Below are 57509 nucleotides of genomic sequence, written 5' to 3'. Positions count from 1 at the left end.
CGGCGTGCCGGCGCACGAGCTTGCGATGATCCTCGGGATCGCGCTGCGCTTCCTGCCGCAGTTCGCCCAGGAGCTCGTCACCGTCTACCAGGCGCAGGTCAGCCGCGGTGCGCGCTTCTCGGCAAATCCGCTGGCAGGCGGGATGCGCGCGCTCACCGCGCTCGTGGTCCCGTTGTTCGCCAGCGCGTTCCGCCATGCCGAGACGCTGGCGGGCGCCATGGAGGCGCGCTGCTACCACGGGGGAGAGGGACGCACGCGCCTTTCCCCACTTGAGCTTCACGCGCGCGACGCCGTGGCCGCGGTGAGCGTGGCGGTCCTCGCCGCATGCGTGCTGGCGATCAACCTCGCGTCCCGCCTTCCCTGACGGGCGGGCGGGATCATCTGGCTTCCCAACCTGGAAAGGAGTCCTCCCATGACGGCATCCGAAGGCATGCGCACCGTTCTCACGTACCTGACCAGCATCCCCGCGTGGTACCTGGCCACTAGCGTGGATGACCAGCCGCACGTGCGCCCGTTCAGCTTCGCCGCCGAGCAGGACGGCAAGATCTGGTTCTGCACGGCCACCACCAAAGACGTCTGGGAGGAGCTTGTGGCGAACCCGAAGTTCGAGGCCACGGCCTGGTGGCCGGGGCACGGCTGGCTCATCCTGCGCGGCGAGGCGGGGCTTGAGGACCGCGCGGACGCGGCGATGCGCCAGGCGGGCTTCGACCACCTCACCATGCTCGGCGAGCGCTACGCCGGCCCGGATGACCCCACGCTCGTGTTCTTCTCGGTCGAGAATCCTTCGGCGTGGATCTGCACGCACGAGGAGTGGACGCCAATCGAGCTGTAGCGGTTGCGTGCGCTTGCGGCAGCGGCGAAGGTGCGCGCTCGCGGCAGCCACCGCGGCCGCGATGCCTGCGGGTTGTGACGTTTGCGGTGATGGTGCGCGCCGCTGCAGCGATGATGTGCCGCGCGGTCGCAGCGTTAGCTGTAGCGGTTGCGTGCGAGGGGAGCGAAGCGGCGCGGGCGCGGGGCTGCTCCGTGCTATGATGTTCCGCATCCGTTTTGTGAGGAGTTTACCGACTGTGGACCATGCGAAGATAGAAGAAGGCGTGCGCCTCATCCTCGAGGGCGTCGGCGAGGACCCGGCGCGCGAGGGGCTGGTCGACACCCCGGCGCGCGTGGCGCGCATGTACGAGGAGGTGTTCGCGGGCCTGACCGAGGATCCGACGCGGCACTTCGAGACGACGTTCGACGAGCACCACGAGGAGATGGTGCTGGTGAGCGACATCCCGTTCTACTCGATGTGCGAGCATCACCTGGTGCCGTTCTTCGGGAAGGCGCACGTGGCGTACATCCCCGCGGCCGACGGCCGCGTCTGCGGGCTGTCGAAGCTGGCGCGCCTGGTGGAGGCGTTCGCGAAGCGCCCGCAGGTGCAGGAGCGGCTCACCAAGCAGGTGGCCGACACGCTCATGGAGCAGCTGCACCCGCAGGGCGTCATCGTGGTGATCGAGGCCGAGCACATGTGCATGAGCATGCGCGGCGTGAAGAAGCCGGGCAGCAAGACCACCACGAGCGCCGTGCGCGGCATCTTCGAGAAGAGCGACGCCACGCGCGCCGAGGCGCTGTCGCTCATCCTGCGCAAGTAGCTCGCCGCGGCTGGCGGTCGCGCCCTGCGGCTGGAGGTAGGTCGCCGCAGCTGATGGTCGCGCCCCGCGGCTGGAAGCAAGTCGCCGCAGCTGGTGATCGCGTCTTGCGGTTGGAAGCAGGCCGCCGCGGCTTGGCGGCCGCGCCCCGCGGTTGCGGCCGCACTCCGCGACGACACCTGCGGCCGCGGCCCGGCGATTTCCGCTCGCTCTGCGCGGCGGGCGTTTGCGAGTGTTTCACGTGAAACACTCGTTCGCGATGGATTACTATGAGTTGCAGCCGGTTTTCGGGATGCGAGGGAAGGATCAACCAATGAAGTGCGTCATTTCCGTTCTGGGCAAGGACCGCAGCGGCATCGTCGCGGCAGTCGCCACCACGCTGGCCGAGTGCAGCGCCAACATCGACGACATCTCGCAGACCATCCTGGGCGAGGGCGAGATCTTCTCGATGACCATGCTCGTGACGCTGGCCCCCGAGACCTGCGACTTCAACACCGTGCAGGAGAAGCTCGCCGCCGTCGGCGAAGAACTCGGCGTGCAGGTGATCATCCAGCGCGAGGACGTCTTCCAGTTCATGTATTGTCTGGTCTAAAGTTTTGACTTGTATTATCTGGGGACGATGTTGTTTTGCCTGATGAGGGCAGTGCTTTGTTTCCATCGACCCCAGATAATCTATTTACGTGCCGTCTTTATCAGGAAGACGTTGTTGAACCAGTCGGGCAGGTTCTCGTCCTCCGGCGGACTGTAGTTGGCCGCCGAGAGGATCTTCTCGTTTTGCTTTGCGATGGCGCTGCTCTTCGCCTTGTCGCTCACCTGAGCGTAGATCTCGGTGGTCGAGATGTGCTCGTGGCCCAAAAGGTCGCGGATCTGCTCCAACGTGAGCCCCTCGTTAAGCCAGTGAGTCGCACGGCTGTGGCGCATCGTATGCGGCGTGACCTTCCACTCTGGGAAGAGCTGCGGTGACCTGGAACGTGCGCGCATGACGTACTTGTCCAGTACGCCTGCGACGCCGTCGCGCTTGAGTGGCTCGTTGCGGCATCCGTGGAACAGTGGGTCATTGAGCCCAAGTCCTTCGCCGCGTTTCTTGACGAGCTGGTTGACGGCCTCCGCCGTCTGCCGCGAGATGCCCACCTCGCGGTTCTTGCGGCCCTTGCCCGTCAGGAACACGCTGCTCTCGCCCCTGGTGTTGCGGCCGACGGCCAGGTGGAACGAGTTTGGCGTCAGCGACGTGAGCTCGCTGACGCGGCATGCCGAATCGTACAGGAGCTGCACGATGACATGGTCGCGAAGGCCGCCGGCTGCGGCCTCGTCGATGATGGCCTTCACCGCCTCGACGGACAGGTACTTCAGCCGGGGCGCACCGGCTTTCTTCGTGCCTATGGCCAGAATGCGGTAGCACGAGTCGAGGTGCTCCGGGGCCTCGAACTGCAGGAACCAGCAGAAGCTCTTGATAGCCGAGAGGCGGTTGTTCCTCGTGGCGACGGAGCACTCGCGCACGTCCTCGATCCACAGGAGGAAGTCGACCACCGTCTCCATGGTGAGATCGGTGAGCGCAACTTGCGTCGGAGCCTTGTTCTGCTCCTCCATCATGAACTCGAAGAGCAGGACGAAGGCCTGCTTGTACGCTCTTATCGTCCGCGGGGACGCGTCCCTTACCTTGGGCAAATGCCAGGTGAGCCATTTGGACACGAGCCGTTGGTACTCGCCGTGGCCCTCGGCGACGGCGCTAGTCTTCCTCATAGCAGACCTCCGGGAACATGGCGTCGTTGAGGCGCTCCATCGTTCGGGCGATGCGGCGACGGCTGTCCTGCGTGAGGTGCAGGTAGCGCATCGTCTCCTCGACGTTCTCGTGGCCGAGGTAGGCCGAGAGGATCGGCACGAGCGCGTGCGGGTCCTCGCCTCGCTCGGCCGCCGCGTCGAGGGCATGGCAAGCGTGGGTGTGGCGAACATCGTGAACGCGAGGGGGCGTCCCGTCGGCCGCCGAGATCCCCGCCTGCTCGAAGGCGGACTGCAGTACCTCTCTTGTCTGTTCACTGCTGTACGGGCCGCCCTTTTTCTGCGAAGACGGGAACACGACATCCGATGACTTCGGGCGCAGGCCCATGGCCTTGAAGTAGGCTTTCATCTCTGCCGTCAGAGACGTTGACATGGGGACGAAGCGGTTCTTGTGCTCCTTCGTCTTCCTTATGTGCAGCACCCCGGCGTCAAGGTCGACGTCGCACGCCAGGAGCCCGAGCGCCTCGCTGATGCGCAGGCCGCAGCCGTAGAGGAGTCGGAACAGCGTCGGGAACACGATGTGCCGAAGGGGGCTGCGCTTTGTGAACGGCATGGCGTCGAGCACCGCGAGCACGTCGGCGATTTCATCATGGTTGAACACGTACACCTGGACCTGGGTCTCGGCCTTCGGCAGGATTCTCTCGGGGATCACGTAGGCCTCGTGACCCTCGTCCCTGAGGAATGCGGCGAGGCCCCTGATGCAGCTGACCCTGTTCGCCCTCGTGCCGGGGGCCTCGCCCTCCCTGGGCTCTATCCACTTCAGGACGGCCTCCCGGGGAAGGACGCTCTCATCGCCCTCCGGCCTGTGGGCCTCCATCGCCTCGGCGATACTGCGGAGCATGTACACCTTGTTCGAGTGAACCACTTTGCCTTCGGATCGCCTGCGCATGACGAAGGCTTCGTAGAGCTCGGCGTGCGGCCCTCCTATCGCGATGTTGTCTACGATGCAAGGCATGTCGGCACCTCCAGCGCGGCCTTGCGCAGGCGCTCCACGTCGATCTCGAGGTAGAGGCGCGGCGAGTTGGAGTCCAGCTGGCCGAGCACGCTGCCGATCGTCTCGTAAGCCTCGCCCGAGTCTAGCATCGAGGTAGCCACCGAGTGGCGTATGGCGTGGGGGCCGTGGCTGCGCCCCGAGACGTCGATCCCGGCCTTGGCGCACAGGTGCGTAACGAGGTAGTACATCGTCGAGCCTTCGGCGTAGGGCCTGTGCGGCTTGTCCTCGGTGAGGAAGATGGTCCTCAGCTCCGACTCCGGGCGCTCGTGCTTGACGTAGTCGATGATGGCGAGCTTCACGGATGCCACCAGATCGAGGGTAAGAGACTGAGCGTTCTTCCTGTGCCCGACGAAGATCTCGCCCGTAGCCCAGTCAACGTCGTCGAAGGTGAGAGAGCGGATCTCTCCGATTCTCAGCCCGTAGGTCGCGAGCAGCAGGATGATCGCCACCTTCATCTTCGGGCGGCTGTCGCTTTCTGCGGCGGCGTCGAGGAGGGCGGCGACCTCCTCGGTCGTGAAGCCCGTGGGCAGCGAGGGCGCGGCCCGTGAGCACTTGCCCCTGAGGGCGCGGCCCGGGTCGCCTTGCATTTCGCGCGTCTCGGCCAGGAACCCGAGCAGGCAGCGCAATCGCGTGACCATGACGGAAACGGATTTCGGCGCCATCTCGGCCCTGAGCGAGAGCAGGTACTCCGTGACCTGCTCGGCGGTCAGCTCCTCTATCTCGGTGACCTTGGCGTCCATGACGCTGAAGAAGCGCCGCGCCGCGTTGAGCCGGCAGCGGATGGTCTTCCTCGCCAAGCCCTTTCTCGCCAAGTGCTCTCGGTACCCGTCGACGATCGGCCTGAATCGCTCGGGGCACTCGTACTGGATGTCGCTTCTTACGAGGTACACGCCGTGCCTGTCGAACTCGAGCAGCCGAGAGATGGGGAGGATGTGGCTAGTAGGCGAGTCCCTGAGCGCCTGCTTGATGAAGTCGTCCGTGAGCTCCTCGGCATCGGCTTCCTCGGCATAGCTGGCAAGCCACCTCCAGCCTTGACGGTGGCCTTCGATCGTGGCGTTCGAGAACAGCTCATCCACCATGTACCGATCGGCGTCGTCTATGACGTCTAGCAGTTTTCGTCCCATATTGATCTCCTTTCCGCTAGGTTGCGGGACGAGATCATTGTCGGGCAGGCTGCGTTAATCGAAGATATTATCTGGGCAAAGCCCAGCAACACAAGATCTTGAGCAGCCAAAACTGGCTACTGCCAAGATAATCAGTAGAAAAAATGCTGACCAGATTAACCGTTTTATTTAGCTACCTTGATAATATGTACAAGATCTAGCGCGGCTTCAACGGAGAGAATCGTATAACCCCAGTTCACAAGCTTGCATATGCGAGCTTAGAGCAGTTTTACCGCTACTCTCAGCGTATCTTGCGACGCGAAAGCCCCGCGCTTGATCAACGCGCATGCTAACGCGAAATGGGACATATGCATTACTGATAGGATGGCGCTGATTTGATAAGATCGAGTGACTAGCGAAGTCCGTGTGCGGGCGGAGCCTGACTGCAAGGGAGGGCGATGCCTATGGATGAAATTCTGCTTGCCTTGGCCGTGGCGGCCAACATAGCGAGCCTGGCAAGTTTAGGCATAACGCTATGGCAGGAATATAAGCACCGACGGATGAAGCGGGAGAAAAGGCGAGGGGTTAGCGGCAACTAGCCCCTCGATTCATCAATACCGCTCCGCCCGCCACTCGTTAACACCGACCGGGCTTCGCTAGTACAGCCTGATTATAGCATGGCCGCGCTAAGACGGCTCCCCTCGCGTAGCCATCCCCAAGAGCTCTGCATGCTGCGTTGCGGCCGGCATGTGGCAGCTGGGCGGCTGGGCGGCTGGGCGGCAAGGCAGGGCGCGCAGAGCTAGATGCTGTTCTCGGCGTAGAGGACGCCCTTTCGGGTCTCCTCCCACTCTGGGATTTCGTAGACGCGGAAGCCCTTGTCGAGCAGCTCCTGCTTGCGCAGGGAGACCTCGCTTGTCGGATCGCTCGCATCGCCGTAGGTCAGCGCTCCGGCGGGGCAGTTGTAAACGCAGTAGGGGATGAAGCCGGTGCTGTCGTCTCCTGAGCACTTGGCGCATTTCTGCTTCCAGACGGGCATCCATTTCATGTACAGGTTCGGCCATTTGCCGCCAGGCTGGTCGATCTCGCCGCCGCCTATGGTGCGGACGTATTGCCAGAACTCGTCAACGTCCAGATGATGGGCGCCTTTGCAGGCCATCGAGCAGGTCCAGCAGCCAGTGCAGCGGTTCATGTTCGCGAGGATTGTGTTCGCCATCTTAGGCCTCCTCTCCCTCGGTCTTGATTTTCCGTACGTCGCAGAGCTGATCCCACAGGCCCTCGGGCGTGTAAGGACCCGCCACGTGAGTTCACGACGTCGACCAGCTCTCCGTCCGCCATTCCGCGCTTTGCCGCCTCGACGGGATTGAGGGCGACGCCGAACTGTCGCTCAGCCAGAAGGTGGTTCTCCGCAATATTGGTGAACTGACCCTGCATGAAGTACTTGTGACGCCCGACGTAGAACTGCGAGCGGATACTGCGCGGTTCTCGCTCGATGGATACGGTCGGGCATGCGCGAAGACGTCGAGGTCGTTGCCAAGTCGATCACCGACATGTCGAAAGGCGCATTCCAGGCGGCTTTCGAAGAATAGCCGTCCGCTGCTCGCGTCGCCGCGCTCATCCCTCGTCGGGAGGCCGGCTGCCACGGGACGGCGCCGCTCAGCCCGCTTGGGCGCTGCCGGCTGGCCGCCCGTTGCAGAGCGTCACGAAATCGGCGACGGCTCGCGCAACTGCCTCGGGCGGCTCCTTCAACCCCCTGTCGCACCAATCGTTCATGATGCCCGCGCAGCCTTCGGCTACGGCGAGCATCCGAAAGCGCTGGGCGCTTTGCTCGGGCGTGGGGTTTTCGGGGAAGTCATGGAGCTCGGGAGGATCGTCCATCAGCTCGAGCAGCTTCCTGCGGAACAGGGCGCGCGCACGGTGGTCGCTCGCAATAAGAAGGTAGAAATCCTTGTTCTTCAGGCTGACCTGGCAAGTGTACAGCATGTGCTCGTACACGGAGGCGGTATCCTTGTGCGAAGAGGAGGTAAGCTCGCTGATAAGCTCGGCCTGAATGCTCTCGAGCAGGTCTTCTGGCGTGTCGTAGTGAGCGTAGAAGGTGCTGCGGCTGACGTCTGCCTCGCGGCACAGCTCGGCCACGGATATAGATCCGATTGGCTTTTCTTCGAGCAGGTCGATCAAAGCCCTTCGGAGGAGGGTCTTGGTCACTTCAGCCCGATGGTCTTTCCTGCCGGGGGCCTTCGCGTTCATCCTCTTCCTTCCTCTGCTTGACGCGGGAACCGCCTTCGTGCTCGAAGTCGCTCGCCAGCTCATTCAAAAACAGCTGCCGCTGTCCGTTGCCGAACAGCGACGAGGGTTTCTGTCCATATCCGGACACTCAGCGCAAAACATGTCGTAGCGATAAATTCACGCAGTATTTTACCCTACATCTGTCCAGTACAAAGAGGGTAGAGAGGGGAATATATGTCGAAGACACCAACGACGTCAGCTGGACTTACCCGAAGAAGCTTCTTGAAGACCACGACGGTCGCGCTGGGGGCCGTGGCTGCGGGCAGCATGCTCGCCGGCTGCGCGGCCCAGCCCGAGGCAGCGGTTGTCGAGGGCGCTTCTTACGCTCCCGGGCAGATCCTGTCCGAGGGAGAGCAGATATTCCGCGGCGTCTGCAGGCCGAACTGCTTCGGCTACTGCCACATCAACGTGCACGTGAAGGACGGCAAGGTGATCAAGACCTCGCGCGCCGACTATGCGGATCCCGCGTACAGCCGCATCTGCCAGCGCGGTCTGTCCCATGTGCAGCGCATGTACGACAACGAGCGCCTGAAATATCCCCTGCGCCGCGTCGAGGGCACCGAGCGCGGCGCCGGCCAGTGGGAGCGCATCACATGGGACGAAGCCATCGCGCAGATCGTCTCCAAGATGCAGGAGTGCCAGGGTGCGTACGGGCCGGGGTCGGTCGCCATCGCGCTCGGCACGTCGCTGGCCTCTTCGATGACGGGCTCTTACACGCGCCTGCTCCAGGCCCTGAGCATGACCATGATCCTTCCCTCGTACGACCAGGCGTCGTGCTGGGCCATGACGCGCGTGGCGGGCACTCATGACGACTGGCACGCCAACGAGCGCACCGACCTCGTGAACGCCAAGACCATCGTCGCCTGGGGGGCGAACGTCACCGACGCGCAGGTGCAGCAGTGGCACTTCGTTAAGGAGGCCATGCAGGGCGGCACCAAGCTCGTCGTCATCGACCCCACGTTCACCTACCTTGCGTCGAAGGCTGACAAATGGGTGCCCATCAGGCCCGGCTCCGACACCGCCCTGCTCCTCGGCGCAATCAACGAGATCTTCGCCCGCGACGAGCTCAACGTGCCCTACGTGCAGCAGCACACCGTCGCCCCGTTCTTGGTTCGCTCGGACACGGGGCGCTTCCTCCGCTACTCTGAGGTGAGCGCCGAGGCCGCTGCGGCGAAGGCCGCGCAGGAGGCCGCTGCTCAGAAGGCCGCCATGGCCGCCATGGAGCAGCTTATGCCCCAGGGCGAGCTGGTGGCCGGCATGGCGTATCAGTCGGTGCTCGAGTCCATGGCCTATGACGACCAGCCGGTCGTCATGCAGGGAGGCGTGCCCGTCGAGGCCAGCAAGGCGACGAGCCCCGATCTGTACGCGACCTTCGACGCCTCAGGCGTGTCGTGCACGACGGCCCTCTCGTTGCTGAAAGAGTCGGTCACCTCGTTCACCCCCGCCAAGGTGGCGGAGCTCACGGACATTCCCGAAGACACCTTCGCCGAGCTGGTGGACGTGTTTCTCGACCAGCCGGTCACGCATTACGTCGGCTACGGCCCTCAGGCCTACGCCAACGGCCTGCAGACTACGCATGCGGGCATGACGATGTGCGGGCTCATCGGCAACCTGGGGTACCCAGGCGCCTCCTACGGCTCGTATTGGCTCACGTCAACCGCCACCAACGTGATGTACAACGTCGGCGCGGGCATCGGCACCTCCCCCATGATCATCGACCTCGAGCTTCCCGAAGTCCTGCGCACGGGCAAGTTCGGCGGCAAGGACTGCCCCATCAAGATGCTCTACGTGTTCGCGGGCAACCCCCTGAACTGCTCGCCCGACACGAACAGGTGGCTGAACGACATCCTGCCCAACCTGGAGTTCGTCGTCACAGCTGATCCCATGATGACCGACACGGCCCGCTACTCGGACCTCGTGCTGCCCGTGTGCCAGTGGTTCGAAGTCGAGCAGATCACGGGCATGGGCGAGACGGCCTGCTTCAACTACAACGAGAAGGCCGTCGACCCGCTGTACGAGTCGAAGTCGGACGCGGAGATCGTGCACCTCATCGCGCAGGGGTTCGGCATGGGCGACCTCTTCCCGAAGACGTCGGGCGAGGCTCTGCAGCAGATCCACTCCGGCGAGGCGGCCGAGGCCATCGGCGCGACGTACGAGCAGATCAAGGCGAACAAGGAAGTGCGCTTCACGCCCACGAGCCCCTACATCGCGTTCGAGGGAGGCGTGTTCCCCACGGCGAGCGGGCGCTTGGAGTTCTACGCGGAGGATCCGCAGCCGCGCGGCGCAACGCACCTCGCCCCGACAGCCGAGGACATCGCGCTCGAGCATCTGCCGCATTGGTTCCCCCCGATACACGCCTGGCCCGAAAGCGAAAGCTGCCAGAAGTACCCGCTCGTGTGCATGAGCGAGCGCCCGAGGTATCGCGTGCACTCCCAGTGGCACAGCGTCCCGGCGCTCAGAGAGCTCGATCCCGAGCCCACGGTGAAGATGAATCCGGCCGACGCGCAGGAGCGCGGCATCGAGAGCGGCATGTACGTCGAGTGCTTCAACGACTTGGGCCATGCCGTGGCGAAGGCGGTGCTCTCCGATGCGATTCGTCCCGGCACGGTCGTGTATCCCAAGGGCTGGCACAGGACCCAGTTCAAGGCAGGCAGCTGGTCTGAGCTCATCCCAGGAGACTTCGACAAGTTCGCGGTGAACTCGAGCTTCATGGACACGGTCTGTGATGTTTGCCCGTGGAACGAGGGGAGTGATAGATAATGGTCCAGAAACTCGGAATAGTCATCGACATGAAGAACTGCATAGGCTGCTCGTCCTGTGCGATGGCCTGCAAGATCGAGAACAATCTGCCTGACAACATGTGGTGGAACCGCATCCTCACCGACGGGGGATCCGAGGAGGGAACGCCTTCCGGCACGTATCCCAAGGCGGGGGAGGCGTCTACGCTCGCCATGGACATCTTCCCCGTCGCCTGCCAGCATTGTGAGAACCCGGCCTGCACTCGCGTGTGCCCGGTCGGCGCCACCTACAAGGATCCCGTGACGGGCGTCGTTCGCCAGGACTACGACAAGTGCGTCGGCTGCCGCATGTGCATGAGCGCCTGCCCCTACACCGGCGTGCGCTCCTTCAACTGGGAGGAGCCGAAGTTCGCGGTCGAGTTCCCCGTGGGCGATCCCGACGTGCCCGCGCATCAGAAGCACACCGTGGAGAAGTGCACCATGTGCTGGCACCGCCTCGCCAAGGGGCTGCAGCCCGCATGCGTCGAGGTGTGCCCATCGCGCGTCAGGTACTTCGGAGACTTGAACGATCCGAGCTCCGAGGTCTCCCAGCTTCTCGCTTCTCGCGAGCACATGCAGCTTCTGCCCGAGAAGGGCACGCGTCCGTCCGTCTACTATCTCGTCTAAGGAAGGGAGAAGGAAATGACTAACGCTACTGCTCCCGCCAAGGGCGGCAAGGGACTGAACATCGCCATCATCGTCGCGGCTGTGCTCACGGTCGCCGGCATCGCCCTGTGGGTCGTGCAGCTGAGCGGCGGCATGATCCAGACCGGCATGAGGAACCTGGACTCCTGGGGCCTCTACATCACCATGTTCATGTTCTTCGTCGGCCTCTCGGCCGGCGGCCTGATCATCAGCTCCATCCCGCGCGCGTTCGGCATGGAGGGCTTCGGCGGCATCTCCAAGGTGGCCGTGTGGACCTCCATATGCGCCACGGTGTGCGCCATCGCCTTCGTCGTGGTGGACATGGGCCAGCCGCTGCGCGTCTGGGAGCTCTTCGTGTACTCGAACCTCTCGAGTCCTCTCATGTGGGACATCATCGTGCTTTCGACCTACCTGATCCTGTCGTGCGTGTACCTCTGGGCGACGCTTCGCGCCGAGGCCGGCAAGGTCTCCCAGACGGCCCTGCGCGTGATCTCCGTCATCGCGCTGGTATGCGCTGTCCTGGTTCACACCGTGACCGCATGGATCTTCGGCCTCCAGCAGTCCCACGAGTTCTGGCACACCGCGCTTCTGGGCCCGTGGTTCGTGAGCTCCGCGCTCGTCTGCGGCACCGCGCTCGTCATCGTGGTTGTCATCGCGCTTCGCAAGGTGGGCTACCTTGAGCTCGACCAGCGCTATCTCGTCAAGCTCGCCAAGATGCTCGGCGCCTTCTGCATGGTCGACCTGTACTTCTTCGGCTGCGACCTGCTGACCGCCGGCTTCCCGGGTGCTGAGGGCGCGAAGGTCGTCGAGATGCTCGTCTCCGGCCCGCTCGCCCCGTTCTTCTGGGCTGAGGTCGTCGGCACCGCGCTTGCGGCCGCCATCTGCTTCGTGCCGAAGGCGAGGACCAACGGCGCGCTCGTCGTCGCCAGCGCTCTCGCCATCGTCGCCATCTTCTGCAAGCGCGTCCAGCTCCTGGTCGGCGGCTTCCAGATCGCCAACCTCGACCTGGTCGGCGTCGTCAACCCCCATACCGTGACCAACGCGACCGGCACGCTCGCCCAAGCTTACCAAGGCATGGTCTACTGGCCCACGATGCTTGAGCTGGGCGTCGTCGTCGGCGTGTTCGCGCTGGGCGCTCTGCTGCTCCTCCTCGGTCTCAAGAAGCTTCCGCTCAAGCCGGCCGGGAAATAGCTCCTCGGAGCCCGAGCGCCTCGGCCTTCTGGCTCGGTCGCACGCTTCTGGGCGAGCGCGCTGGCCGTGCGTTCGCCCAGTCTCGCCAGAGCGCGGTCTTCCGGCATCCTCCGCGCCCCGGCGGACTTGTGGCGCAAAGGATGCGGGCGCCGCCTGGGCTTTTGCCAGGCGGCGCCTGATCGAAAGCCCGCTTCGCCGCGTCCTCGTCACCTTTTCCCCTTCTTGGCGGACCGGGCTTTCGGACAGGCGCTTGGACGGGATGTTTCGGACAAGGCGCGAGACAAGGAGGTGATCCCGTTGCCGAAGAAGATCGCAGCGACGTTCGCGGTCTTCCTGACCGTGGGCGCATGCGTGCTCGGCGCGGGCTTCGCGCTTGAGCCTGACAGCGCCGTGAGGCCTCTTTCGGCCGACTCGCCCTGCCCGGTCGTGGCCTGCGCGTCGGGTGAGTGCCACGGCTTCGACGACGTGCCTGAGCCCGATGGGATCCACGAGATGACCTGTCCTGAGACCGACTGCTCCGCTGTGGAGTGCCATGCTTGGGACACCCTGCAAGGTCGCTACAGACAGGCCTCCGATGCGTCCATGAACCTCTGGATCCTCGCGCCGATGGCTCTGGTGACGGGCTTGGTCGTGCTCGTCGGCGCGCTCTCCCGCTCGCAGAAGGGCGAGGCCGCTCAGCCTGACGAGGCTTCGAAGGGAGGTTGCGAGTGATGGACGTCAGAAGGCTCCTGACGGTCGATGCCGTCGTGCTGGTCGCCTACGTGATCGTTGCCAACCCCGCTGTCACCGGCATCGCCGTGCACGAGTGGCTGGGCTTTGGCGCCCTCGCCGTCATCATCGTCCACGTTGCAACGCACTTCGACTACCTGGTTGAGACTGCTCGCAGCTCGGCCCGTCGCCGAGGCGTGCGTCTCGCCAAGCTTGCCTTGGACGCCACGCTCGTCATCGTGCTCATGCTGTGCTGCGCCTCGGGCCTCATGGTCTCGGGCGCGGTTCTGCCAACCTTCGGGCTCTACGCCGAGGGCTACTACTTCTGGGACCCGCTGCACGCCGTATCGGCCAAGCTCTTGCTCGCGCTTCTGCTCGTGCACGTGGCGGCCAACGGGAGAGTCGTGGTCGCCGGCCTGAAGAGGAAGGACTCCGATTATGACGAATGACGAAACCTGGGCTCTGAAGGCTGTCGCCTGCGAGCTTTTGGCGCTCAGCTTCCGCTACCCGACTGCCGAGCTCGCCGAGGCCGTAGCGTCTGGGGAGTGGGCTGACGCGGCGAAGGAGGTCGCCGCAGCCCTCGACCTTGAGCTGTCCGAGTCGTTTGCCGCCGATGCCCGCGCGAACGCAGGGGCGGACCCCGACGCCCTGCTCCATGTCCTGCGCGCCGAGGCCACGCGCCTGTGCGTGGGTGCGCCCGAGCCTGTCTGCAGCCCCTATGAGGGCGTGTGGCGCGCAGCTGATGATGCCGTGCAGCCGCTTCTGTTCGTGAACCCGCACTCCATGGCCGTTGAGCGCTTCTGCAAGAGCTGCGGCCTGGGTCGACCCGAGGGCACGAACGAGCCGCTCGACCATGTTGCCACGGAGCTGGAGCTTCTGCAGCATCTCGCCATGCTCGAGGCTGGCATGGCCGCGGCCGCAGAAGGCAGCCCGGCGCCCGAGAGCCTGCCTGGCGGCTCCGCAGCCGCGGCCTATGGAAGATTCCTGGTCGAGCACGTCCTCGTCTGGATGCCGAGCTTCGCCGCCGCTGTCGCCAGGGAGGCTCGCCTGCCGTACTTCCGCGCTGCCGCCGCTCTGCTCGCGGCATTCCTCATGCGGAGCGACGGGGACGAAGCCTGCTGCTCCGCATGAGGCCTCCCTCCGCGGACGGCGGCGTCAGTCGCCGCTCACCGGGCGGTTCCTTAAATGATATAAAATTAGTAGCATTTAAGGGGCGCGATGTGGTAAGGTGCCTTCTGTGATTATTCGCGCGGATGACTCGGCTCGGCCAGCCTCCTTCGGCTGCTCAGGTTGTTGGGCGGCCAGGCGGTCTGCCTTGACGGCTCGGGCTGCCAAGCGGCCCGTCTGGCAGATGGCTTGGCTTGCCGAAGGCCCGCGTCCCATATCAGGATCAAACCAGGACCGTCAGGAGGAGCCCATCATGACTGCAACGTGCACCACGGACAAGATCACGCTCGACGGCGTTGCCGTCGAGGTCAGCTACGCCAGCGACGATGACGCCCGCGTCAGCGAGGACGAGATCCGCGCCTACCTCAAGCGCGGCTACGAGAAGTTCCCGCACGGCAAGCTGGAGTCCCTCACGCTCGACGTCGAGGGCGAGGACGTGGGCATCCACTACGGCTTGGCGCCTGCGCAGTTCGACCGCATCCGCCGCATCACGGGCTACCTGGTGGGGACGCTCGACCGCTTCAACGACGGCAAGCGCGCCGAGGAGCGCGACCGCGTGAAGCACGCCGTGCCCGCCTGCTGCCGCTAGGGGCACGTTGCTCACTCTGCGTCGTCCTGAGCGGAGCGCCCGCAGGGCGCGGAGTCGAAGGATCTGGCTGCGAGCGGAATGCGCATGCGGGCGCGCCGCGCCTGGGGCCAGGTCCTTCGACTCGCTTCGCTCGCTCAGGATGACACGGGGGGATAGCCTCGCTCGGGATGATATGAGCGCATGAGAAAAGGGAAGGGGGGCGCAACCCGGGTTGCGCCCCCCTTCCTCTTATGCTTGCTATCTTCGCGTACGTCCTTTACGCCTCGGCCGGCTTTGTGGTGACCTCGGCGGGCTTGGCGAACTCGCCGGCGCAGTGCGGGCAGCGGGTGGCGCCCTCCTTCACCTCTTCGAGGCAGAACGGGCAGGTGGGCGGCACCTCGACGACCTCCTCGCCGTTCTTGTTGCGGTGCAGCACCTTCTCGCCGGCGGTCTGGATCTTGTTCAGGGCCTTCACCAAGAGGAAGACCACGAACGCCACGATCAGGAAGTTGATGCAGGCGCTGATGAACGCGCCGAAGTCGATCTCGGTGCCGGGGATCACGAGGCCCGAGATGGCGTCAGCGCCGCCGCCTGCGATGACGTTGATGAGCGGGTTGATGATGTTGGTGGTCAGCGACGTGACGATGGCCGTGAACGCGCCGCCGATGATGACGCCGACTGCCAAGTCCATTACGTTGCCGCGGTTGATGAATTCCTTGAATTCGCTCAGGAATCCCTTCATGTGTCTTCCTCCTTCAGGTACATGTCGTGCGGGGCCAAAGGCCCTGTGGTGCGACGAAACAGTATAGCGGGCGTGGTAGAATTTCCCAAAGAATTCAGCCCGGCAGCGCGGCATTTTCCGCGGTCGGGCGCGATTGCGCGGGACGAGAGGTGCCATGACCAAGATATTCTCCCTGACCAAGCCCATTGACGCCGACATCGTGGACGCGTTCTGCGTGCTGCAGAAGGGCTTCACCGACCAGTTCGTCTACTACGACAAGCAGCGCAAGACGCGCTACATGGGGCTCGGTCGCTGCATCGCCCTGCCCTCCTTGGAGGACGTGGACTATGAGCACGGAAGCGGGCGTGCGCGCGGGGCGGCCGGCGCGGATGCCGTCGAAGGCGCCGTCGACCCTGCGGGTGGCAGCGCTCCCGCCGCCGCGGCCTCCGTCGACCCTGCGGGCGGCAGCGCTCCTGCTGCGGCCTCCGTCGACCAGCCGGCCGTGTTCTTCTCCTTCAACCGCTTCGACGCCGAGAACCCCGCGCCTGCTGACGAGCTGTTCTGCGCGTTCCCGCGGCTGCGCTTCATGCTGCCCGAGGTGGTGCTCATCGAGAACGAGCGCGGGCGCCTGCTGCAGGTGAACTCGCTGAGCCCGGTGTACGCCGGGCGCGTGGAGCGGTTCACGCGCCTCTGCGCCAACGCGCCGCGCCGCGTGCGCACGCGCATCCCGTACACGCTCGAGCCCGACTCTCGCGAGGCGTGGCGCGCCGCCATGGGCGAGGCGCTCGCCGCCATCGACGAGGGGCGTGTGAGCAAGGTGGTGCTCTCGCGGCGCCTCAAGCTCGTGGCGGCGCACCCGTTCTCGTCGAAGGACCTGCTGGTGAACCTCATCGACGGCAGCGCGCGCGGCACGGTGGTCATGTACCGCTACGCCGACGTGTTCTTCTGCGGCTGCACGCCCGAGCTTCTGGTGCGCAAGCGCGGAAGCGAGGTCGAGTCGGCTTGCGTGGCGGGCACGTGCCCGGCGGGCGCAGGCGAGCAGGAGCGCGCGCAGCTGGCAGCCGAGCTCATGGCCGACGCGAAGAACCGCGCCGAGCACGACTACGTGGTGCGCTTCATCCGCAACGTGCTCTCGCGCGTGTGCTATGACGTGGACGTTCCCGCCACGCCCCAGATCATGTCGCTCGCGCACGTGCAGCACCTCTACACCCCCGCGCGGGCGCGCGTGCTCGACGGCGTTGACCTGTGGTCGCTCATGAAGGACCTCCATCCCACGCCGGCCACGAGCGGCACGCCGGTCGGCGAGGCGAAGATGCTCATCCGGCGCATCGAGGCGTACAACCGCGGGCTCTACGTGGGCACGGCGGGCTTCGTGGACGGCTCGGGCGACGGGGAGTTCTCGGTGGCGCTGCGCACGGGCGTGTTCGACGGCGAGTGCGGCTGGGTGTACGCGGGCTGCGGCATCGTGAGCGGCAGCGACGCCGACGCCGAGTACGACGAGATCGACCTCAAGCTGCGCACCGTCCTGAGCGCGTTCGGCGAAGAGTAGCGGAGGGGCGGCATGGCGAACCAGGAGATCACGCATGCGCAGGTGACGGCGCTGTGGGTGGCGGCGTTCTTCGACGAGCTCGCGCGCTGGGGCGTGCGCGACGTGGTGGTGAGCCCGGGGTCGCGCTCGACGGCGCTGGCCATGGCGGCGTTCGAGCTGAGCCGCCGCGCGCCGGAGCGGCTGCGCCTCTACGTCGACGTCGACGAGCGGGGGGCGGCCTTCTTCGCGCTGGGGTTGGCGAAGGCGAGCGGCCGGCCGGCGGTCGTGGTGTGCACGTCGGGGACGGCGCTGGCGAACTACTACCCGGCGGTGATGGAGGCGGAGACCTCGCGGGTGCCGCTGGTGGTGCTCTCGGGCGACCGCCCGCCGCAGCTGCAGGGCCTCGGCGCGCCTCAGACCACCGACCAGCTGAAGGCGTACGGCGACCGCGTCCGGGCGTTCCGGGCGATGCCGCTGCCGAGCGCGTGCGAGCGTGACCTGGCGTTCGTGCGGCAGGCGGCGCGCGAGGCGTGCCTGGCGGCGCTCGGCGGCGCGGCGGCAGGCGCGGACGCAGGCTCGATAGGGGCTGCGAGTGCGGCAGCGGTCGAGGTGGATGCGCGTGCGGCAGCGGCCGGGGTGGGCGCGGATGCGGCCGACCCGCAGGTGGCCTCGCGCGGGTGCGCGCGCATGGCGGGGCCCGTGCACGTGAACTTCCCCTTCGACGAGCCGCTCAAGCCCGACTTCCCGGGGGCTGACGCCGTGGCGGGCGGTGACGCGTTCGCCGTGGCGCGGCGCGGAGCGGACGCCGCGGGTGCGCGGGCGGAGGCGCCGGCGGATGCGCAAGGGAAGGCGCAGGGGAGCGAGCAGGTGGAGGCGCCGACGCTGCCTGGCGCGCCGTCGCCGCTGGTCGCGGGGCGCACGGTGCTCGACGCGGAGGCGCTCGGGCGGATCGGGGGCCTGCTGCGCGGCCGCCGCGCGCTCGTGCTCGCGGGCGAGGGCACGTGCTCGACGCTCTCTGAGGCGCGCGAGGTCGTCGCGTGGGCGCACGCGCTGGGGCTGCCGCTTCTGGCCGACCCGCTCTCGGGCCTGCGCAGCGTCGACGCGCCCGAGGTCGTCGACAACTACGACAACATCTGCCGCCAGGCCGACTGCCCCGCGCCTGATGTGGTCATGCGCTTCGGGCGCTACCCCGTCTCCAAGCACGCGACCATCATGGCGGGCAAGGCGGCGCTCTCGGTGGTGGTCGACGTGGCGCAGACGCGCGACTTCCGCTTCGCCACCGACCTGCTCGTGAGCTCCTCGCCGCTCGACTTCGCGCGCAACGCGTGGAAGCAGGAGCCTGACGCGGGCCAGCAGGCGTTCTGCGCGGAGTGGGTCGCGCGCAACGACGCGGAGCGCGACCGCATCGCCAGCGTGGGCGCGCCGGGGTCCGCCTCCGCCCCCGACCTCGACCAGTTCGAGGGCGCCTACGTGCGCGCGCTGCTCGAGCTGGCGCCTGCGGGCTCGTGCGTGTTCTCGGCGAACTCGATGGCCGTGCGCGCCGTGGACACCTTCTACACGAAGGGCGCCAAGCCCCTGTGCGTGCTGTGCAACCGCGGCCAGAACGGCATCGACGGCACCACCTCCACGGCGCTCGGCGCGGCGCAGCACTTCGCGCAGACCACGTTCGTCACGGGCGACTTCACCCTGCTGCACGACTTGAGCGCGCTCGCCCTGCAGCGCGAGCTTCTGGTGCACCACGCCCCGGCGCGCTCGGTGGTGGTCGTGCTCCTGAACAACAACGGCGGCGCCATCTTCGACATGCTGCCCCAGGCGTCCGACGAGGCGTACTTCGAGCGGCTGTTCCTCGTGCCGCAGGACGTGCGGTTCGAGGACGCGGCGCGCGCCTTCGGCATCCCGTACCGCCGCGCGCGCACGGTGGGGGAGTTCGCGGAGGCTTACCGCGGGCTTCTGGGCACGCCGGGCATCAGCCTCGTCGAGGTGCGCACCCCGCTGCGGGGCGTGCGCGAGCGCTACGGGAAGTACCAGGGGTAGGGAAGGCGAGGCCGCATGACGACGTTCGTTCTGCTGCACGGCTTCGCGCAGAGCACGCGCGCGTGGGACGAGGCCACGCGTCTCCTGCGCGCGCGAGGGCATGAGGCGCGCGCCTTCGACCTGGGGGAATGCGCGCGCGAGGGGCTTGATCTGGCGGGCGTCTGCGAACGGGTCGCCCGTGCGTGCGAGGCCGCCGCCCGCCCCGCGCACGCCGCCCTTCCCGCGCCGGCGTCCCCCGCGCTCGGAGCCCTCGCCGGCCCTGGCGTCGCTCCCGCTCCCGCCCTTCCCGTCCTCGTGGGCTACTCCATGGGCGGCCGCGTCGCGCTCGAGGCGCTCGTGCGCCGCGGCCCCGAGGGCGAGGGCCTGCCCGTCGCGGGGATCGTGCTCGAGAGCGCGGGCCTCGGCCCCGCCGACGCCGCCGCGCGCGCGGCCTTCGCGGCCCGCAGCGCCGCATGGGCCCGCGACCTGCGCGAGCAGGGCGTCGAAGCCTTCATGGAGGCGTGGGCGGAGCTTCCGCTGTTCGCCTCGCAGCGCACGCTGCCCGCCTCGGCGCGCGCCCGCGTGCAGGCCGAGCGCGCGGGCAACGCGCCCGCGGCCCTCGTCTGGCAGCTCGAGGAGCTCGGCCAGCACCGCCAGGCGGACGAGGCCGCCTCGCTTTCCGCCCTCGCCCGCGCCGCGGACGCGGGCCTGCCCGTGCTCTACCTGGCCGGAGAGCTCGACGGGAAGTACGCCGCCCTCGCGCGCCGCGTGGCCCGGGGCGCGCCCGCCGCCCGCGTCAAGCTCATCGCAGGAGCGGGCCACAACACGCACTTGGAGCAGGCTCAATCTTTTGTCGAGGCCCTGGTAGACTTCGCTCAGAATAATTGAGTAAAACGCGCCGCACGCTGCACGAACCGCGCGCGGAGCGCTATCATGGCATCATTGCGCAGCCAACTGAATAGGGAGCACCATGACCGACATCCTGTGGAAGCCGGGCAAGCAGTATCGCGAGATCATCTACGAGACCTGCGACGGCATCGCCAAGATAACCATCAACCGACCGCAGCGCCGCAACGCGTTCACGCCGCTCACGGTGAGCGAGATGTACGATGCATTCACCGTCGCGCGCGACGATGCGGAGATCGGCGTCATCATCCTCACGGGCGCCAACCACGGCGGGCGCCACGAGGACGAGGCGTTCTGCTCGGGCGGCGACCAGAAGATCCGCGGCAACGGCGGCTACGTGGGCGAGGACTCCATCCCGCGCCTGAACGTGCTCGACCTGCAGCGGCTCATCCGCATCGTGCCCAAGCCGGTGATCGCCATGGTGAACGGCTACGCCATCGGCGGCGGGCACGTGCTGCACATCCTGTGCGACCTGTCCATCGCGGCCGACACGGCGAAGTTCGGCCAGACGGGCCCGAAGGTGGGCAGCTTCGACGCGGGCTACGGCGCGGGGTATCTGGCCGACATCGTGGGCCAGAAGAAGGCGCGCGAGATCTGGTATCTGTGCCGCCAGTACACCGCGGCCGAGGCGCTTGAGATGGGCCTGGTCAACAAGGTGGTTCCCTTCGACGAGCTGGAAGCGGAGTGCGTGAGCTGGGCGCGCGAGATGATGCGGTTCTCGCCCACGGCGCTGCGCCTCATGAAGGCGTCGTTCAACGCGGCCACCGACGGCCTGGCGGGCCTCCAGCAGCTCGGGGGCGACGCCACGCTTCTGTACTACACCACCGACGAGGCGAAGGAGGGCCGCGACGCGTTCAAGGAGAAGCGCGCGCCCGACTTCACCCAGTTCCCGAAGTTTCCCTGATAGCCGCGCTGAGGCGCGGCGGGCGAGAGGACCTGCTCAAGCCATGATCAACGCCTTCGAAACCACGGCTCGACGCCACCCCGACCAGGTGTTCTTCACGTTCGTGGACGCCGGGGGGCGCAAGGTGCCCTGCACGTACCGCCGCGCGCGCATCGCGGCCGCGGCCCTTGCGCGCCTGCTGCGCCGGAAGGCCGCGCGGGCGGGGTCGGTCGTGGTGGTCGACCTGCCCAACTGCCCCGAGTTCGTGCTGCTGGTGCTGGCCGCGGCCTACGGCGGCTTCTCGCTGGTGACGCTCAACCACCGCCTGGGCGAGAAGGAGAAGCTCGCGCGCCTGCTCGAGCTCGACCGCGAGGGCGCGAAGGTTGCCTACGCGGTCGACGAGGAGACGGCGCTCGCGCTGATCGCGCAGATCGAGGCGGTGTTCTCCGAAGAGGGCGACGCGTTCGCGCACGACATCGGGCGCGTGAGCCGCGTGGCGGTGACGGAACGCCAGACCGCGGTCGAGGACGCCATCCACTTCGCCGAGCGCGCCGCGCACCTGTTCGACGCCGACGAGCGCGCCGTCGTCATGTTCACCTCGGGGACCACGGGGCGCCCGAAGGCGGTCGCGCTCACGTGGCGGCAGCTCTCGAGCGCCGCGCGTGCGGCGAACCGCGCGCTCGGCGGCGGCGACGGCGCGCTGTGGCAGGCCGTCCTGCCGTTCTGCCACATCGGCGGCCTGCAGGTGCTCGTGCGCTCGATCGAGGGCGGCACGCCGCTCCTGGTCTACGGGCGCTTCGACGCGGCGCGGCTTCTGCGCGACGCGGCCGAGGCGGGCGCCACGCACGTCTCGGTGGTGGACAAGATGCTGCAGGACCTGCTCGCAGCCGACGCCGAGGCGGGCGGCGGCCTGCTCGCGCGCTACCGCTGCGTCCTTCTGGGAGGCGGCGCGCTGAACCCGCGGACGCTCGAGCGCTCGTGCGAGGCGCGCGTGCGCGTGCATGCGAGCTACGGCATGACCGAGACCTCCAGCCTGATCGCGAGCTCCCTGGCCACGCAGCGGTTCTCGGGCGGGCTCGCCCTCCTGGGCGGCTACGAGGCGCGCATCGTGGAGCCTGACGCCGAGGGCTTCGGGCGCCTGGCGGTGCGCGGCCCGGGCGTGTTCGAGGGCTACCTCAACGCGCGCGCGGCGTTCACGGTCGACGGCTTCTTCCTCACCGGCGACGTGGCGGCCCTGCGCGGGCGGCTCCTCTTCGTGAAGGAGCGCACGTCTGACATGTTCGTGTCGGGCGGCGAGAACATCTACCCCGCCGAGATCGTGGCGGCCCTGCGCCGCATCGAGGGCGTGTCGGACGCGCACGTGTTCGGCGTGCCCGACGCCACGTGGGGGCGGCGGCCCGTGGCCGTGGTCGAGCGCTCGCGCGCCGGCGTGCAGGCCGAGCACGTGGAGCGCGCCGCCCGGGCGAGCCTGTCCAAGCTCACCATGCCGAAGGCCGTCATGATGGTCGACCAGCTGCCGCGCGCCGGCATCGGGAAGGTGGACCGCGCGGCGACCGAGCGGCTCTACGAGCAGCGCGTCGAGGTGGAGCGCGTCATCCTGCACCACGTGCGCCTGCCCTTCCGGACGCCCTTCAAGACGGCGAAGGCGACGCTCTCGCACCGCGACCTCATCATCGTCGAGGCAGTTGACCACGCGGGACGCGTGGGGCTCGGCGAGTGCGTGGCGTTCTCGACCGACTGGTACCTGCCCGAGACGCTCGCGGATGACGCGCGCTTTCTGGAGGAGGTGCTCGCGCCGTTCGCGCGCGGGCGCGCCTTCGCCCACCCGCGTGAGGCGTACGACGCGTTTTCGCAGGTCGGCGGAGCTCAGGCGCATCCCATGGCGGTGTGCGCCCTGGAGAGCGCGCTGTGGGACCTGTTCGGGCGCATCCAGGGCGAGCCGCTGTGGAAGCTCGTCGGCGAGGAGCACGAGCGCCTCTGCGCGCTGTGGGAGGAAGGCTCCCACGCGCCGTTCCCGCAGCTGCCGCGCGCGGTGACGGCGAAGGGCAGCCAGGCGATGGTGCGCGCGGGCGCCGTGGTGGGCATGGGGGAGGCGCCCGAGGTGGTCGCAGGCGTGCGCGAGGCGGTGGCCGCGGGCTACAAGCGCGTGAAGCTCAAGATCGCGCCCGGCCAGGGGCTTGCCGCCGTGCGCGCCGTGCGCGAGGCGTACCCGCACCTGCTCGTCACGCTCGACGCGAACCAGAGCTTCCCGGTGCGCGACCTCGACGAGCTGCGCGCCTACGACGAGCTGGGCGTGGGCTGGATCGAGGAGCCGCTCGACGTGAGCCGCCCGAGCTTCGACGGCGTGCGCGACGCGCTCTCGCGGCTCGCGCACCTGCAGCGCGCGCTGTCGACGCCGGTGTGCGTGGACGAGTCGTACGTGACCGCGGCCGACGCCGAGCGCATCCTGCGCCACCGCGACCTGCGCTGCATCGTCGTGAAGATCGCGAAGTTCGGCGGCATCGAGCCCGCGCTGCGCTTCATCGTGCAGGCGCAGGCGCGCGGGCGCGAGGTGTGGATGGGCGGCATGTACGACACCGGCGTCTCGAAGCGCATGCACGCCGCGTTCGAGACGCTCCCGGGCATCATCGTGCCGGGGGACGTGGGCGCCACCGCGCGCTACTTCGACGTCGACGTCACCGATCCGCCCTACGAGGCGGCGCGCGGCTACGTGCTGCTCAACGGCGAGGGGCACGAGGCGGGCCTGGGGTGCGCCCTCGACAACGGCGCGCTCGCGAAGGTGAGGGTCGCCCGCGTGGAGATATAGCGGGCGCCGGCCGCGCGCATGGCTGGGCGCCCGTCGCCCCGCCTGCGCTCTGCTCCGCGCTCGGCCTGGTGCCCCCGCCGCGTCCTTCGCGCCTCTCACCTGTGGATGTGTTGCGGGTTTCGCGGCCTCCATCTCCTCCGATCCCCTCGATCCCTTACGATGAGGGTAAGTCTGTATGCACTCCAAGGAGGATCATCCGCTTCAAATGAACATCGCGATTAGCTTGGTCTTGGTTGTCCTGTTCCTGTTGATGAACGCGTTCTTCGTGATCGCCGAGTTTGCGCTGGTGCGCGTGCGCAAGTCGCAGCTTGAGATCGCGGTCGAGGAAGGCAAGCGCGGCGCCAAGAACGCCAAGACGGTTGCCGAGAACGTGAACGCGTACCTGTCCGCCTGCCAGCTCGGCATCACGCTGGCGTCGCTGGCGCTCGGCTGGCTGGGCGAGCCGGCGTTCTCCGAGCTCATCCGCCCGCTGTTCGTGATGCTGCACCTGCCCGAGGCCGCCATCTCCGTGGTGGCCGTGGCCATCGGCTACTTCATCATGACCACGCTGCACGTGGTGGTGGGCGAGCTCATCCCCAAGTCGTTCGCCATCTTCTCCACCGAGAAGTACGCGCTCATGACGGCCACGCCGCTCATCTGGTTCTACAAGATCACCTACCCCGTGATGCTGCTGTTCAACGGCATCACCAACAGCGTCGTGCGCCTGTGCGGGCACGACCCGGCCAACGAGCACGAGGTGTACACCGGCGAGGAGATCAAGCTGCTGATCGACGAGTCCACGGAGAGCGGGCTCATCAACCCCGAGCAGAACGAGTTCGTGGACAACATCTTCGATCTGGGCGACAAGGACGCCGAGGCCATCATGACGCCGCGCACCGACGTGGTGTGCCTGGACCTCGAGGACCCGCTCGAGGAGAACCTCGAGATCATCCGCCAGTACCGCTACACGCGCTACCCGGTGTGCCGCGGGTCGAAGGACCACATGGCGGGCTTCGTGCACATGAAGGACTTCTTCGGCGTGTCAGCTGACGCGTCCATGGAGGAGTGGAACGTCCGCGAGCTGCCGGCGGTGCCTGATACGATGTCGATCGCGCGCCTGCTCGAGACGATGCAGGTGAAGCGCACCGAGATCTGCGTGGTGGTCGACGAGCACGGCGGCACGGCGGGCATCGTCACCATGTCCGACGTGATGGAGCAGATCGTGGGCCGCATCGACGACGAGTACGTGCACGACGTGGAGGACGAGATCGTCGCGCTGCCCGACGGCACCTACCTCGTCGACGGCGCGCTGGCCATCGACGAGCTGGCGGAGTTCCTCGACTTCAGGCCCGAGGAGGCCGACGAGGTGGAGACGGCGGGCGGCCTTCTGCTCGCGCTGTTCGACCGCATCCCGGCCGAGGGCGACGTGACGCGGCTTTCGCACCGCGGCACGAAGGTGACGTTCACCGTGTTCGACATGGATCGCCATCGCATCGACAAGATCGGCATGCGGATCGACCGCCCCGAGGAGCCTGAGGAGGAATAGGCGCGGCAGGCGCGCGTCGCGTGGAGGCGGACTGGCTGCGGGCGCACGCTGCCCACGGCCAGCATGTTGCGCTCAGCCTGGGCTACTCCACCTTGAACCCGAGGAAGCGCTCGGCGTTGTGCCAGGTGAGGTCCTCCAGCTCGTCGTCGGTGAAGGGCAGCGCGGTGTACATCTCCAGCTCGCGCACGGGGCTCCACATGGGGAAGTCCGAGCCGAACATGAGGCGGTCGGTGCCGTAGAGCTTCGTGAGCTCGTAGGTGCGGCGCGGGCCGAGGAAGGTCTGCGCGCTCGACATGTCGAGGAAGCAGCGCTCGTCCTCGAGCAGCTCGAACGCGAGGTCGAAGATCGACCAGCCGCCGAAGTGGGCGGCGTTCACCACCAGGTTCGGGAATGCGTGCAGGATCTTCTTCAGGCGCCGCGGATGCGAGTAGTCGTAGCGGTAGTCGCCGGTGTGCATGACGAGCGGCAGCCGCCCCTCGATGATCTCGTAGATGCGCATGAGGCGCGGGTCGTCCATGTTGACGCCCTGCGTGTCGGGGTGCAGCTTCACGCCCTTGAGGCCGAGCCCGATGACGCGCTCGATCTCCGCCTCGGGGTCGGGGAAGTCCTGGTGCAGCGTGGCGAAGCCGATGAAGCTGGGGTGCGCGGCGCACTGCGCGGCGATGAAGTCGTTGATCGAGGGCACCTGCGAGGGCTTCGTGGCCACCGAGTACACCATGTGGTGCGTGATGGGGGAGCCTTCGCACGTGCTGATCAGGCCGTCTGCCGAGCCGTCGCCCTCGGCCATGTCGACGAGATAGAAGTCGCCGACGCTCTTCACGGCGCGCGCGGCGATCTTGTCAGGGTAGATGTGGCAGTGGCAGTCGATGACGGTCATGGGCGGTGCTCCTCGGGTTGTGCTTCGTAGCTGCGGCGATTGCGTCGGGCGAGCCAGCAAGCATGGTAGCACGGCCGTGCGCGCGTCGCGAGGCGGCAGGCGCCTCCGTGCGCGCGAAACGGCGGCGAAACTTCACAAGCGGCTGGATTGGGGCTATCATCGAGGGGAACAGCGAGGCGCAGGGCCGCCTTCGCTCAAGGCGATGCGCGCCTTCTGGCGTGCGCAGTGAAAGGGGTATGCCATGCTGTACAAGAAGATTCTCGTTCCCTTCGACGGCTCCGACCCGGCGAAGAACGCGCTGACGGTTGCCAAGAAGATGATCGCCGACGACGCCGAGGCGACGCTGTGCGTGCTGTCGGTGGTGCCTGCGAACGCCATCGCCGCGGAGCTCGAGTCGCCCACCAACCCGGTGGCGGGCACGCCGCTGCTGTTCCCCGACGTCGACTCCTACGAGCGCGTGATCGCCAACGCGAAGACGCGCGCCGAGGAGCGCCTGCGCGAGGGCGTCGGCGACGCGCTCGACGGCGCGAGCTTCGACGTGCGGTTCTGCGTCACCATCGCGGGCAAGACGGCCGAGGGCATTGTCGACTTCGCGGAGGAGCAGCAAGCCGAGATCATCGTGATGGGGCGTCGCGGCCTCGGCGCGCTGCGCGGCATGCTCGGCTCGGTCAGCTACGCCGTGCTCCACGAGGCCGACATCCCCGTGCTCACCGTGAAGTAGCGCGTGCGACGTTGGCGTGATGCGGGCGGGCGGCATGGATGTGCGGGCGTGCGGGTGCGGCATGTGCGGGTGACATGGACGTGCGGGCACGGCGCGGCTGGGCCTGTGATCTGCTCCAGCGTGTGCTGACGTGCGCGGGGTGCTTGCGAACACGTTGACGCGTATTGGGGCGCCCGTGAGCGTGCTGACCTGCGAATTCACGCGTTGGTGTGCGGGCGCGGCCTGCCGCGCTTGTGGAGAAACGGTGGAGCACGGACTTGCCTCTTGCGCAATTCGTCAGAGCGAGTAATATATATCCTTGCCTTTTGAAAGGCACCAGATGATGCGGGGTGGAGCAGTCTGGTAGCTCGCCGGGCTCATAACCCGGAGGTCGTAGGTTCAAATCCTGCCCCCGCGACCAAACATTTTCGCAGGTCAGACATTAGAAAGTCTGACCTGCTCCTTTTCTGCCTATATGCCGTTTTGGACTCTTCCTGCTGGAGACAAGTGGCTTGGTAGGTACAAGCGAACCGTCCGGGCATGTGCGGACAAGCGCGTGACGGTAGCAGACCGGACGGCCATGCATAGGGCGTGCGCCGCTGACCGGGTGTGGCGCATGACGACCATAGCGCGTATTGACGCCCAGCAGGTCGCGCTGCGGACAATCCGAGTCTGGCAGCGTGCGACCGGGCTAGCGGTCAGAGATGGTGGCAGATAAAATCAAGGCAACGGCAGACGCTGGTCGCAATTGCTCACCATGGTGCCAACGTACGATACACCAATTCTGCCCGAAGGCAGATACCGTGGGACAATCGAGCTGGCTCACTGGTAAGATTACTTAGTCAAGCTGGTGCTGGCTGCGGCAAGTTCAGAAAAAGGAAGGCTACGTGAAGGTTCAGCAAGATGACAAGTACAGCATACTGTCGTTCTTTTCGGGCGCAGGCTTCCTGGATCTCGGTTTTGAGCACTCTGGTTTCTCAATCAGTTTTGTCAATGAGTGGCACGAGCCTTTCATGCGAGTTTATCAATACTCACGAGCGAAGATGGGGATGGATACTCCCCGATTCGGCTACTCGTGCGACGACGTGAATTCTTATATCGGTGGTGCCGGAACGATCGGCACGATGGTCGACGAGTTGCGCGCTGAGGGCAGGTTGGTTGGGTTCATAGGTGGTCCGCCATGCCCTGATTTTTCGGTCGGCGGCAAGAACCGTGGTCGCAATGGCGACAACGGAAAACTATCGCAGTCATACGTGACGCTGATTATCGAGAATCGCCCCGACTTCTTCTTATTTGAAAACGTTAAGGGTTTATGGCGAACCGCACGGCATAGGGAATTCTACGAGGAACTGAAGCACTCTCTCCATCAGGCGGGGTATGCAACGACAGAGCGGCTAACTAATGCACTCGAGTTTGGCGCACCACAGGATCGCGACAGGATTTTGCTGTTTGGATTACGCAAAGACTTTCTGCCTGTGCATGCTTGCGACGGCGATGCTCTTCTCGGGTTTCCTTGGAGCAGCCACATCACAGAAGATCTTGAGGCGATAAAGAACCTGCCTTGGCCCGAACGAAACGCGTTTTCTAACGGCTCGATTAGGCCCATGCCCAGTGAGATTACGGGGCATGAGGCTCTGACAGTACAGTATTGGTTCAAGAAGAACGACGTCGAGCACCACCCTAATTCGAGTAGATACTTTGTTCCGAGGCAGGGCTTGACGCGGATGAAGACGGTTGGCGAAGGCGACGTAAGTAAGAAGTCTTACAAACGGCTTCATCGATGGCGCTATTCACCAACTGTCGCCTACGGCAATAACGAAGTTCATCTACATCCATATCGTGAACGGAGGCTCTCCGTATCAGAGGCGCTATCGCTGCAGTCGCTTCCTGCGGAATACGAGCTTCCCAACGACATAACACTTACGGACTCCTTCAAAACCATCGGAAATGGCGTACCTTACCTTCTTGCAAAAGGCGTTGCGACAACGATACACGAGTATCTTGATGTGACGATTGACGTGAACGCTATTGAGGCAACGCACAAAAGCGATTAATAGGGTGACCTGCTATGGATTTCAATACACTGATAGACGACATCGAAAGGCTTGTCGGGAAAGAGCTTCAGAGCATCCAAAAAGGCAGCGAAATAGTTGTCGACAACGTTGACCGTGATGCAGGGTCAATAACGTTGCATACTGCCAGCGGAAGGTCAGGGAGGCGATCGTTCTCCGAGATTACACGCCTATGGAATGCCTTGAGGAAGCAGGTTGCGGTTCATGTCGATAGCGCACTGGGCGGATCTGGGACAAGTCGAAATCAGCCAGAGACCATTCTCGCTAATCTCCCTTATGTGGAATGGCTAAAGATAGATGGTAAGAAGCACATAGTCTACGTCGGACACGACACTCACGAATCAGGAACGCTGAAAGAAATGGCCGAGCAAGAATACGTTGCTATGCGGCAAAGTATCGAAACGCAGCGCATGGCAGGTTTGGTTAACTTGTCCCGCAATCTTATCTTCTTCGGCGCACCTGGCACCGGCAAATCATTCCAGCTCAATAAGATTGGCGTTAAGACGGAGAAAAATCCCGATGGCATTTTCCCCAAAGAACATGTCAGGCGCGTGACTTTCTATCCCGACTACACGTACTCTCAGTTCGTTGGCAGCTATCGACCTTTCACCGAGGGCGGCACCATTAGTTACCGCTATATCCCCGGCCCGTTCCTCGAAACGTATATCGATGCCACGCTGCACCCCTACGATAACTATCTGCTCATCATCGAGGAGCTTAACCGGGCCAATCCTGCTGCCGTGTTCGGCGATGTTTTCCAACTGCTTGACAGGGACATTCTAGGTGCAAGTGAGTACTACGTTTCAGTACCTACTGAGATGTCAGCATGCATAAAAGTCTCGCTCGATAAGCTGGGCGAAAGTGAACGAAACGACATCGAGAACTATTTCGACCCGGATATGAACTTCCAGGAATTCTGCGACTCTGCGCTTGAGCACCTCGCGTTGCCGCCTAACATGTATATCTGGGCAACTATGAACAACGCCGACCAAGGCGTCTTCCCAATGGACACCGCATTCAAGCGTCGATGGGATTTCCGCTACATGGGTATCAACGAAGGAGAGGACGCCACGCCGTCGGCTTTGAACGGCGCGAGGCTTGATGAGTATGCCGTCGGTGTCAATGGCGCTCGTATTGTCTGGAATGAGCTGCGCAAGGCCATCAACACGCTGCTGCTTGACAATGGCGTAAACGAGGACAAGCTCCTTGGTCCCTTCTTCCTTTCTCCCGAGGCGCTGAGCGATGAGCCGTACGGGGACGAGGGCAAGAGTCGCTTTGTTTCCGCATTTGAGGACAAGGTCCTGCTTTATCTTTACGAGGATGCGGGCAAGATGAGGCGCGGAGGCATCTTCCGAGACGATGATGCCACCTTTGCCGGAATCTGTGCCGAGTTCGAGCGTGATGGTGTGGGAGTCTTCAGGCAGGGCACGGAAAAGCACCACGGCATCTTTAGTGACGTATTCGCGCAAATCGAAGAACCTGGCATGACCGACCAGGGTGACGAGGATTAGCGAATGCGCGCGGCCTACTTCTGCGAGTTGCGCCCCTATTCGGAAGACGAGATCAGAGCCGAGCTCGCTATCGGCATCGATGAGAATCGCGCGGTTATAGACGCACTCATGGACTGCGGCGTTATCCGGTACCGCACGGGTGACGAGCGCGACGAGGAAGAGACGCTCGGAGCTGATGGAGCGGACGCGACGCAACGCTACCAGTTCCGATATGTCGGCATCGCAATCGCACTTGGGCACGCCATCATCTGCTACCCGAAGTACATCAGGAGCACGGGCAGGCCGGAATGCCAGATGAGGCAGGTTCTCAGCGTCATCCGCAGGTTAGGCCAGGAAGGTAAGCTGCTCGACCCGCAGAATGGAGGCCGACGCAGCGACCAGCTCACTCTGATGATTAGGCTGCTTCTGCTTTATGACGAGTACGGCGTCTACTCGAACTATGAGGAGACGCGTTTACTAAATGGGCCGGGCGTCATCGACTGGCAGAGAACCATCGACATGGAAACCCCTGTCATCTCGAATGGTGCGCCCATTTACCTCGATTTGTGGACGCGCAAGACCAAACGCACCGAGTACGACCTCATCATGCGCCTGCATCGGGCGATACTCAGCGAGTGTTCCAGGTTCTTGGCTGAATTCGGTCTCTCTGCTCTTCTATCCATCGGCACCGTGGAGCTGACGGATGAGAGCCCGGCCGACATGGGTGAGCCCGAATACTTCCGATGGCTCATCGACCGTGAACGTGCAGGTCAGTATGTCACGTGGAAACAGGACGTTCTCGACTTGATGCGGGCCTATCTGACGGAGCATGGCGTTGGTGCAGATCGCGGTAGAGTCCTGCGTTTGGGCACGACGAGCTACTACCATGCGTGGGAGGTCGCCTGCAAGACCGCCTTCGGGGACCTGCTAGGGTGTCGGCTGCGTGAGCTTCCTATTGACCTCGCGAAAGGGTGGCGCGCGCGCAAGAGCGAGACGCTGTTGCAGATTATCCCGAGTCCGCTATGGACGCGAGCGCAGGGCATGGGCGATGCTGGGGACGTCGACACGCTCATACCAGACACTATCACGTTTGCCAAGGCGGAAGGCAGGACCCTGTTCTGCATCTACGATGCCAAGTACTACGTGCCGAGCAGGCGGGGCAAGATCCACGGCCAGCCTGGTGTGGAATCAATTACCAAACAGTTCCTGTATCAGTCGGCCTACAAAGACTTCGTTGAGGACCATGGCTTTGACGGCGTTGCGAGTGCGTTCCTCGTGCCATCCGAGGAGGATGAGCCGAAGCTGCTGGCGAGTGTGTCATTCCCGGGTGTGATGTCGGGAGCGACCGGGGCGAGTGCAAAGTTCAGTGACCATATCGACATGTGGGCGCTGCCTGCGCACGAGGTGTTCGACTGCTACCTGCGCAGACGAGAGCTTGATCCTGTGGTTTACGAATCGCTGTTGGGATGATTTGGCGAGAGACCGGATATGCCTTCTTCAGCTATTGGCCACTTCCATGAGTGATAGGGAGACGCGGACAAATAGTTGGACCAAATCGGTCCAGTTAGGTTGGAGTGGTCGAGATATCTTGGACAATTACTTAAGCATCTTCGGGCCGCATCGCGCTCTAAGCCGCAAGGGGCATTGCAGCCAATGGCGGAGCGCATCCTTCACCTGCTGTGGCAGAGCTCGACGTACTTGGAGGCATCCCGCCTCGCCTCTTCTCTTGCTTCGCATCCCCCCTTCCTCACCAGCTCGATCGCGTCTCGAATGACGCTCCTATAGTGCGTCAAGACCTGCTTTCCGCCAATCCACGAAGAAAAGACTCGTATTCGTCCCTGAGCTCAAAATGGTAGCGTCTCGAATGTTCATATGACCGACAAAGGTGTCAATAGACACTAACGTTCCCGGCCAAGATACAGACTTGGCCGGGAGCATCATCCAGGCTTCCCATCATCGAAGCCGACGCCTGTGGCTAGTAACCCATTCTGGTACCGACAGTCAGCAAACATGGTACCGCGAGTAAGCACATTTGGTACCGTTGGAGCCGAGCTCAGAATTCCGTGATGCGCGCCCAATCCGGGGGGTTGATTTGCGAAGCTAGCTGAACAGAGGCGATTCATCTGGGATGTTCGCCGCATTCTCGCAGTCATCGCAACGCTTTCACGGGAGGAGAGGAGGCTCCGGGCCGTTCAGCTGGGTTCGGAGGGCGCACCGGGCCAGGGGTCCGCAAGCCTGCCCCGGACCCAGCTGAACGCCTCTGCGGACGCGATCGGGCGGCGGTCGCCGCGTTGCCCTATGCCAGGGGCCCGAGCCCCCTCTCCCCGCGCCGGCCGTTCACGGCCCCGAGCGTCAGCGCGAGCTCGTCGAACGGGACCTCCTCCATCCCCAGGGCCGCCTCGAGCGCCTCGCAGGCCACGGGGTCGGCGGCCCTCAGCATCTGCAGCGGCGACAGGCCCATGAGGGAGGGGCGGGGCTGGGAGTTCACGTGCGACATCACGAAGGCGCAGTCCCGCTCGTCGAGGTCGTCGAAGGAGATGCCGCGGCGCTTGGGCAGCATCTTCCTGAGCTCCACGTGGTTGCGCTCGCAGGCGCCCTTCTGCTGGGACTGGCGCACGTCGCAGTAGTAGACCCTGCAGCGGGCGCCTCCGCCGAGGGCCGAGGCCTCGATTCCCGCGGTGTCGGAGAACTCGGCCCCGTTGCCGGTGAGGACGACGCCGAACAGGCGCTCGAACAGCTGCCTCCCCAGGGAGCGCTCGAGCGAGCCGAGCGCGGCGGCCACCGCGCTCGGCGCCCTCCTGGGCAGCAGCAGCGCCAGCTGGGCCTTGCACGGCCTCAGGTAGAGGGTGAGCAGGCACCGGGCGTCGCGCGCCCGCCCGATCACGGTGTCCATCTCGCACGCCCCGGCGCGCTCCGCCTCCGCCAGCGCGCAGAACGCCGCATAGGAGCGGTCGGCCCCGTGCGAGGTGGGCCTGGGCCCGGCGTGCTCGGCGCGCGGCTTGTAGCCGACCTTGCGCCTGAAGTCCATCGGGGACATGGAGAAGTAGCCGCGCTCGGCCCAGCGGTAGAGGGTCGAGGGGGCGAGGCCGAGGTGCGGGTTGGCCATGCAGACCTGCTCGGGGGACTTGCCGTCGAGGATGTCGGAGCGGATGGCGAAGGCGATCCTCTCGAAGTCCTCCTCCCGGCGGTTTATGCCGCGCCTGGACTCCGAGCGGACCCGGTCGCTGGCCGCCTGCGCCAGCGAGGCCCTGTACTCCATCCGCTGCCTGCGCCCGCAGCTCTTCCGATAGGCCATGCACCCGTTGCAGGTCCAGGGCCACTCCCTCAGGTGCGCGCACGCCACGCCCTCGGGGTCCGCCGGCACGGCCTCGCCGCGCCTCTCCCCGTCCTTCCAGGTGCGGTGCTTCCTGACCTCCTCGGTCACCGCCGCCGGCGAGCGCCCGATCGACCTCGCGATCTCGCGGCAGCCCCTGCGCTTGTCCAGCCCGTTCTGGATCGCCTCCCGGTCGGCCTTGTCGATGCGGGCGTAGCCCCTGCTCCCGCCGCCCATGACGGCTCCTTCCCGCAGGATGACCCCGTGCCGCGTCCTCGTGCCGCGGCATCTTTCCTGCGAGGGCCATTCTCGTCCTCAGCTGAACGCGTTCAGCTGAGTGCGGAGGGACCTCTGCTTCAGAAAGGGCTGTTCAGCTAGCCTCGCAAATTGACTAAAAATTTCGGCGGAAACTTATCAAAGTAAACGCAACGCCCGTGAACGTTGCGTGTTTCCCGAGGTAGGCGCAACGCTTCGGGGTTGATTGCGTAGCTGGTCCTAGGCAGAGGCCATGTCAGGGGGCAGTTTAGGAGCGTTGCGGTTTGTCTGAGGGCATGCTGACGCAAGCCCTCCCGTGAGGGCTTCAAGACTAAACGCAACGCATCGCCTTGCTCTTTTGGCGCTACCTCAGACGGGTCAGCGGCGGCTCCCCTCGCTTGGCGCGCTCTATGTCGAGGATCTCGGGCTTAAGCGTTAGCTCATCGCGGTTGACCCCATAGATGCCGAAGGCGTCGAGCAGGGCGTTTGCATCGTCGTCGCCGTAGACGAAGCGCAGCATCTGTATGGGCGACTTGCCGCCGAGGGAGGCGCGCGGGTTGGAGTTGACGTGGCTCATAAGGACCACCATGTCAGCGCAGGTAAGCTCATCGAAGATGAACATGCCCTTCTCCAGGATCTGGCGGATCTCGGTGTGTTCTTCTCGCACCCGCCCTTCTGCTGGGACTGGCGCGGGTCGCAGTAGTACAGGTGCACCTTCAAGTCGCCGTCCGCGGCGCGCTCGCCGAGCAGCTCTCCGATGCTGTTCTCGTCAGCGAACTCCTCGCCGTTGTCGGTAAGTACGACGCGCATCCATCTGGTGTGCATAAGCTTCGGCATCACGGACCTGACGTTGCGCAGCTCCTTTATGACGCTCGCGCAGTCGTGCGCCTTAAGCAGAAGCCCGAGCTGTATGTGGCACGGCAGGTTGTAAAGCGTCAGCACGGCCTGCTTGTCGACGTTGCGGCCCACGACGCAGTCGAGCTCGGTGCGTGCGTCTTTGAGGCTGTCCGGGAGCTTTTTAAACTCATCATAGCTGCGCTTGGGCGAGTGTCGGGTCGGCTTGCGCGAGGCTTTCTTCCTGCGCGGCCTGAAGCCGACCTTTCGCTCGAGCTCGAGGTTCGTGAGCCCGCCGTAGCCGGCGTCGGTCCAGCGATAGATCGTGGATTGGCTGACGCCGACGACGTCGGCATACAATACCGATATCTCATAGGGGGACAGCCCACGCGACTCCCCGTCTTTGATGCGGGCCAGCGCGGCCTCGGCACGCCCCGGGTCCATGTCGATGCCCTTCCGGGACTCGCTGCGGCGCTCGTCGGAGGCCTTCTGGGCCACCTCGGCGTCGTAGACGTATCGGTTGGCCCGGTTGCAGCCGTAGCGGTTCTTGCGGCAGCCGTTGCACACCCACGGCGCGCGCACGAGCGCGTCGCACGCGATCCGGTCGGCGTACGCCGCGCAATGGTCGCGGCAGTCCCGGGCGTCGCAGCCCGCGCAGAACGCGCCCTCGCGCAAGCACTCCGCGCACACGCCCACGCGCTTGCACCAGTTCCTGTCGCGGCACGCGGACCTGCGCCGCCTGAAGGCGCGGAGATGCCTGTTCTCGCGCACCTCCCTCGAGACGGTCGACGGCTGGCGCCCTATCAGCCTCGCGATCGCCCTGAACGAGTCGCCCCGCGTCAGCCCCTCCTCGATCTCCCTTCGCTCCCTCAAGGTCAGTTGCTTGTATTCTCCGTTCACGGTCCTTTCCTATCTGCTGTGGACGGCAAGGTTCGGCGACTAGGCACCATAGACGGAAAGGGCCTTTTTGTGTATGGCGGCGAACGCTCGGGCCGAAGGGCCCTCCCGTTCGCCGGGGGCTTGCGCCCCGTCCCGGTTCCGGACTAACCGCAACTGTTGCGCCTAGTCTGGAAGTTTGCGGTTAGCGTTGCGATGAGTATGAAAAATTTCGTAAAAATTTCGGCTGTTCGTCGTCAATGGAGAGTAGGTGCGATTCAGCGGGCAGGCGTTCACAAATTCTACACTCGCTGGTATGCTAATCAGCTACGGTGTTCGGTGCGCCAACAGGCTTCCAAGCACCGCGACGTTGCTGGAATGCGGATTGGGATGGGGCCGACATAGGCTTGAGGGCTAACATATCAACAAATGACGGCGGCCCCACTATTGGGGCTGTTGACCTTTTCTGCGGCATCGGAGGGCTTACCTACGGTCTCCGTACTAGTGGAATCAAGGTCGTTGCCGGCTATGACCTTGATGACTCCTGCGAGTATGCCTACGAGGCGAACAACGGTGAAGGGACCTTCGTCTGCAAGAACGTAAGCGAGGTAACAGGTGCCGAGGTCAACGAGCGTCTCAAGGACTTCGACATTAAGGTTCTGGTCGGTTGCGCACCTTGTCAGCCGTTTTCGACGCATCGCAAGGACAAGAAGCACCGCGAACGTCACAAGGATTGGGGGCTTCTCGCGCAGTTCGGGCGGTTGGCCGAGGAGGTCATGCCAGACTACATCTCGATGGAAAACGTGCCCGAGCTCGTGAAGGAGAGCATCTTTGTCGAATTTGTCACGAAGCTCAAGAAACTCGGCTACACTGTCGAGTACAGCGTGGTGAAGGCCGAGGAGTACGGCGTGCCGCAACATCGTCGGCGTTTGCTCCTTCTCGCCTCGAAAGAGGGCACAATCAGCTTGATTGATCCCACCAACGATGAGGAGCATGTTGTTACAGTGCGGGACGCCATTAGCAAGCTCCCAGCTGTGAAGGCTGGTGGCGTCTGCGAGGATGATCCATTGCAGACAGCAGCTGCGCTTTCCAAGTTAAATTTGCAGCGTATCCAGGCATCAATTCCAAATGGTACGTGGCGCGATTGGCCTGAAGAGTTGCGTCTCGACTGTCATAAGAAAGACAGCGGGCAAACTTACCCCTCGGTTTATGGCCGAATGGCTTGGGATGAGACGTCCCCCACTATTACCACTCAGTTCTACATGTATGGGACCGGGCGGTTCGGTCATCCGGATCAGGACCGTGCGCTCACCCTGCGCGAGGGCGCGATTTTGCAGAGTTTTCCCGAAGGATACAGGTTCATACGACCTGGCGAGAAGTTGAGCCGCAAGGCGGTCGCACGCCATATCGGCAACGCTGTGCCACCAAAACTCGGTGAAGCTGTGGGAAAGAGCATCATTGCCGCATGCGTAGGTTAAGAATGCTCTAAACCGCTTCGCTGGCCCTGTATGCGCCTGAATCGAGATAAGACATCACGTCTAAGCGTAGCTGCGTCAGGAAAGAATCGACGTTATTGATGAGCTCAGCCAGCTCTGCGGTGGTAACCTGATTGCCCGCATCGACGAACGAGACTGCCCCATGAGCAAGGTCATTCCGTCTATCTCTGATGTCCTTTAACTCGCTAGACCTAAAACCGCTTTTTGCAGCATGAATAGAGATCCCATGCTTGTCAAATAGTTTGAAAATTTCCTCACCATCAAGGTTTCCGCCTATCAAAGTTTGACGTGAACTAATGTGTATCGTGACATTTGCTATCGCCTCGTCGAGCAGCTCCTTGCTAATGCGCTCTGCCGTTTCATTGCTGGCGTTTGGATCGCGCAATTTGCGCATGCGTGTATGGTGCCATAAAATGCGCAGTTTCGCGGAAACATCCACGTAGCTGCAACTCTCGTCATCAAGACGATCATAGATGGCCTGAATCAAACTGGTGACAGAGAACTCAATGATGTTGTAGATCATGATTTTGACATTAGATCTGATGACGCTCGCAACGAGGGTAACGTCGGGCGTATCAGAAGGAAGCCCGCCGTGGTTTGCGCTTTCTGCAATGACTCGCGCTTTGTTCATTACGAACTGGTAATCAACACCATTGCCTATCCCCTGGTCGAAGAAATCCAATAGTGTTGCGAGCGTGATCATGCTCTTCGTCTCGTCAAGGCGCTCTTGGTACAGCTGCTCGTATCCCAAGACATAGTTGCTTGTATCCATGTCGCTTATCGACCTTCTTGCAGCTTCTTAACGACATACTCAATGCGTGCCTGAAGCTTAGCTTTCACGTTTGCTGAATCCGAGCGAACAAGCTGCAAGAATTCACCGTCGTTAATCCATGCGGTCATATCCCGTGAGGCCAGCTCATATTCTGCCGCTTGGGCTACTGCAACGCCTACAGAAATTGCCTCAAAGCGCGCGTGTGGGGTTGAATTCCCTGATTCGGTTTTTCTGAACCCGAGACTGCCAAGATCCTTTTGAACATACGCAAGCATGTCGGTAAAGCGTTCTGAGTATTCATCGCGTAAGTCAGCATTCTCAGCAAACTTGTCATTCATCGTCTGCGTATACTCGTCGAGATATGCAGCAACGCGATCTTTGTAGCCTTCGAACTCTGGATATCCATCAAAGTACGCAAAGAAGCGAGTGACCAGTTCCATGTCATCGTAGTGCTTACGTGCTGTTTCGCTTAACGGTGCCAGCTTTTTGAACAGATCGTTTTGCGAGAGCTCGGTTACAAGCTGACTAAAACCACCGTCCATTGAGCCACGCCTGATCTCCTGTGAGCGGAGCTTCTCGCCGGAAGAATTAATTCGGCGGAATATCTCTTGGCGCACTTCAACCGTTGTGCCTTCTTCAAGGTATACAACGCGAAAACTGGCGTTATTGAAACGTCTCTGAATCTCTTTGGGAAGCTCGGCGTAGGTCTTGCCATTAACCGTTGTTAATATCTCCAAGCCTTTCAGGACCAAGTCTCCGTTGACGAAATTTGCCAGTGCGTTCATTCTTTGAGCACCATCGACGATTTCGAGCTTCCCCTCATCAGCATCAGCGAAAAACATATACGGAATCGGCAGGCCAATCAGGACAGACTCAATGAAGTAACTGCAAGTCTTATCGGTCCACACGAAGTTACGTTGATACTCCAAGGGAATGTAGAACTCATCAGCTTTGAACTTGTCAATGAGATATTCGGCAACATACTCACGCGTGCTGAAACGGATTTCTTGTTTTCTGTCGCGAATCTGCGCAACAATCTCGGAGCCTGTGTCTTGTTTGCTGCTCACCTGATGTCACCTCAATCCAAATCGCTTGATGCGACGCATCAAGATCCTGAGAACATGCAATGGTGAAACCCACTTTGCACTCATGATTCTTATGATACCAGCCCCAATTGCAGACAGTGTGGAAGCAGAAGCGCCATTCACCGCCAAAGGAAACGAGCAGTTTGTGACTGACTTCTAGCCTATGTCCATTGTTAGGACCGATTCTCTTTTAGTTGGCCTACGATGGCGAAAGGCGGACCGACATGGTAGGTGATGAACATGGCGACAAAACGCAGGGAATCGCAAAACCGCGCAAGGTAACGGGCAGTAGCAAGTGCAAGAAGACAAGTCGCAGGTGAGCGGCAAGGACTGGGAGAAGTCTATCGCCGAACGCGACGGTCGTATCGCGAAGCTGGAGCAACAGGTGGCTGATGCCGCTATGAACGCGGAGAAGGCCGAGCAGCTTCGCAGCCAGGTCGCAGAGCTGAAGGTCTAGGGCGAGTCAGGTCACATTGATTTCAAGCTGCAGCTCGCTGACGTGCGCAACGTGCAGGCGGCGTGGCCTTTCCTTTTCGACCATGTGGCAGGTTAAAGCCCATTGAAAGCGAGTAGTATTCTCTCGCGGTACCGTCGATTGATGATGTGCTAGTGTAAGGAAGCTCCACAGTCTTGCGAAGACCTGTGCGATACGCTGTTGCTCAAATTGATGTCAGGAGAAATCGACGTTTCAATTTGGCTCTCGTTTAGCGCTGGGAGGATGCCTCGCCCTGCTCCATCAGCCCAATTATCCTGTCACTGCCTACTGCATACTTTGGGCGGCCAAATTGCTCATATTGGGCAAGGTGGCTTTGAAGAGCGGAGACGATCTCCCTGGCGGCCTCGTTGAGGATGTGCGGAATAGTTTCGTAGTAAGCATTCCCTTCTGTCCGAAACTTCACCTGATAGCGTTTCTTGATGGGAGAACATCTTGATGCAGTGGATACCATGCTTATGTTTCGGTTTCGTGGTTGGACGAGGTGGTAGCGCGAAATGCTAGCTCTTTGGAACATTGGGGCCGATGTTGGAGCGAAAAGGCACTGCGAAGTCACGCTCCTTGCCTCTAAAATTGAGTCGCAGCACCACAATGCACGGACTGTGCTTCTGCATGAACTCGCGATCACTTTCGCCATACCGGGCAAGGTAGTCATCTGATATTGAGACGATCCTCAAGGAGTAGCCCTTTCTCGAAGAACGCAGGGTGGATAGCCGCAGGGCCCGCATCATCGGGCCCTGCTAACAGGTAAATGATATTCTGCGCTTTCGCACCCCATCGTTTGCGGAGGTTATACGTACACGTGAAACGTATTCTGAATGCTGCGGTTCCCGACAGGGAAAGTGTAGCGTATCCATGCTTTTGCAGCCGTCGCTTTTACTGCACAGCTAAATAGCCATTTACCGTTTGAGGTTCGTGGATGGATAATATGTTTGCACTCAGCTGTAGTGATCAGACGGAGAATCCGATGCCTAAGTGTATCGGGGTTCATCCTCTTCCTTCTTGGATACTCTAAAGCAGAACTCTTCTGGAAATCGTGTCTTGTTCCTGCGCACTGCCTCATTGATGCGCTTGGTCTCAAGCTGATAGAGAGTCGCCAGGTCGCTGTCGAGCATAACCTGGGTACCGCGCACCGTGTATATGAGGTTGCGTATGGCCAATTCGCTTGCGGGGACGATTGCGACAGACGTGTCTTCTTCCGCCTTCATGGGCCCGGCGGATGGGGTTTTCTCTTCTCTTGCCATAACCAACCCCGCCCCTTCGCTATTAATTTGGTGAGGTGGATTATATCAAGCGCGGGAGGCGCTTGCGACAGGAGTGCCTTCCCCGTTTGTTCTCCACTTAGTCGCAGCCGCCTGGTGAGCCTTGACCGCCTCGAGCATGGTCTTCAGATGTTCGCCGGCGAAGCTGATGTTAGGCGCGGGCGCCTGCGGTTCTGTCTGGGCAGGTGGCCGTCATTGCGTGCCTCTCTGAAGGCCGGTGGAATATAATCGGGTTATGAGAGACGATATTAGGCATATGAGGCATCCCAAGTTCGCAAGGTGGCTTGCGGCGCTGCTGGTCGCGCTGTGCCTTGCGTTCGGCGGGTGCATATCCGGTGCGCTTCCGAGCGGCGGCGGTCCCGACGCGCCTTCGTCGAGCTTGGCTGCCTCGGCTGAAGACGGTGACGCCGCGGGCGGTTCCGGCTCGCAAGCAGCCGCGGGTGATGCCGATTCGCAAGCTGGCTCGGGTGGCTCCGACTCACAAGTCGGCGCCGCAGGCGGCTCCGGTCAGCAATCAGCCGCAGGTGGCTCTGACCCGCAGATCAGCGCGGACGGCACCTACTACGCCTACGACGAGATCCCTGACTTCTCTGCCGTCGAAGGCGAGGCGTTCGGGTACGAGCGCTACAGCGAGCTGGACGCGCTCGGGCGGTGCGGTGTCGCCGAGGCCATCGTCGGCGAGGAGACCGCCCCAGCTGAGGGCGAGGAGCGCGGAAGCATATCCTCGATACGCCCGAGCGGGTGGAAGCAGGCGTTCTACCCCGAGCTGATAGCCGCCAGCAACGGAGCCCTCTTCAACCGCAGCCACCTGATAGCCTGGAGCCTCGGCGCCGAGAACGCGAACGAGCGAAACCTGATCGCGGGAACGCGCCAGCTCAACGAGACGATGACCCGCTTCGAGCAGCAGGTCGCCGGGCACGTGGACGCCACGGGCGGTCATGTCTGCTACCGCGTGACCCCTGACTTCCGAGGCGGCGAGCTGGTCGCGCGCGGGGTGCTCATGGAGGCGCTCTCCGTCGAGGACGGCGGCGAGGGCATCTGCTTCAAGGTCTACATCCCGAACGTGCAGGACGGTGTCGAGGTCGACTACAAGACCGGGGACAGCAGGCGCGCGGAAGGTTAGCTCTCGGAAGCGGCATCCGGCCTTGGCGGGCAGATGGCGTGCATTCTCGACACCAAGGCGCGCAGGCTCTATTGTGATGACCGCCCGTTCGCGGAGGACGCTGAGGGCGGAAGCGAAGAGAAGAGGATCGCCTCACGGGGCGAGCTCGTCGCCCCTGCCAGAGTCACGCGCTGCCTCGCTTACGCTTGGGCGCAGAAGGGGAGGATCTGCCGGTAGGCTTCGATGAGCTGGTCGAGGGAGGTCGCGGCGTTCGCGGGGCTCGTGGAGGGCAGCCGCGTGCAGGGCATGCGCGTGGAGGGTTCGCAGTACCTCTTGTAAAGGTCAGCGGCCTTCGCGCCGGTGCAGAACACCGCCTCGACGGGCGCCTGCCCGAGCAGCCACGCGATGTCGTTCGACACGCACTCGGCGATGGTGCCGTCGCTGGCTCCCCTGATGGTGCACTCGGCCAGCACGTCCCACAGCGCGACGCCGTGCGCAAGCATGAGCTCCTTCTTCTCCTGGTTGGCGGCGGGGACCGGCTCGTTGAAGAGGGCGGCCATCACCTTCCAGAAGCGGTTCTGCGGATGGTTGTAGTAGAAGCCGGTCTCGCGCGACTTCGGCGAGGGCATCGTGCCCAAGATGAGCACGCGTGAGCGCTCGTCGAACACGGGCGCCAGGGGGTGGACCACGTGCTGCTGCGTTTGCCGGGGCGTGCCGGCTGGCTTGGGCGTCCCGCCCGGTTTGGACGCGCCAGCTTGCTCGGGCGCGGGGGAGGCCGTCGCTTCGCTCGCCGGTTCGGGCGCTTCGCCCACTCGTTCGGACGTCTCGTCCGGCCTGGACGCGCCGTCCGGCTCGGACGCGCCAGCCCGCTTTGCAACCTCCTGGTCGAGCTTCGCCAGCTCTTCGTCAAGCGCCGAGGGGATGCCGAACAGCGTCCGGCGCGAGGAGAACAGCCGCGGGCTCTTGCCGCTTGACTCCGCGGCGATGAGCGAGCCGATCAGCTCCCAGCTTGCATCTTCGCTCGTTCGCAACGCTAGCGCTCCTTTCGCTCAGGGTACGTCCGCTTCAGGTACGCCCCCGTCTTGCTGGCCTCGCAGGCGCAGAGCCCTTCCGGCGTGTCGGCTGCGACGATCTCGCCGCCGTGGACGCCGCCGCCCGGCCCCATGTCGATGACGTAGTCCGCGTTTCGGATGACGTCCAGGTCGTGCTCGATGGCGATGACGGTCGCCCCGCGCTCGATCAGCCGCTCGAACACGTGGAGCAGCGTCTCGACGTCGAGCGGGTGGAGGCCGATGGTGGGCTCGTCGAACACGAACACCGTGTCGGACTGGCCCTTCCCCATCTCGCTGGCGAGCTTCAGGCGCTGCGCCTCGCCGCCCGAGAGGCTCGGCGTCTCCTCTCCCAAGGTCAGATACCCCAGGCCCAGCTCCTTGAGCACGCCCAGCCTTCGCGCGACAAGCGGGAGGTCGGCGCAGGCGTCGAGCGCCTCGTCCACGCTCATGTCCATGAGCTCGGGGAGCGAGTGCGCGCGTCCTCCGCCCTTCGGCACGCGTCGGATGAGGCTCGCGCCCTTCGCGTAGCGCGAGCCGTCGCAGTCCGGGCAGGGGATCTCGACGTCTGGCAAAAACTGGACGTCAAGGTTGATGGAGCCCGTCCCATCGCACACGGGGCAGCGCAGCTTTCCCGTGTTGTAGGAGAAGTCGCCCGCCTTGCACCCCCGCGCCTTCGCGTCCGGCGTCCTGGCGTAGACCTTGCGCAGCTCGTCGTGCACGTTGGCGTAGGTGGCGACGGTGGAGCGCACGTTGATCCCGATGGGCGTGGCGTCGATCAGCTTGACGTGGGCGATGCCGTCGGCGGCGAGGGCCCTCACGTGCTCGGGGAGCTGGGCGCCCCGGATGGACGCCTCCAGCGCCGGGATCAGGCTCTCCAGGATCAGCGTCGTCTTGCCCGAGCCGGACACGCCGGTCACCGCGACGAGCCGCCCCTTCGGGAAGTCCACCTCCAGGGGCTTCACCGTGTGGATCGCGGAGGTTGACAGGCGGATGGTCCCGAGGGAGAACATCTCGCCGGCTGCGGCGCGCTCCCTGACGTTGACAGACGCCTCGCCCGTGAGGAAGCCGCCGATCCGCGAGCGGGGGTCGCGCGCCACGTCCTGCAGGGGCCCCTGCGCGATGATGGTGCCGCCGTTCGCGCCGGCGTCGGGGCCGAGCTCGATGAGCCAGTCGGCCTCGGAGAGCACGTTGACGTCGTGGTCCACCAGCACGACGGTGTTGCCGTCGGCGATCAGGTCCTGCATGACGCCGGTCAGCCCCTCCAGGTTGGAGGGGTGCAGGCCGATGGACGGCTCGTCGAGGACGTAGAGGACGCCGGTCGTGCGGTTCCGCACCGCGCGGGCCAGCTGCATGCGCTGACGTTCGCCGGTGGAGAGCGTCGAGGCGGCGCGGTCGAGCGTGAGGTAGGAGAGCCCCAGGTCGACGAGGCGCTTCGCGGCGGTGCCGAACGATGCGCAGATGCTCTGGGCCATCGGGCGCATCTCCTTCGGCAGCGAGGCCGGGACGCCGGCCACCCACTGCGCGAGGTCGGAGAGCGTCATCGCGCAGGCTTGCGCAAGCGAGACGCCGCGAAGCCGGGGCGCGCGTGCCGTGTCAGAGAGGCGCGTGCCTTTGCAGTCGGGGCAGACGCCCTGCTTCAGGAACTTCTCGACGCGCTTCATGCCCTTCTCGTTCTTTACCTTCGACAAGGCGTTCTCCACGGTGTAGGTGGCGTTGAAGTAGGTGAAGTCCATGTCGCCGGCGGCGCCGCTCGTCTTGTTCTGGTAGATGATGTTCTTCTTGACCGCGGGGCCGTGGAAGACGATGTCGCGCTCCTTCTGCGTCAGCTCCCGGAACGGCACGTCGGTGCGGACGCCCATCTCGCGGGCGATGTCCTTCATCAGCGACCACATGAGCGTCTGCCAGGGCGCCACCGCGCCCTCGTCGATGGAGAGGGACTCGTCGGGCACCAGCGTCGACTCGTCGACGGTGCGGACGACGCCCGTCCCGTCGCAGCGCGCGCACGCGCCTTGGCTGTTGAAGGCCAGCTCCTCCGCGCTCGGCGCGAGGAAGCGCTCGCCGCAGACGGAGCAGGTGATCGGGAGGTCGGCGGCGACGTTCAGGGAGGGCTCGGCGTAGTGGCCGTTCGGGCAGCGGTGCGAGGCGAGGCGGGAGAACATCAGGCGCAGGCTGTTCAGCAGCTCCGTGCCCGTCCCGAACGTGCTGCGGATGCCGGGCACGCCGGGGCGCTGCCTGAGCGCCAGGGCCGCCGGGACGTGCAGCACCTCGTCCACCTGCGCCTTCTCTGCCTGCGTCATGCGCCTGCGCGTGTAGGTCGACAGGGACTCCAGGTAGCGTCGGGAGCCCTCCGCGTAGAGGATCCCGAGCGCCAGGGAGGACTTGCCCGAGCCGGAGACGCCGGCGATCCCGACGATCTTGTTGAGCGGCACGTCGACGTCGACGTTCTTGAGGTTGTGCACCCGCCCGCCGCGCACCTCTATCCTGGCGGGGGCGCCGCCGGGGGTTGCTTGCGGGTGCGGGCGTGAGTGTGGCTGCGGGCGTGGGCGTGGCTGCACGGGCGTCTGCTCCTGGTTCTGATTCTGGGCTTGCCCTTGCACTCGCTTTCCCCCTTGCTTTCGCCGCTGCACGTTCCTCCGCTCCTCATCCTGGTTCGATCCTGCTTCTTCCTCATTATCCGTCTCTTTTGCTGTTCTAACGGAAGTGAAACTGATTTCACTTCCGTTAACGTCGTGCTAACGGAAGTGAAAGAGGTGGCGAAGAGGTGATCAGGCTTGTTTGTGACATATGGCAGAGCTCTTTGGGAAGTGCATTGTCCGAGCGATGCTTTGTTGGGCTATCCTGATGATGGACGAGTTTGAGTTGCGAGATGGAAGCGGGGTGGCTTATAGCCCGGGGAGTGATATTCTTGGGGCGATTTGGGAGGCGAAGAGCTGTGGATACGATGATAGCTTGGGACGATTCGGCGGGGCTGCCGGTTCTCGATGTTAGCCAGGTGGTGGAGCTTGAGCGGCGCATCGCTGCGGAAGGGACGTCGCTTTACGAGCTTATGAAGCGCGCAGGCGCGGCAGTTGCCGAGGCCGTGTGCGCCGAGATGGAGGCCATCGGGGCCGTGCGCGCGAAGGCTGCTGCGGGGCTGGAGGTCGCTGCCCCTGACGCGGCTGCCCCAGGGCCTTCCTCGGTCGTGGTGTTGGCGGGGAGCGGCAACAACGGCGGAGACGGCTGGGTGACTGCCTCGCTCCTGGCAGGCCGCGGCATGGACGTCACGTTGGTGACGAAAACGCCTGCTGACCAGGTGCGGGCCGAGCCGGCACACGCGGCTGCGCATGACGCATGCGCGGGCGCCGGCGCACCGGAGTTCGCGGTTTCCGTCAACCCTGATGCAGCGCAGCTTGACGCGCTTCTTTCCCGGGCGGACGTCGTCGTCGACGCCGTCCTCGGCACGGGCTTTTCTCGCCGCGAGGTGCGCGAGCCTTATGCGACCTGGATCAACGTTCTCAACCGCATTCGCTGCGACACGGGCGCGCGGGTGATCGCGGTCGACGTGCCCAGTGGCCTGAACGCGCAGACAGGGGAGCCGGCGGGCAGCTGCGTGCAAGCTGACATCACGGTGACCATGCTCGCCGCAAAGCCGGGCCTGCTCACGGCAAGCGGGAGAGTCCAGACGGGCAGGCTCTTCCTCGCCTCGCTCGGATGCGGCGCATAGGGCCCTCAGCTCTTCGCCGCCGATCACTCAAAGTTGAGTGACCAAGTTGAGTGAAGAATGGAGAGTTAAGTGAGCGGGTATTTGCCAGATGCGCGGTGTGCATGAGTGACGCATCGGGTTTCTACCCTGTTGCGCGAGGTGTAGCAGGACATTCGGCGATGCGCAGGGCTTTCATCACTCGAATTTTCACTCAACAAGCAAACAAATTGAGTGAAAAAGTGTATCATTGAGTGAGCGTTCGTGAACTTCCGCTGTCCCTACGAGCATTGAAGCGAGGTGCTTGATGCAAGAGCAGGATTTGAGTCCCATAGTCGAAAGGCTTCGCGCCCAACACACCGATGACGAGTTCGTTGAAGTAAAGGCAAGTGCCCAACACCTTTCCCGGGATGTGTGGGAGTCTGTGAGCGCTTTCGCAAACACTGCCGGGGGCCTCATCCTTCTCGGCCTCGACGAAAGCAACAGCTTCAAGCCTGCGAAGAGCTTCGCCATAGACAAGGTTCTCGACCAGTTCGTCTCCGGCATGGGCGACGGCGATCCGAACGGCGCTCGCGTTGCCCAGCCCCCTGCCTACCACCTCCATAGGTTTGCGTTCGAGGGATCCCCCGTGCTTGCGGTTGAGATCGAGGAGCTCGAAGCGGACAAGAAGCCCTGCTATATAGTCGGAAGGGGCCTCGTAGGCGGAAGCTACAAGCGCGTAGACGACAAGGACATCAGGCTTTCGCCAACGGAGATCTACTCCCTCACGAACTTCCTCAAGCCCTCGCGCGCCGACAGGCAGCCAGTTGAGGCGGCAACCGGAGACGACCTGTCGTCAAGGCTCGTCAACGACCTGCTTGACCGTGAAAAGGACTCGCGGGCGCTGCGTGGCGCGAAGACGAGGGATGCCAAGATGGCGCGTCTCGGCATCACCAGCGAAAAGGGTGATGTGTGTCTCGCGGGCCTTCTCGTATGCGGAAGCTACCCCCAGCAGTTCTTCCCCAAGCTTGTCGTGGACGTTGCCGTTCATCCAGGGGCGCAGAAGTCCGATCCAGCCGCGCCGGCGCGTTTTCTTGATCGCGTGATATGCGAAGGGCCTGTGGGGGAGGTGGTAGAAGATGCCTACCGGGCCATCGCGAAGAACCTCAGGACTCGCTCGGTCGTGCGGGGCGTTGGGCGCGTTGACGAGCTCGAGATACCCGAGGAGGTGCTGCGCGAGGCGCTCGTCAACGCCGTCGTTCACCGCGAGTACGGGGAGTACTTCATAGGGCAGGCGGTTTCGGTCGACATCTACCCCGACAGGGTTGAAGTGACCAACCCGGGTGGCCTCTGGGGCGGAAAGACCCTGGAGAACATCGGCGACGGCATTTCCGCCTGCCGCAACGCTGCTCTCATGAAGCTTATGTCGCTGATGCCTCTCCCAGGTGGCAGCGGCGTGTCTGCTGAAGGGAACGGGAGCGGCATTCCCCTCATGAAGAGCGCCATGGCGTCTCGTGCGCTCGCGGAGCCTCGGTTTGTCGCAGGCTTCGACAGCTTCAAGGTCGTTCTCGCAAGGGGCGATGCTGGAATTGCCGAAGGCGGGCAAGGGCCTAGCGAGATTGCGTACTATGTCGCCTCGCACGAGCCGGTCCGACAGCCCCGATGGTCGCGCGCGGAGTGGCGTCAGCGCATCCTTGCCGCTCTCGACTCAGATGAGCCTCGGGGCATACGCGAGATTGCCGAAGCGCTTGGCAGGCAGCCCGAAAACACGAGGGGCTACGTCAAGGCGCTTGTCGAGGAAGGCGTCGTGATGGCTACCGCTCCCCAGACAAGCAAGAACAGGAAATACCTCTTGAGCCCTCAGCCCTTCGCCGCCGATCACTCAAAGTTGAGTGACCAAGTTGAGTGAAGAACGAAGAGTTAAGTGAGTGACGCGCACGCCAATTTGAGTGACGAGGCTTTGCTCGGGTGATGCGTGGGGCTTGCGCCCGCATGATGACGATCGCAAGCCCCGCATTAAGTCCCACGTGAACTCCAAGCGCCTTACGGCTCCGCGCTGCCGCTCGGCGAGCGGCCTTACGGCTTCATCAGCACCTTCGCGGCGGGGGCGTGGGACGTGATCTCCTGCTCGATGCGGTCGAAGCACTCGAGGATGTTGATGCCCTGGGGGCAGGCCTCCTCGCAGGCGCCGCAGCGGAGGCATTCGCTCGGCAGCTTCTTGCCGCCGTTGAACCGCACGACGAAGCCGAGCTGGTAGTGCGCCTCGGCGGGGTCGCCGTAGTTGATGAAGTGGTTGAGCACCGTGAGCGAGCCGGAGATGCCGATGCCCGCGGGGCACACCTTCGCGCAGTAGTCGCAGCCGGTGCAGGGCACGATGCCGCTCGAGCGCATCGCCTCCTGAGCGCGCTTGATGGCCGCGTGCTCGGCCGCGGTCAGCGGCTGGAAGTTCTCGAACGCGCGGCAGTTGTCCTCCACCTGCTCAAGCGTGTTCATGCCCGAGAGCGTGCAGAAGACGCCCTCGGCGCTGGCGGCGAAGCGCAGCGCGGCGGTGGCGTAGGAGTCGTTCGGCATCTCGGCGTCGAGGATCTCGCGCACCGCGCGCGGCGGGTTCGCCAGAAGGCCGCCCTTGACCGGCTCCATGGCCGCGACGGGCTTGCCGTGCCGGCGTGCCACCTCCACGCACTCGCGCTCGCGGAACGACGGGCTGTCCCAGTCGTTGTAGTTCACCTGCAGCTGGACCATCTCGGCCTCGGGATAGTCTGCGATGAGCTGCTCGAGCTCCTCGGGCGTGCAGTGAGCCGAGAAGCCGATGTGGCGCGTCAGCCCGCGCTCCTTCGCGCGCTTCACGAACTCCCATGCGTTGAACTGCTCGAACGTCGCGGTGCGCCTGCCGCCGAGGTTGTGCATGAGGTACATGTCGAGGTACTCCACGCCCAGGTTCTCGAGCGTTTCCTGGAGCTGGCGCTCGAGGTCCTCCTCGCAGGTGCAGTGGGTCCACGTGACGCACTTCGACGTGAGGAAGAACGAGTCGCGCGGATGGCGCTTCACGAGCGCCTCGCGCAGCGTGACCTCGCTGTTGGGGTAGGCCCAGGCGGTGTCGAAGTAGTTGCCGCCTGCCTCTAGGTAGCGGTCGATCATCTTCGCGGTGTGGTCGATGTCGACGGTGTTCGTCTCGCGCCCCTCAAAGCGCATGCATCCGAATCCCAGCGGGCTTATCTTGCTCACGTCGAACGTCATGCCTTGCTCCCTTTCCTCCTGATCCAACTTCCAGCGTATTTGCCGATGGGAAGAGTTTAGCGTATGGCGTGCGGCTTTCGCGCGGGGAGGCGAAGGCCGCAGCGATGTCGAAGTATTTCGCGAAGTAAGCTGAGCTGGCGAAGAGAGCACGCCAGACACGGAGGTGCAGCTTGTTCTGTGCGTAGGCGCGGGCGCGGAGGGTTATACTTTGCCCTAGCTGAAGCTTGTGACCTTTTGGGGCGGAGAGCCTGATGGACGGGCTGTTTTCGCCTCCAAGTACGATATCGCCTACCGGTACGTGCTGCTCGCCGAAGAGCGCTACCTGTTCGAGGTAGGGCGCACGCTCTCCCTCGAGGACGGCTTGCTGGGATTCTTTCGCCGTGTTCTACGGCGGGCACGGCGACACGTACACGCGCGAAGAGGTCCAGGCTCTTCTGGATTAGCGAGGGAGGGAGGCTGCTATGCGGCGAGCGCAGAAGGCGAGCGGGCGACAGGCGGCAGACGCTTGCGAGAGCAAGGTCATTCGATCGGTATGCGGCGGTTGCCACAACTGCTGCCCGATCATGGTCAAGGTGGAGAACAATCGCGTCGTGCAGGTGGAGGGCGTCCCCGGCGATCCTCGCACAGGGGGCGCGCTGTGCGCCAAGGGCCAGGCGGGGCCGCAGATCGCGCATGACCCGCGACGCCTCATGTACCCGGTTCGCCGGGCGGGCGAGCGCGGTGAGGGAAAGTGGAAGCGCGTGAGCTGGGATGACGCTATCGCCGAGCTGGCCGGCAAGATCAAGGCGGCCCTCGAGGAGCAGGGGCCTCGCTCGGTGGGGTTCATCCGCGGCCAGGCGCCGGGCTGGGGCTTCACCTACGACATGACCCAGCGCGTCGCCCATGCGGTGGGCACCGACGTGGGCATGGGAGCCTCGGAGTGCTTTGTCCCGCGCGCCGTCATGGAGGGGACGACTTACGGCGGCATGCCTTCGCACTGCGACTACGACAATGCCGACCTGCTGATCTTCTGGGGCAAGCAGCCTGCGTTCAGCGTGGCGCCTTCGTTGCGCAAGATCTACGACGCGCACGAGCGCGGCGCGCGCCTGGTGTGCATCGACCCGCTTCGCTTCCACCTCGGCGCCACGGCAGACGTGTTCCTGCAGCCCGAGCCTGGCACCGACCTCGCCCTGATGCTCGCCATGATCTACGTCATCGTCGACCGCGGCCTGTGGGACAGCGAGTTCGTCGACGCCTACACGAACGACCCGGGCCTCAAGCGCCTCTCGGCTCATGTGCGCGGGGAGAACAACCAGGGCGTTCCCTACACGCCGCAGTGGGCCGAGGGCATCACCGGCGTTCCCGCCGCGGACATCGAGGCGCTTGCCGTGGAGTACGCCACCACCAAGCGTGCGGGCATCGTCTCCGGGCACGGCCTGGAAGGGCGCGTCAACGTCTCCCAGACCACGCGCGCCCTGTGCATCCTGCGCATCATCACGGGGCACCTCGATCGCGTCGGCTGCGACGTGTTCACGCCAAAAAGCCCTGATCGCGACCCTAACTTCACCCTGATCGACCACATGGTCGAGGGCTTCGAGCCCACGCATCCCACCAAGATGTTCCACGTGCCGCCCTACAACCACCCGGACTCCAGCTGGCCGCTGCTGTTCAGCGGCCAGGGGCTCATTCCGACGCCCGATATGTACCGGCTGATGCGCGAGGGGCAGCTGAAGGTGGCCGTCTTCCAAGGCGCCAACATCATGGTGACCCAGCCGCAGCCGGGCGTGACGCGCGCGGCCATGGCGAACGTCGACTTCATCTGCGCCATCGACCCGTACCTGTGCGAGACGGCCCAGCTTGCCGACTTGGTTCTGCCCGCTGCCACCTATCTCGAGCGCACCGAGCCTGAGTGGTTCAAGTCCGACGTGTGGCTGCCCATCCTGACCTTCCGCCAGAAGTGCGTCCAGGTGGGCGAGGCTCTGCCCGATACGCAGATCATGATCAAGCTGGGGCGCGCCTTGGGGTTCGAGGAGGAGTTCCCGACCGAGGACATCGACTACTACATTGACGCCGATCTGCGCCCGTCGGGCATAACCGCAGAGCAGCTGCGGAAAAGCCCCAGCGGCATAGCCTTCGCGGACATCGAGTACGAGAAGTTCAAGACGGCGGGGTTCCGCGCGCCGGGAGGCAAGGCCAACATCTACGGCGAGGTTCTGGAAGCCAACGGGTTCGACCCGCTGCCGAGCTGGATCGAGCCGGTTGAGTCGCCGCGCGCCAGGCCCGACGTGGCCCGGGACTACCCCTGTGTGGTGTTTACCGGCCGCAGCGGCCCCATGTACGTGCATGAGCAGCGCCGCACCATCCCCTGGCTGCGCGAGATGCAGCCCGAGGCGTACCTGTGGATCAACGGCGCATGGGCGCGCGAGCAGGGGATCGAAGACGGCGAGCTGGTGGAGGTGTCCTCCCCGCGCGGCTCCATTCGCATCAAGGCGGAGCTGACGAGCGTGCTGAAGCCCGGTTGGCTGTACGTCCCGGGAGGTTGGGCCGAGCAGAACTACAACGAGCTGGGGATCGACGACGAGCTCGACCCCATCTCGAGCCAGGCGAACTACACCATGTGCCTGGGCCGCGTGGACAAGATCGGCGCGGACGAGGCAGATGAGAAAGGCACGGTGAGGTAGACATGCAGCATGCGTTCCATTTCAACGTAAAGAGGTGCGCGCAGTGCTTCGCGTGCGAGGTTGCGTGCAAGTCTGCCCACGGTCTGCGCCCCCATGTGCAAGAGGAGCCCGGCGCGAGCGGTCCGCGCTTCCGCCAGGTGGTCACGCTTGAGAGCGAGGACGGGTCTGCCCCCGTTCAATATGTGAGCATGGCCTGCATGCACTGCGGCGATGCCGCCTGCATGAGCGTGTGCCCGGCGGGCGCCATCTACCGCGACCATGAGTTCGGCGCTGTTCTAGTGGACCACGCGAAGTGCCTCGGCTGCCGCTACTGCTCCTGGGCTTGCGAGTTCGGTGCGCCGCAGTTCGACCGAGACGGCCTCATGGTCAAGTGCGACATGTGCATCGACCGCCTTCGCGAGGGCAAGAAGCCCGCGTGCGTGCAGACGTGCTGCGGCGGGGCCATCACGCTCGAGCCGGTTGAGGGCGGCGTCAACGCGCCGCGCGAGACGGCGGCGCGGCGCATGAGCGCGGCGAAGCGCCTCCTGTAGGGGCAGCGTTGTCCGTCGTCCTGAGGGAGGAGAGGCGAAGCGAGCTGCCGCTCATCGCGTTCACGACGCTGGTGTCGGCGGCCGAGGGCGTGTGCCTGTGCGCTCTCGCGGGGATGGGCGTCAGCGCGCTCGTGGGTGGGGGCGCGTTTGACCTGGCGGGGCTGGGCGCTTTGGCTGCCCTCGCCTGGGTCCTGACGAGCATCGGCATGGCGGCTTCCGTCGCGCATCTCGCCAAGCCCTTGCGCGCCCCTCGCTCGCTCGCCAATCTGAGGTCGTCATGGCTCTCTCGCGAGATCGCCGCCGTAAGCGCTTTCTGGGCGCTGCTCTTTGCGTGGCTTGCGGCGTGCGCCTTGGGGCGCACGCTCCTTGCGGTGGCGGCGAACCTCCTTGCGGTGGCGGCAGGCGCGGCGCTGCTCGTCGTGGTGGCGCTGGCGTACAGGGTCTCGCCGCGTCCGGCATGGTGCGGCCCCGAGGGCCTGGCCGAGCTGTGGGCCTGCGCGTTGGGCGCGGGCCCCGCGGCGTCTTTCGCGTTGGCGGGCGGTGGCGCGATGCCCCTTGCGGCTTCCTGCGCGTTCGTGGCCGTCAGCCTAGGCGGGTTGGCGGTTGACGTGTGGTCGCATCGTGCGCGCAGGGGGCGGCTCCAGGCGATCGCTCCCCGATCTGACGAGCGGGTTTCGCTCACGTTGGCGCGCTATGCGCAGCTGTGGCCTTGCGTCTGGAGGCTCTGGGCTGCGGAGGGCGTCTGCTGCGTCGTCTTCGCGGCGGCCGTCGTGTTGGCGGGCGTCGGGGTGCACGGCGTCGTCGTCGCGGCGCTTGCCGCCGCTGCGGCTGTCGGCCAGCTGTGCGTTCACGCGCAGCATCGCAACCTGTTCTACGAGCTTCCCGTCCAGGTTCGCTGGGCAGCCAGGCTGCGCAAATAGCCCGAGTCAGGGCGAGGTCGGGCATGGTGGCGTGGGTCGCGCGTCGGCGCGGGCATGAGTCGGCACGGGACACGCGTCGGCACGGGACACGCGCTATAATATGCAGTTGAGAATAATATGAGTGGAGTTGGGCATGCCCCCTCCATCCGCCGCTTTCCCGTAGAGAAAGGCTCCGAACACATGCTGTTTCTTCTGACCGCGCCGCGCCAAACGGGAAAGACCCGATGGCTCGAGAGGCTGATAGGCGACTTTGACGCGGCAGGCGTCTCGTGTCGGGGCGTGGTGGCTCCGGGCGTGTGGGAGGAGAAGCCGGACGGGTCGTTCGAGAAGCTGGGCATCGACAACCTGCTCCTACCTGGCAAAAGGCGCCTCCGCTTCGCGCTGAGGAGGGACTTGGCGAAGGCTGCGGGGGCGTTCCGCCCGTCGAGCCAGAGCGCTGCGGCGAACTTGGGGTGGGAGATCTCCGACGACGCCATGTGGGAGGTGAACGCGCACTTCGCGAAGATGAGGAGCGCGGGCGCCGACGGGCGGCTTGGCAAGGGCGGGCTTCTCATCGTGGACGAGCTCGGGCCGCTCGAGCTTCTGCGCGGCGGCGGCTTGGCCGAGGCGGTGGCGGCGGTGGCGGACGGCGCGCTATCGGGCAGCGAGCATGCGCTGGTGGTGGTGAGGCCCGAGCTGGTGGACCTCGCGGAGGAGCGCTTCGCCCGAGCCTGGGGCGGGGCGAAGCGCATCGCGCCTGATGAGGAGGGTCGGCTCGCCGTGATGCGCGCCTTGCGCGCCTTAGGCGCCTCGGGCCGCTGACCCTTCGGCGCGCTGGCTGGCGGCATGCGCGCGTGTCGGCCGGCGCACCCGCCCTTTGGCGCTCGGCAAACCGACAGACGGCACGCGCGCGCCGGTTTCGCCCCTTACTCCTTGCCGTTCCAGCAGTAGGTGCAGATCTTCTCCGGGGGGATGCCGATGGCCTCGATCATGCCCTCGAGCGACTGATAGCCCAAAGAGTCGAAGCCCATCTGCTCGCAGATGCTTCTGAGCAGGCACTTCCCGCGTTCGGTGGAGCTGTCGGCGTACTCGTCGAGGTGCTTCTGCCCCTCGTCGCCCTCGAGCTCCTGCACCACGCGGCGCGCGATGAGGTCCATGTCGGACTTGCCGCGCGAGAAGCTCAGGTACTTGCAGCTGAACATGATGGGCGGGCAGGCGCTGCGCATGTGCACCTCGGCGGCGCCTGCGCTGTACAGGAAGTCCACCGTCTCGCGCAGCTGCGTGCCGCGCACGATGGAGTCGTCCACGAACAAAAGCTTCTTGCCATCGATGAGCTCGGGCACGGGCACCTGCTTCATGTGCGCGATGCGGTCGCGAATACGCTGGTCAGACGGCATGAACGAGCGCGACCACGTCGGCGTGTACTTGATGAACGGGCGCGCGAAGGTCTTCTTGCTCGCGGTGGAGTAGCCGATGGCGTGCGGCAGGCCCGAGTCGGGCACGCCGGCCACGTAGTCCACGTCGGGCAGGGTGCCGGCCGCGGCCTCGTTGCGCGCCATGATCTCGCCGTTGTGGTAGCGCATGACCTCCACGTTGCGCCCCTCGTAGTTCGAGTTCGGGTATCCGTAGTACACCCACAGAAACGCGCAGATCCTCATGTCCTCGCCCGCCGGCGCGATGGTCTCGTACTCGTCGGCGTTGACGCGCACGATCTCGCCCGGCCCCAGCTCGTACTCGTCAGCGTAGCCGAGCTTCTGGTAGGTGAACGACTCGAACGAGATGCAGTGGCCGTCGTCGTTCTTGCCGATGAGCACGGGAAGGCGTCCCATGCGGTCGCGCGCGGCGATGATCTCGCCGTCCTCGGTCATGATGAGCAGCGTGAGCGACCCGTCCACCGCCTCCATGGCGTAGCGGATGCCCTCGACGAAGCTGTCCTTCTGGTTGATGAGCGCGCCGATGAGCTCGGTGTCGTTCACCTTGCCGGAGCTCATGGCCATGAACTGGCTGCTCCCGCTGTCGAAGCAGGCGTCGATCAGCTCGTTGAAGTTGTTGATGGCGCTCACGGTGGTCAGCGCGAACGTCCCGAGGTGCGAGCGGATGAGCAGCGGCTGCGGGTCGGTGTCGGAGATGCAGCCGATGGCGCTGTTGCCGTGGAAGCTGGCAAGCTCCTTCTCGAACTTCGTGCGGAAGGGGGTGTTCTCGATCGAGTGGATCTCGCGCTGGAACCCGCCCTTCTCCTTGCGAACCACCATGCCCGCCCGCTTCGTTCCCAGGTGGGAGTGGTAATCCACGCCGAAGAACACGTCCAACACTACGTCGCGGTGAGAAACCGCACCGAAAAAGCCACCCACTTTAGTCCCCTTCGTGTGCATCGCAGCCAGCGGGCCTTGAGGCTTGGTGGCCCGACGGGCGCGCGCTAACGAGCCCGGCGTGCTGGCCGCTGCTTGCATTACTCGAAGAGTATACGTTTTCGCTGGTCGCATCCGTGCGGCAAAGTTGCCTTTTTTGCCGTTTGTCCACATGGTCGGCGAAGGGGCTTCCTTATAATGGAGGGCAGCCTATTCCCGGCGGCCCCGCGGCCGCCCTCCTCGACCTAGGAGGTCCCATGTTCGGAGACAACCTCGACCGCATCGTCAAGGGCATCGAGAAGAACTACGAAGCTGACGAGATCTTCTTCACCAAGCCCGGCCGGCGCTTTCCCAACCGGAGCGCCATCAAGAGCGTGCTGAAGGACATCCGCCGCGTGATGTTCCCCGGCTACTTCGGCGCGGAGATGCTCTCGCCCTCCACGAGCCCCGAGTACTTCATCGGCGAGACGCTCATCCAGATCGAGCGCGTGCTGCGCGAGCAGATCATCCTGGCGCTCACCTACACCTCCGACGAGCGCGACGTCAACGCGGGCACGAGCAACTACCTGTGCGGCGGCTGCACGCCCGAGAGCATCTGCGAGCGCACGTCGGAGATCTGCACGGTGTTCTTCGACGAGCTGCCGAACATCCAGCGCGTGCTTCTGACCGACGTGCAGGCGCTCTACGACGGCGACCCGGCGGCGGGCTCGAAGGAGGAGGTCATCTTCTCGTACCCGGGCCTCTACGCCATCTTCGTGTACCGCGTGGCGCACGTGCTCTACGAGCAGGACGTGCCCATCATCCCGCGCATCATGACCGAGCTCGCGCACTCCGGCACGGGCATCGACATCGGCGCCGGCGCGAAGATCGGCGAGTACTTCTTCATCGACCACGGCACGGGCGTGGTGATCGGCGAGACCACCGAGATCGGCGACCACGTGAAGATCTACCAGGGCGTGACCTTGGGCGCGCTCTCGACACGCGGCGGGCAGCGCCTCGCCGGCGTGAAGCGCCACCCCACCATCGAGGACAACGTGACCATCTACTCGAACGCCTCGGTGCTCGGCGGCGAGACGATCATCGGCGAGGGGTCGGTGATCGCGGGCTCGACGTTCGTGACGTCGTCGGTGCCGCCGCACTCGCGCGTGAGCGTGAAGGCGCAGGAGATCACCGTGCGCCAGCCGGGCGAGAAGGACTAGGCCGCGGCGCGGGGGCTGCGGCTGCGGGCGCGGGGCGCGGCTGCGGGCGCGGGGTTGCTGCTGCGCGGGCTGGCGGC

At 64.5% G+C, this 57509-nt stretch carries 49 protein-coding genes and 1 tRNA gene (1 of these 50 running past the window's edge); 32 read left to right on the top strand and 18 right to left on the bottom strand.

Annotation, left to right across the window (positions count from 1 at the left end):
- The 4 genes from G7Y49_RS03800 to G7Y49_RS03785 all read left to right on the top strand — a co-directional run.
- Positions 1-364 carry the 3' end of an energy-coupling factor transporter transmembrane protein EcfT gene (locus G7Y49_RS03800; protein WP_165171307.1) on the top strand. It extends 449 nt beyond the left edge of the window, so the window shows 364 of its 813 coding nt (coding positions 450-813); its start codon lies off the left edge, out of view; it ends in the stop codon at positions 362-364.
- A gap of 48 nt (positions 365-412) precedes the next feature.
- Positions 413-832 carry a pyridoxamine 5'-phosphate oxidase family protein gene (locus tag G7Y49_RS03795; RefSeq protein WP_165171305.1) on the top strand — a complete coding sequence of 140 codons (420 nt, stop codon included), beginning with the start codon at positions 413-415 and terminating at the stop codon, positions 830-832.
- 235 nt (positions 833-1067) lie between these two features.
- Positions 1068-1631 (top strand): GTP cyclohydrolase I FolE, encoded by a 564-nt coding sequence (gene folE, locus G7Y49_RS03790; RefSeq protein WP_165171303.1) that lies wholly within the window; start codon positions 1068-1070, stop codon positions 1629-1631.
- Positions 1632-1941: 310 nt separating this feature from the next.
- A complete protein-coding gene (locus tag G7Y49_RS03785) occupies positions 1942-2220 on the top strand; it encodes an ACT domain-containing protein (protein WP_165171302.1) in 279 nt (92 codons plus the stop codon).
- Between the two features lie 80 nt (positions 2221-2300).
- Here G7Y49_RS03785 and G7Y49_RS03780 read toward each other — a convergent pair whose 3' ends face one another.
- The 5 genes from G7Y49_RS03780 to G7Y49_RS03760 form a co-directional block, all read right to left on the bottom strand.
- The gene (locus tag G7Y49_RS03780; protein ID WP_165171301.1) at positions 2301-3368 is read right to left on the bottom strand and encodes a tyrosine-type recombinase/integrase; all 1068 of its coding nucleotides are present in this window, start codon (positions 3366-3368) and stop codon (positions 2301-2303) included.
- The gene (locus tag G7Y49_RS03775) at positions 3355-4359 is read right to left on the bottom strand and encodes a tyrosine-type recombinase/integrase (RefSeq protein ID WP_165171300.1); all 1005 of its coding nucleotides are present in this window, start codon (positions 4357-4359) and stop codon (positions 3355-3357) included. The genes G7Y49_RS03780 and G7Y49_RS03775 overlap by 14 nt, the downstream gene beginning before the upstream one ends.
- Positions 4344-5522 carry a tyrosine-type recombinase/integrase gene (locus tag G7Y49_RS03770; protein ID WP_165171299.1) on the bottom strand — a complete coding sequence of 393 codons (1179 nt, stop codon included), beginning with the start codon at positions 5520-5522 and terminating at the stop codon, positions 4344-4346. The genes G7Y49_RS03775 and G7Y49_RS03770 overlap by 16 nt, the downstream gene beginning before the upstream one ends.
- Positions 5523-6300: 778 nt before the next feature.
- The gene (locus tag G7Y49_RS03765) at positions 6301-6714 is read right to left on the bottom strand and encodes a hypothetical protein (RefSeq protein WP_165171298.1); all 414 of its coding nucleotides are present in this window, start codon (positions 6712-6714) and stop codon (positions 6301-6303) included.
- 440 nt (positions 6715-7154) lie between these two features.
- On the bottom strand, positions 7155-7745 hold the full coding sequence (locus G7Y49_RS03760; RefSeq protein ID WP_165171297.1) for a TetR/AcrR family transcriptional regulator: 591 nt from the start codon (positions 7743-7745) through the stop codon (positions 7155-7157).
- Positions 7746-7958: 213 nt separating this feature from the next.
- Here G7Y49_RS03760 and G7Y49_RS03755 point away from each other — a divergent pair, with 213 nt between their 5' ends.
- The 7 genes from G7Y49_RS03755 (at position 7959) to nrdD (ending at position 14861) form a co-directional block, all read left to right on the top strand.
- The gene (locus tag G7Y49_RS03755) at positions 7959-10544 is read left to right on the top strand and encodes a molybdopterin-dependent oxidoreductase (RefSeq protein ID WP_165171296.1); all 2586 of its coding nucleotides are present in this window, start codon (positions 7959-7961) and stop codon (positions 10542-10544) included.
- Positions 10544-11188 carry a 4Fe-4S dicluster domain-containing protein gene (locus tag G7Y49_RS03750; protein ID WP_165171295.1) on the top strand — a complete coding sequence of 215 codons (645 nt, stop codon included), beginning with the start codon at positions 10544-10546 and terminating at the stop codon, positions 11186-11188. The genes G7Y49_RS03755 and G7Y49_RS03750 overlap by 1 nt, the downstream gene beginning before the upstream one ends.
- 15 nt (positions 11189-11203) lie before the next feature.
- Positions 11204-12397: an NrfD/PsrC family molybdoenzyme membrane anchor subunit gene (gene nrfD, locus G7Y49_RS03745; RefSeq protein ID WP_165171294.1), complete on the top strand. Its 1194-nt coding sequence runs from the start codon at positions 11204-11206 to the stop codon at positions 12395-12397.
- A 297-nt stretch (positions 12398-12694) separates the two neighbouring features.
- The gene (locus G7Y49_RS03740; RefSeq protein WP_241157253.1) at positions 12695-13108 is read left to right on the top strand and encodes a hypothetical protein; all 414 of its coding nucleotides are present in this window, start codon (positions 12695-12697) and stop codon (positions 13106-13108) included.
- Entirely contained in the window at positions 13108-13554 is a 447-nt protein-coding gene (locus G7Y49_RS03735) for a DUF4405 domain-containing protein (protein WP_165171292.1), read from the top strand. The genes G7Y49_RS03740 and G7Y49_RS03735 overlap by 1 nt, the downstream gene beginning before the upstream one ends.
- Positions 13544-14236, top strand: coding sequence for a molecular chaperone (locus G7Y49_RS03730; RefSeq protein ID WP_165171290.1), 693 nt, complete (start codon positions 13544-13546; stop codon positions 14234-14236). Before G7Y49_RS03735 ends, G7Y49_RS03730 begins: the two co-directional genes overlap by 11 nt.
- Positions 14237-14525: 289 nt before the next feature.
- On the top strand, positions 14526-14861 hold the full coding sequence (gene nrdD, locus G7Y49_RS03725; RefSeq protein WP_165171288.1) for an anaerobic ribonucleoside-triphosphate reductase: 336 nt from the start codon (positions 14526-14528) through the stop codon (positions 14859-14861).
- Positions 14862-15117: 256 nt separating this feature from the next.
- Here the strand turns inward: nrdD and mscL are convergent, their stop codons facing one another.
- Positions 15118-15582, bottom strand: a complete 465-nt coding sequence (mscL, locus tag G7Y49_RS03720; protein ID WP_165171286.1) for a large conductance mechanosensitive channel protein MscL — start codon at positions 15580-15582, stop codon at positions 15118-15120.
- 154 nt (positions 15583-15736) lie between these two features.
- On the opposite strand from mscL, the gene G7Y49_RS03715 reads away from it, so the two are divergent.
- The 6 genes from G7Y49_RS03715 (at position 15737) to G7Y49_RS03690 (ending at position 25222) form a co-directional block, all read left to right on the top strand.
- Positions 15737-17110, top strand: coding sequence for an isochorismate synthase (locus tag G7Y49_RS03715; RefSeq protein WP_241157252.1), 1374 nt, complete (start codon positions 15737-15739; stop codon positions 17108-17110).
- Positions 17111-17122: 12 nt separating this feature from the next.
- Positions 17123-19123 (top strand): 2-succinyl-5-enolpyruvyl-6-hydroxy-3-cyclohexene-1-carboxylate synthase, encoded by a 2001-nt coding sequence (gene menD, locus G7Y49_RS03710; protein ID WP_165171284.1) that lies wholly within the window; start codon positions 17123-17125, stop codon positions 19121-19123.
- A gap of 15 nt (positions 19124-19138) precedes the next feature.
- Positions 19139-19990 (top strand): alpha/beta fold hydrolase, encoded by an 852-nt coding sequence (locus tag G7Y49_RS03705; RefSeq protein WP_165171282.1) that lies wholly within the window; start codon positions 19139-19141, stop codon positions 19988-19990.
- Positions 19991-20072: 82 nt separating this feature from the next.
- On the top strand, positions 20073-20912 hold the full coding sequence (gene menB, locus G7Y49_RS03700) for a 1,4-dihydroxy-2-naphthoyl-CoA synthase (protein WP_165171280.1): 840 nt from the start codon (positions 20073-20075) through the stop codon (positions 20910-20912).
- Between the two features lie 43 nt (positions 20913-20955).
- Positions 20956-23697 (top strand): AMP-binding protein, encoded by a 2742-nt coding sequence (locus G7Y49_RS03695; RefSeq protein WP_165171279.1) that lies wholly within the window; start codon positions 20956-20958, stop codon positions 23695-23697.
- A gap of 205 nt (positions 23698-23902) precedes the next feature.
- Entirely contained in the window at positions 23903-25222 is a 1320-nt protein-coding gene (locus tag G7Y49_RS03690; protein WP_165171278.1) for a hemolysin family protein, read from the top strand.
- An 82-nt stretch (positions 25223-25304) separates the two neighbouring features.
- On the opposite strand, the gene G7Y49_RS03685 is transcribed toward G7Y49_RS03690, so the two are convergent.
- Positions 25305-26099: an amidohydrolase family protein gene (locus tag G7Y49_RS03685; protein ID WP_165171277.1), complete on the bottom strand. Its 795-nt coding sequence runs from the start codon at positions 26097-26099 to the stop codon at positions 25305-25307.
- Between the two features lie 241 nt (positions 26100-26340).
- Between G7Y49_RS03685 and G7Y49_RS03680 the strand changes: the two genes are divergently transcribed.
- From G7Y49_RS03680 to G7Y49_RS03660, 5 genes are all read left to right on the top strand, one after another.
- Positions 26341-26820 (top strand): universal stress protein, encoded by a 480-nt coding sequence (locus G7Y49_RS03680; RefSeq protein WP_165171276.1) that lies wholly within the window; start codon positions 26341-26343, stop codon positions 26818-26820.
- Between the two features lie 323 nt (positions 26821-27143).
- Positions 27144-27220: transfer RNA gene (locus G7Y49_RS03675), tRNA-Met, on the top strand.
- 466 nt (positions 27221-27686) lie between these two features.
- Positions 27687-28853 carry a DNA cytosine methyltransferase gene (locus tag G7Y49_RS03670; protein ID WP_165171275.1) on the top strand — a complete coding sequence of 389 codons (1167 nt, stop codon included), beginning with the start codon at positions 27687-27689 and terminating at the stop codon, positions 28851-28853.
- Positions 28854-28867: 14 nt separating this feature from the next.
- On the top strand, positions 28868-30382 hold the full coding sequence (locus tag G7Y49_RS03665) for an McrB family protein (protein WP_165171274.1): 1515 nt from the start codon (positions 28868-28870) through the stop codon (positions 30380-30382).
- Positions 30383-30385: 3 nt separating this feature from the next.
- The gene (locus G7Y49_RS03660) at positions 30386-31831 is read left to right on the top strand and encodes an LlaJI family restriction endonuclease (RefSeq protein WP_165171273.1); all 1446 of its coding nucleotides are present in this window, start codon (positions 30386-30388) and stop codon (positions 31829-31831) included.
- Between the two features lie 826 nt (positions 31832-32657).
- Here the strand turns inward: G7Y49_RS03660 and G7Y49_RS03655 are convergent.
- From G7Y49_RS03655 to G7Y49_RS03645, 3 genes are all read right to left on the bottom strand, one after another.
- Complete coding sequence (locus G7Y49_RS03655; protein WP_165171272.1) at positions 32658-33911, bottom strand: IS30 family transposase; 1254 nt, start codon at positions 33909-33911, stop codon at positions 32658-32660.
- A 382-nt stretch (positions 33912-34293) separates the two neighbouring features.
- Positions 34294-34506, bottom strand: a complete 213-nt coding sequence (locus G7Y49_RS03650) for a hypothetical protein (RefSeq protein WP_165171271.1) — start codon at positions 34504-34506, stop codon at positions 34294-34296.
- Positions 34503-35663, bottom strand: a complete 1161-nt coding sequence (locus G7Y49_RS03645; RefSeq protein ID WP_255465909.1) for a helix-turn-helix domain-containing protein — start codon at positions 35661-35663, stop codon at positions 34503-34505. The genes G7Y49_RS03650 and G7Y49_RS03645 overlap by 4 nt, the downstream gene beginning before the upstream one ends.
- 383 nt (positions 35664-36046) lie before the next feature.
- Here G7Y49_RS03645 and G7Y49_RS03640 point away from each other — a divergent pair, with 383 nt between their 5' ends.
- Positions 36047-37117, top strand: a complete 1071-nt coding sequence (locus G7Y49_RS03640) for a DNA cytosine methyltransferase (RefSeq protein WP_206214544.1) — start codon at positions 36047-36049, stop codon at positions 37115-37117.
- 7 nt (positions 37118-37124) lie between these two features.
- On the opposite strand, the gene G7Y49_RS03635 is transcribed toward G7Y49_RS03640, so the two are convergent.
- Both G7Y49_RS03635 and G7Y49_RS03630 read right to left on the bottom strand, forming a co-directional pair.
- Complete coding sequence (locus G7Y49_RS03635) at positions 37125-37907, bottom strand: MAE_28990/MAE_18760 family HEPN-like nuclease (protein WP_165171267.1); 783 nt, start codon at positions 37905-37907, stop codon at positions 37125-37127.
- Positions 37908-37912: 5 nt separating this feature from the next.
- Positions 37913-38974: a DUF262 domain-containing protein gene (locus tag G7Y49_RS03630; protein ID WP_165171266.1), complete on the bottom strand. Its 1062-nt coding sequence runs from the start codon at positions 38972-38974 to the stop codon at positions 37913-37915.
- A gap of 334 nt (positions 38975-39308) precedes the next feature.
- Here G7Y49_RS03630 and G7Y49_RS03625 point away from each other — a divergent pair, with 334 nt between their 5' ends.
- Positions 39309-39449 (top strand): hypothetical protein, encoded by a 141-nt coding sequence (locus tag G7Y49_RS03625; protein ID WP_206214543.1) that lies wholly within the window; start codon positions 39309-39311, stop codon positions 39447-39449.
- A 247-nt stretch (positions 39450-39696) separates the two neighbouring features.
- Here G7Y49_RS03625 and G7Y49_RS12075 read toward each other — a convergent pair whose 3' ends face one another.
- Together G7Y49_RS12075 and G7Y49_RS03620 are read right to left on the bottom strand one after the other, a co-directional pair.
- On the bottom strand, positions 39697-39939 hold the full coding sequence (locus G7Y49_RS12075; RefSeq protein WP_206214542.1) for a hypothetical protein: 243 nt from the start codon (positions 39937-39939) through the stop codon (positions 39697-39699).
- A gap of 517 nt (positions 39940-40456) precedes the next feature.
- On the bottom strand, positions 40457-40729 hold the full coding sequence (locus G7Y49_RS03620) for an ORF6N domain-containing protein (protein ID WP_206214541.1): 273 nt from the start codon (positions 40727-40729) through the stop codon (positions 40457-40459).
- A gap of 274 nt (positions 40730-41003) precedes the next feature.
- Here G7Y49_RS03620 and G7Y49_RS03615 point away from each other — a divergent pair, with 274 nt between their 5' ends.
- Positions 41004-41870 (top strand): DNA/RNA non-specific endonuclease, encoded by an 867-nt coding sequence (locus G7Y49_RS03615; RefSeq protein ID WP_165171264.1) that lies wholly within the window; start codon positions 41004-41006, stop codon positions 41868-41870.
- 179 nt (positions 41871-42049) lie between these two features.
- On the opposite strand, the gene G7Y49_RS12195 is transcribed toward G7Y49_RS03615, so the two are convergent.
- Positions 42050-42880, bottom strand: coding sequence for a DNA-deoxyinosine glycosylase (locus G7Y49_RS12195; protein ID WP_241157251.1), 831 nt, complete (start codon positions 42878-42880; stop codon positions 42050-42052).
- Between the two features lie 2 nt (positions 42881-42882).
- Positions 42883-45360, bottom strand: coding sequence for an excinuclease ABC subunit UvrA (locus G7Y49_RS03605; RefSeq protein WP_241157250.1), 2478 nt, complete (start codon positions 45358-45360; stop codon positions 42883-42885).
- A gap of 482 nt (positions 45361-45842) precedes the next feature.
- On the opposite strand from G7Y49_RS03605, the gene G7Y49_RS03600 reads away from it, so the two are divergent.
- Together G7Y49_RS03600 and G7Y49_RS03595 are read left to right on the top strand one after the other, a co-directional pair.
- Positions 45843-46604: an NAD(P)H-hydrate epimerase gene (locus tag G7Y49_RS03600; RefSeq protein WP_241157256.1), complete on the top strand. Its 762-nt coding sequence runs from the start codon at positions 45843-45845 to the stop codon at positions 46602-46604.
- Positions 46605-46887: 283 nt separating this feature from the next.
- Positions 46888-48468: an ATP-binding protein gene (locus G7Y49_RS03595; RefSeq protein ID WP_165171262.1), complete on the top strand. Its 1581-nt coding sequence runs from the start codon at positions 46888-46890 to the stop codon at positions 48466-48468.
- A gap of 167 nt (positions 48469-48635) precedes the next feature.
- Here the strand turns inward: G7Y49_RS03595 and G7Y49_RS03590 are convergent, their stop codons facing one another.
- Positions 48636-49796 carry an aldo/keto reductase gene (locus G7Y49_RS03590; RefSeq protein WP_165171261.1) on the bottom strand — a complete coding sequence of 387 codons (1161 nt, stop codon included), beginning with the start codon at positions 49794-49796 and terminating at the stop codon, positions 48636-48638.
- Between the two features lie 461 nt (positions 49797-50257).
- On the opposite strand from G7Y49_RS03590, the gene G7Y49_RS03585 reads away from it, so the two are divergent.
- The 4 genes from G7Y49_RS03585 to G7Y49_RS03570 all read left to right on the top strand — a co-directional run bounded on the left by G7Y49_RS03585 (position 50258) and on the right by G7Y49_RS03570 (position 54707).
- Complete coding sequence (locus G7Y49_RS03585) at positions 50258-52456, top strand: molybdopterin-dependent oxidoreductase (RefSeq protein ID WP_165171260.1); 2199 nt, start codon at positions 50258-50260, stop codon at positions 52454-52456.
- Positions 52457-52551: 95 nt separating this feature from the next.
- Positions 52552-52986 carry a 4Fe-4S dicluster domain-containing protein gene (locus G7Y49_RS03580; RefSeq protein WP_206214539.1) on the top strand — a complete coding sequence of 145 codons (435 nt, stop codon included), beginning with the start codon at positions 52552-52554 and terminating at the stop codon, positions 52984-52986.
- Positions 52987-52994: 8 nt separating this feature from the next.
- A complete protein-coding gene (locus G7Y49_RS03575) occupies positions 52995-53906 on the top strand; it encodes a DmsC/YnfH family molybdoenzyme membrane anchor subunit (RefSeq protein WP_165171258.1) in 912 nt (303 codons plus the stop codon).
- Between the two features lie 180 nt (positions 53907-54086).
- Complete coding sequence (locus G7Y49_RS03570; RefSeq protein WP_165171257.1) at positions 54087-54707, top strand: hypothetical protein; 621 nt, start codon at positions 54087-54089, stop codon at positions 54705-54707.
- 104 nt (positions 54708-54811) lie between these two features.
- On the opposite strand, the gene G7Y49_RS03565 is transcribed toward G7Y49_RS03570, so the two are convergent.
- Positions 54812-56236, bottom strand: a complete 1425-nt coding sequence (locus tag G7Y49_RS03565) for an amidophosphoribosyltransferase (RefSeq protein WP_165171256.1) — start codon at positions 56234-56236, stop codon at positions 54812-54814.
- Between the two features lie 254 nt (positions 56237-56490).
- Here G7Y49_RS03565 and G7Y49_RS03560 point away from each other — a divergent pair, with 254 nt between their 5' ends.
- Complete coding sequence (locus tag G7Y49_RS03560; protein WP_165171254.1) at positions 56491-57432, top strand: serine O-acetyltransferase; 942 nt, start codon at positions 56491-56493, stop codon at positions 57430-57432.
- The last annotated feature ends 77 nt before the right edge of the window (positions 57433-57509 follow it).

It is taken from the genome of Adlercreutzia sp. ZJ242 (assembly GCF_011038995.1).
Taxonomy (GTDB): domain Bacteria; phylum Actinomycetota; class Coriobacteriia; order Coriobacteriales; family Eggerthellaceae; genus CAAEEV01.
The sequence above is the reverse complement of the archived record's forward strand: the minus strand, read 5'-3'. Positions and strand labels throughout refer to the sequence as shown.

Excerpts from the sequence above, each read along its gene's own strand:
- G7Y49_RS03615 (WP_165171264.1), top strand. The coding sequence starts at position 41,004 with ATGAGGCATCCCAAGTTCGCAAGGTGGCTTGCGGCGCTGCTGGTCGCG.
- G7Y49_RS03685 (WP_165171277.1), bottom strand. The coding sequence starts at position 26,099 with ATGACCGTCATCGACTGCCACTGCCACATCTACCCTGACAAGATCGCC.
- mscL (WP_165171286.1), bottom strand. The coding sequence starts at position 15,582 with ATGAAGGGATTCCTGAGCGAATTCAAGGAATTCATCAACCGCGGCAAC.
- G7Y49_RS03730 (WP_165171290.1), top strand. The coding sequence starts at position 13,544 with ATGACGAATGACGAAACCTGGGCTCTGAAGGCTGTCGCCTGCGAGCTT.
- G7Y49_RS03560 (WP_165171254.1), top strand. The coding sequence starts at position 56,491 with ATGTTCGGAGACAACCTCGACCGCATCGTCAAGGGCATCGAGAAGAAC.
- G7Y49_RS03715 (WP_241157252.1), top strand. The coding sequence starts at position 15,737 with ATGACCAAGATATTCTCCCTGACCAAGCCCATTGACGCCGACATCGTG.
- menB (WP_165171280.1), top strand. The coding sequence starts at position 20,073 with ATGACCGACATCCTGTGGAAGCCGGGCAAGCAGTATCGCGAGATCATC.
- G7Y49_RS03760 (WP_165171297.1), bottom strand. The coding sequence starts at position 7,745 with ATGAACGCGAAGGCCCCCGGCAGGAAAGACCATCGGGCTGAAGTGACC.
- menD (WP_165171284.1), top strand. The coding sequence starts at position 17,123 with ATGGCGAACCAGGAGATCACGCATGCGCAGGTGACGGCGCTGTGGGTG.
- G7Y49_RS03770 (WP_165171299.1), bottom strand. The coding sequence starts at position 5,522 with ATGGGACGAAAACTGCTAGACGTCATAGACGACGCCGATCGGTACATG.
- G7Y49_RS03755 (WP_165171296.1), top strand. The coding sequence starts at position 7,959 with ATGTCGAAGACACCAACGACGTCAGCTGGACTTACCCGAAGAAGCTTC.
- G7Y49_RS03650 (WP_165171271.1), bottom strand. The coding sequence starts at position 34,506 with ATGAGCCACGTCAACTCCAACCCGCGCGCCTCCCTCGGCGGCAAGTCG.
- G7Y49_RS03785 (WP_165171302.1), top strand. The coding sequence starts at position 1,942 with ATGAAGTGCGTCATTTCCGTTCTGGGCAAGGACCGCAGCGGCATCGTC.
- G7Y49_RS03665 (WP_165171274.1), top strand. The coding sequence starts at position 28,868 with ATGGATTTCAATACACTGATAGACGACATCGAAAGGCTTGTCGGGAAA.
- G7Y49_RS03750 (WP_165171295.1), top strand. The coding sequence starts at position 10,544 with ATGGTCCAGAAACTCGGAATAGTCATCGACATGAAGAACTGCATAGGC.
- nrdD (WP_165171288.1), top strand. The coding sequence starts at position 14,526 with ATGACTGCAACGTGCACCACGGACAAGATCACGCTCGACGGCGTTGCC.
- G7Y49_RS03705 (WP_165171282.1), top strand. The coding sequence starts at position 19,139 with ATGACGACGTTCGTTCTGCTGCACGGCTTCGCGCAGAGCACGCGCGCG.
- G7Y49_RS03635 (WP_165171267.1), bottom strand. The coding sequence starts at position 37,907 with ATGGATACAAGCAACTATGTCTTGGGATACGAGCAGCTGTACCAAGAG.
- G7Y49_RS03585 (WP_165171260.1), top strand. The coding sequence starts at position 50,258 with ATGCGGCGAGCGCAGAAGGCGAGCGGGCGACAGGCGGCAGACGCTTGC.
- G7Y49_RS03620 (WP_206214541.1), bottom strand. The coding sequence starts at position 40,729 with ATGGCAAGAGAAGAGAAAACCCCATCCGCCGGGCCCATGAAGGCGGAA.
- G7Y49_RS03680 (WP_165171276.1), top strand. The coding sequence starts at position 26,341 with ATGCTGTACAAGAAGATTCTCGTTCCCTTCGACGGCTCCGACCCGGCG.
- G7Y49_RS03795 (WP_165171305.1), top strand. The coding sequence starts at position 413 with ATGACGGCATCCGAAGGCATGCGCACCGTTCTCACGTACCTGACCAGC.
- G7Y49_RS03695 (WP_165171279.1), top strand. The coding sequence starts at position 20,956 with ATGATCAACGCCTTCGAAACCACGGCTCGACGCCACCCCGACCAGGTG.
- G7Y49_RS03765 (WP_165171298.1), bottom strand. The coding sequence starts at position 6,714 with ATGGCGAACACAATCCTCGCGAACATGAACCGCTGCACTGGCTGCTGG.
- G7Y49_RS03780 (WP_165171301.1), bottom strand. The coding sequence starts at position 3,368 with ATGAGGAAGACTAGCGCCGTCGCCGAGGGCCACGGCGAGTACCAACGG.
- G7Y49_RS03690 (WP_165171278.1), top strand. The coding sequence starts at position 23,903 with ATGAACATCGCGATTAGCTTGGTCTTGGTTGTCCTGTTCCTGTTGATG.
- G7Y49_RS03660 (WP_165171273.1), top strand. The coding sequence starts at position 30,386 with ATGCGCGCGGCCTACTTCTGCGAGTTGCGCCCCTATTCGGAAGACGAG.
- G7Y49_RS12075 (WP_206214542.1), bottom strand. The coding sequence starts at position 39,939 with ATGGTATCCACTGCATCAAGATGTTCTCCCATCAAGAAACGCTATCAG.
- G7Y49_RS03595 (WP_165171262.1), top strand. The coding sequence starts at position 46,888 with ATGCAAGAGCAGGATTTGAGTCCCATAGTCGAAAGGCTTCGCGCCCAA.
- G7Y49_RS03570 (WP_165171257.1), top strand. The coding sequence starts at position 54,087 with ATGCTGTTTCTTCTGACCGCGCCGCGCCAAACGGGAAAGACCCGATGG.
- G7Y49_RS03735 (WP_165171292.1), top strand. The coding sequence starts at position 13,108 with ATGGACGTCAGAAGGCTCCTGACGGTCGATGCCGTCGTGCTGGTCGCC.
- nrfD (WP_165171294.1), top strand. The coding sequence starts at position 11,204 with ATGACTAACGCTACTGCTCCCGCCAAGGGCGGCAAGGGACTGAACATC.
- G7Y49_RS03775 (WP_165171300.1), bottom strand. The coding sequence starts at position 4,359 with ATGCCTTGCATCGTAGACAACATCGCGATAGGAGGGCCGCACGCCGAG.
- G7Y49_RS03590 (WP_165171261.1), bottom strand. The coding sequence starts at position 49,796 with ATGACGTTCGACGTGAGCAAGATAAGCCCGCTGGGATTCGGATGCATG.
- G7Y49_RS03600 (WP_241157256.1), top strand. The coding sequence starts at position 45,843 with ATGATAGCTTGGGACGATTCGGCGGGGCTGCCGGTTCTCGATGTTAGC.
- G7Y49_RS03655 (WP_165171272.1), bottom strand. The coding sequence starts at position 33,911 with ATGGGCGGCGGGAGCAGGGGCTACGCCCGCATCGACAAGGCCGACCGG.